Source organism: Dyella koreensis (assembly GCF_044904565.1).
In the GTDB taxonomy this organism is placed as follows: domain Bacteria; phylum Pseudomonadota; class Gammaproteobacteria; order Xanthomonadales; family Rhodanobacteraceae; genus Dyella_D; species Dyella_D koreensis.
Map to the genome: position 1 here is coordinate 689419 of NZ_JADIKD010000011.1, position 57671 is coordinate 747089.

Sequence of the window (57671 nt, forward strand, 5' to 3'; positions counted from 1 at the left end):
CTCGATCTCGATGCCATCAAGGCCTTTGTACTGACGGCGGAACTGCAGAGCTTCACGCGCGCGGCGCAGGCGCTCGACAGCACCCAGTCCGCCGTGAGCCTCAAACTGCGCCGGCTGGAACAGCAGCTCGGCCGGCGCCTGCTCGAACGCACGCCGCGTCAAGTGCGCCTCTCCGCCGAAGGTGCCGCATTCCTGGAGGCCGCACGCGAACTGATCGGCGCCCACGAGCGCGCCATCGCCTCGTTCGAAGTCGAGCAACGCCGGCTGGTGATCGGTATCAGCCATCAACTGGTCAGCGCCGAACTGCCCGGCATGCTGCGCCGCATGAGCGACCACGACCCGAACCTGCTGATCGAACTGCGCGCCGCCGGTTCCGTCGAAATCGCCGACGCCTATGACGAAGGCAAGCTGGATGCCGCACTCGTGCTGCAACCGGGCGACAAGCGCCGCAACGGCGACAAGCTGTACGACGAAACCTTCGCCTGGATCGCCGCCGCCGACTGGCAACCGCGCACCGGCCAGCCCTTGCCGCTATCCACTCAGGGAGCCTCCTGCAGCATCCGCAACGCGGCCGTGCGCACACTCGACCTGGCTGGCATTCCGTGGACGGAAGTCTTTATCGGCAAAGGCGCAGCGATGGTGGGCGCCGCCGCGGCAGCCGGACTCGCCATCGCCGTGCTGCCCCGTCGTAGCGCGCCACCGCATACCGTCGACGTGGGTGCGAGCCTTTCCCTGCCGGAGCTGCCCACGCATGAAGTGGTGTTGTACAGCGCGCTGCATGATCGCCGCTCGCGCGCGGCGCTGGGAACGCTGGCGGCGGCGTTCAAAAGCCTGGCTTAGATGGACACCCGCGCTGCTGCTTCAAGTGACTTCGCTACCCAGTCGCACCTGGATATCCAACAACGTAGCCAGCTCGCGCAAAGGCTCGTTATCGCGCGTCAGCGTCATCCAGCCGGCATAAGTGTCTTCGTCGGTTTCCCAGGCCCATAAGGTGTAGCCATAAGGGGTCAGGCTGTCATACGCCGTGGCGAACAGCGATGCCGCATCGACATCGGCGTGAAAGTCGTCATCGTCCGGATCGCCATCCCACTCCACCGACAGATTCCAGCGCGACGCCAGCTCATCGATCGCCTGCACCAGCGTCCGCGTATCGTCGGCCTCCACCTGGAAACCCGAACGCCAATCGATCACCTGGGCGATCACCCGGATCGGCTCGACCTCCTCCTCATCGGCATGCCCCACCGCATCGCGGTAAGCCGCGAACTGCTGCAAAGCCGTTTCCTCGTCGCCCGGGTTGATCAGCAGCAGCTGCCAGACGCGGGCTTCTACCGAATCATCGCCATCCTCTTCATCATCAAAGGCATGCTCGGTATCGAAATCGTCGTCGGATGGGTTCATGGGGGCGCTACGGGAAGTGGGAATGGCATGATCGCGCTCGCGGCCTTCATTGCAAAGCGCGGCGTGGCTTTTGGAATCAGGAACCACACCGGATCTACCCACTGAGCCCGCACCCATGAACCCGCCTTATTGGTCGAGCCCATCGCTTCAATACGCCGCCGCCATCTCCGCCAGCTTCAGCACGGTATTCATATTGCGCGCCGTGCCGTTCTTGGCCGCGCCGATCTTCAGCTTGGAATCGGCCATGCCGTCGCCGTAGTAGACATAGACTTCGCGCTTGCCGAGGCGGATCTTCTCACCGTTCTGGTGGGTGACAGTTTTCAGCGTATCGGCCGGCGGTGGCTCGTCCAGAAAGATGGCTACGGTGCGATTGCCTGGGGCTTCTGGAAACGGATTGGCTTTACCCACCTCGGCCATTTCCGCTGCGGTGCGTATCGCCACACCCACTGGCTTGCCGGCGTACAGCGCCAAACGCTTCTCCAGCGCCGCCTTGAGCTGAGCTGCCGATTTCCGGCTGCGAAACACCACATTGCCGCTGGCGATATAGGTGCGCACCTCTTCGAAGCCCACCTCTTCGCACATGGCTTTCAACTCAGCCATAGGCAGTTTGCCGGTGCCGCCGACATTGACGGCGCGCAGCAATGCTATGTAGATCGTCATACGTTCACCCTTGGCAGCGCCTGAGCCATCACGCACGCATCAACGTCACGCTGACGTGGCCACATGCGCCAGCGCGAAATCGATCGCCGCGCACACCGCGGCCGCCTGCGCGGCATTGCACTGCTCGGGAGTGGCCTTGGGGCTGTCGGGATAGACCTCGGTCGTGGTGGTGTAGCGCGCAGAGGTGACGCTTGCGCAAAGCCCGAGCTTTTTCAGCGGGTAGTTGATGACGCCGGGCGCGACCACGGGCGAGCCGATGATCTCACCGTGGCTGTCGGCCGGAGCGATATGAGTGACCTTGGCGACCGCTGCGATCACCGCCTGCTGGAACGCGGGCTGCGGATTCTCCGTGTCATCCACCACGTAGAAGCCATCCGGAATTTCGCCGGGCTCAAACGCCGCACCGTCGCGTGCGGCCAACGCCGGCCGGAATTCCGACTCGTCGGTATCGGTGGTTTCGTGCAGGTCGATATGCACCAGCACGCGGTCGCGGAACGGCGCGACCAGACGCATGAGGGCCGCCGACTCCTGCGCCGGACTGTTGTCGCGGAACGAGCGGTTCGGGTCGATCGCCAGCGGATTCCAGCGATGGATGCGCTCATAGGCCCAGGGGCTGACACAGGGCGCGATCACGAGATTCACGTGACCCGCATAGGCTTCCGCATACCGGTCCGCAAACAGCAGCGCGCCGTGCACGCCGCTGGTCTCGTAGCCATGCACGCCACCCGTTACCAGCACGCAGGGCAGCTTGTCATTCCAGTCGCGACTCTTGATCGCCACCAGCCGATAGCTGTCGGGCGAGTAATCCAGGCGGCCGTATTCCACTACATCGAAGCGCGAACGCAGCGCGTCGACCGCACTCAGCACATCCGCCTCGTAGCTGCGCCGGCGAGTCTGCCGCGCCAGCCACGCCGCCACTTCCGCAGGGCCCCAGGGCGTGCCGGGTGTACCGATGGGATAGGTGGCTTGGTTCGTCATGGCTTGGCTCGCTCCGCAGGGCATGGGGATAAGACGGCGAAATGTAGCACTGGTGAGGAACTGCGCAGACGCGGCCCTGTGATCTCCGGACCGAATAAGCCATTACATGGGCGTCGGGTTTCAATGATCACGCCATCAGCTCCCTCCCCCTGCTCGCAGGGGGAGGAAAAGGCGGTGCGTAGCCGAGACAACAAAAAAACCGAGGGGATCGCTCCCCTCGGCTTGCTCGGGAAAGATAGCCGCAGCTATCCGTCCGTGGGTATCAGTTCGATTCGGTGAACTGAATGTACGGCGTCGATCCACCGAAGGCAGAGCAACTGCCCAGGTTGAGATTGTTGGTCTCGCCGGTGGTACCGGAGTTGGCCGCGCAGGTGGGGGTGGCGGTGCTGCCATCGTTCACCGCAACCTTCACCGTCACCGACGAGCCGGAATTGAACACCGCTTCCGAACCGCCGGCATTGCCGACCACATTGAACTCCGACTCCTTCCACACCTGGGCCAGATACAGCACGCTGTCCTTGCCGCTGATGCTGTAGGCCTTGGTGCCATTAGTGAAGGTCACCGTGTCGTTGCCGCCGGAAACCACCGTGCCCGACAGCTTCAGGTTGGCGAGCTGGGTGGCCGGGATATCCGGAACCGAAACCGCCGCGCTGTTCTTATAGCAATCGCCCGCACCATCGCTGCCGAAGCCGCTGGGGCAACTGGTGCCGCCGTAGCCAATCAGCCAGTACTGCATGAAGACAGCCGCCTGGCCATTGACGTTGTAGTCCGGCGAATAGATGAATTGCTGCCACACCGTGCAACCGGAGTGGCTCCTGCACGCCGCGGTGGTGCCGTCGAAGTTGGAGTTGATCTGCAGCGTGTATTCGTTCGGCCCGAGAATGCCGCCACCGCCAAACGCGGCAACGCCTACGCCTTTTTCGGACGTCACACCGGTGACCGAAGGAAAGGTGCCCGTGGTGCTGCTGATCAGGCTCGATACCTTGATCGCATAGTCATTGCCATTGCCGGTGGTCTGCGTGGCTCCTCGTGCCAACGCGGTGGGATGGGGCCGGGGCGGTATGGAGTGGAAGCGCGCCGGCGCGACATTACAGCCAACCTGCTTCCAGAGAATGCTGGGGTAATCGGCTTGATAGCAGCCTTCCGCTGGCGCGGAGGTGTGCGACATGGTTTCACGCCAATCGGCGTGTGCCTGAGTTTCAACGGCATCGATGCGACTGTCGCCGGCCTGAGCGGCAAAGGCGGATGGCAACCAGGCGGCACTCGCCAAGCTGCTCACCATCGCGATCTGGATCATGCAACGCACACTACGCTTCATGCTGGATTGCATAGAACTCTCCCGTGGATTCAGCGCTGGACCATCCAGGCGCTGTGAATACCCCCTGTCAAAGCGCCAACACCCTTCCGGGGCATTAGCCCTAAAAACCATCACTCCTATTCCCCGACCTAATGAAATTAATCAAATCGACGAATACGCAAATTAATTCGAATATCCAATGCGTCTGCATTTTTTTGCGCTCAGAAGGGCGCACTTTCCCCAAAATCGAAAGTTCTTTTCGACTCAATAGGTTCGACAGGCTGGAGCAAGCTAGAGATTGATTTGTAAATGTACGCAGGTCATTTTTTTGTGACGTGCAACGGCCTTATTGCATGGGCGCTTCAATGCAATCGTGAATTCGCTTTCACAAAAATCCTGCGGTGCGACTCAGATGTCGCTGTGCAAACAGAGAGGACGAAAGCCATCAAGCCGATCTAACGGCCTCTGCTCCGCTTTCAAATCGCGCCTTCGTCCGCGAGCCGGCATATCGCGAGCGCAAGTACTGGTTCAACGGATTGCCTACGCACCGTGCAGCGAGCGCAGCCACCATCATCGAAAGCGCAAAGAACAGCGCCATCAGTGGAAGCTTCGTGTTGAGCTCGATACTCGCCTTCGGCCAGATCCCGGTCAGGATGCCAAGCACGATCAGGTGGAATAGATACAGCTCATAGCTGTGCGACCCCACCCAGGACAACGGCCTCATCAAGCGCGCACCCAGCTTGCTGGCATCCAGGTCGGCGACACAGATCAGAAGGCAGGCGGTCGCCAGCGCCAGGCAAGTGAAGCCGAATGCTTCATGGCCGTCGAAGCCCTGAAGGTAGACATAAGCCAGAACGACAGCGCACAACATGGCGCCCACTCTGCGCATGATGACGCTCCAGCCAGGCTTTCGCGCAGCGATCAGCGCAGCAAGACAGCCGATGGCGATCTGGTCGAAGCAGGCCAGATAGCCATAAAGAAAGTAGTTCTCGTCGTCGCGATGCAGCCAGCGATAGGCCGGCCCAACCACGATGAAAGCGATGGCGACCAGAAGCTGCCAGCGCACCCGCGCAAAGCGGACAAGGAAGGGGAACGTCAAATAGAACACTTCTTCAACCGACAGCGACCAACAGATATTCATCGCGTAGTTGAACCAGTTGCCTACGACCTCAATCAGCACGTTGTGCCAGAACGTCAGCACCGAGAAGATAGCCACCCACTGAAACCACGACGGCATCGGCTGCTTGTCGTGGTAGTTGTCGAACTTCGGCACGCCAGCCAGCCAGAGCGTTGTGATGATCGCCAGCATCAACAGCAACAGCGGCCCGAGACGGAACAACCGCAGCAAGTAGAACCGCTTCATATCGATCGCCGCCAACGTGCCGTAACGACCGAGCACATTGCTCGTGATCAGAAAGCCCGAGATCACGAAGAACATCGAGACGCCGTAGTTGCCGCTCACCAGCAAGGCACGCACCCAACCAGGCGGCACCGCATCCGGCAGCGGCAGCTTGAAGCCGTAGGCCAGGCCAAAATGAAGCAGCATGACCAGGACGATGGCCACACCGCGCAGGGTATCGATGTAGAGGTTTCTCGATTGCAGAAGCAACTCCCGGCGCAATCAGTCAGTGCGAGCCAGCAAAGCCGCGTATGAGCCTATCCCACTATCGCTGGCAGCATGGCCTGGACAAGCAAGGAGGTAGTTGAGCTGCCCCAACTACCTCCGCCTTCTTTCCTCGAACGTACCAGTCGCGGCAATTACCAGCTGGCGAAACGGTACTCAAGCGTGCCCGTCACCAGCACCGGACTAACCGTGCCCGTAATGAACATGCTCTTGGCCTTGGCCTGGTAGCGATCGACATTCACACCCACGCTGAGCTGCGACGTGATGTCGTAGCCAACCCCCGCGCCGAAGTACAGGTTGGTGTCGTTGGTGGTTTGTTCGCCGTAGTAGTAGCCCCGAGCCGTCAGCTTCGACCGGGAGAAGAACGCACCAAGCCGCGCGCTGACGTGCCAGTTTTCCGCGAAGGTCCAGCGGCCGTTGGCGCCCAGTGTCCAGCCCGAGACATTGAGCTTCAGGTTTTGGGGATACCTGGCATTCCCATCGATCCACCCATTGGTCTCGGGCTTGCCCAGATCGACATAACCCGCCTCCACACCCCAGGTATCGCGCCAGCGATAACCGGCGTTGACGCCATAGCCCCAGCTGTCCTTGTCGGTGAGGCCGGAGACGTTGGAGTGCGACATGCCCGCACCCGCATTGATAAAGAAGTGGCTGGGATCCGCGTCACCAGCGTGCGCGGCAACCGAGGAAACAGCCATTGCCGCGCCCAGCGACGCAGCCAGAAGAAAGTGACGCATGAATACCTATCCCTAGTGAGTTTGAAATGCGCCTATGGCGCGACGTACATCCCATAGCAGGCCATGGCGGGCCCACTCATTACCCTGCTTGCCCAGTCGCAGATTCGAACAAGCAGCACATCTCTTTCCTGCAAAGCACAACGCCAGGATGCATCGCTCAGCGCGACACTCCCGGCATTCAACACCTGATACGGAGGCCCGTCAGCGCGGGCTGCAAATCACACATGGCCACCTACACCGTCTATGCCGCCAGCTTCCGCCGGGGCAGACCGCGCCTTGGTTTCGTGACCTGATTCACATAGCAAAGCCATCCACCTGGCCCGAATCGCATCCCTGCCCCTGATTTAACTACCGAACATGTGGTTCGGCGGCAGACATTACCAGCATGGGCGGGGGCGTGCGAGTGAGCCGTACCTACTAAGGCCAGAGGTGATTACACAGAAGATAGCTCCACCCTCGTTCTCGCTAGAAACTCGCCAATTTACATGTCGCGGTGGAGCCACCCGGAGCTGTAATAGAACTCGTGTAGCTGAGCATCGCCCCCCACATATTCGATTCGAGTAATACCGTCATTCCCAACCAGTCCTACGGGGTCACCCTGTGCCAATACGGCACCGCGCCCGCCGCTCAAATCATTGTGCTGCCAGGCGCCATTCCACCAGACAAGCTCATGGACATGCTGATCCACGCCTCTGTAGATGACCCTCGACGCGCTACCGGCAACCAAGCCCCGTGGGTTGCCTACGGCCGGTGGAGCGCCGGCGAGACTTGTAATGTCCGAATGATGCCAGCCGCTCGAGTCCATTCGCAGCTCGTGGATATCACCCGCACTGTCCCTGTAGACGACACGGGGAAAGCCGTCCACATCTACATAGCCCTGAGGATCTGAATACGCCGTTCCAGATGAATCACCGCTCGTCATCTGCCATTGATTCCACACGCCATTGAACAGAAAAAGCTCGACCACTTGATTGCCGTTGTCTCGGTAAACGATTCGTGGTGCGCCGCTGGCTTGATACCCCATGGGAGCACCAGCGGCTGCGGCAATGGTACTCGGCACACTTGAAGTGCTGATATTCGCGTGATGCCAACCGGACTGGTCCAAAGACAGCAAATGAACATTGCCAGTGTCATCTCGGTAGACCACTTGGGCATTTCCAGCACCGTCCGCAAACGGCTTGGGATCGGAGTAAGCACTCCCCAACCTCAATTCGGCGCTCATATCCCACTCGGACCACACTCCACCCTGTCGGAAGATTTCGCGTATGTGCCGTGTCGGATCCAAGTAGACGACTCGTGCAGCACCATTTGCGAAATAGCCGGATGGCTCACCTGTAGCTGTAGCCGTAGCCAACCGGCTCCACGAGTTCGGCCGGCTCCCGACAACGCTCGTGAAAGACCCAACATCGGCGCCGTCCCTATAAACGATCATCGCTTCGGGACCGTTGAATGCAGCCGGAGTGCTGAGCGCATGGTGCGAAATCGTCGATGTGACGCGAACATTGGAAACCGACAGCCCAAGTTGTCCGTGCTTACCAGACGGCACATGGACCTCACCATTAACTCCAATCAACGTGATGGCGTAATCAAGTGGATTGGATGACAGAGAGCTATAGCCTGATAGCTTGGATACCTCTCCGACTACCGACATGAATTCCGCTGGGCTGATACGAAAGTGGAAGTACTTCGGCTGGAATGTTTCCTGCTGAAAATCAAATGCTCCATCGCCTGTCACTCGATGCAGCCAAGTCGACGAATTCACCGTAGTCTGAGCAATAGGAAAGGAGGTGGTATTGGTGTCATCGCCATGAACACTCTGAATTGTGGCGTCGCCAGCCTTTCGGGAGTAATAGACCACCTGAAAGGTGAACCGGCATTGGCCCCCCGTAGCTTTGCATTGATCGCTTTCGTCGAACGCTATGAACTCGAAATAGGCCAGTATGCTGACCCCAGTATCGGAACCGTCATAGACGGAACTATCAAAAGCAACACCAGAAGTGAACGACACATCGAGCTGATGTGCGACCGAAGGAAAGAGTTTTGCGTAAGGAGGGGAGTTGTACCAACAGCCAACATTGAGCGAATTGGATCCGTTATAGAGATTGGCAGTCGGATCCATTGAGTTCAGCCACAGGCCAACACTTTTACTGATCGCCTGAACCCCCGAGTAGCCATATGAGTCCGTGTGACCTCGCTGAAACGACGATAGCGGCGCTGCACTCGTCAGGCCGGTATAGGTGCCCAACGACCACGAGGTGATGGGCACAGTGGGCGGGTTGCCACTGTCCCACGCATCCCAGATGGTGAAGCGGTTATAGCCAGGGTAATTCGGCAGACCTTGAACAACCTGATCGATCGAGTCCTGCCCCACCGCCGGCTGATAGAACGGAAGAAACGGCCGTACGCCACTGTTCTGATCGATCGGTGCGCCACCGGTAGCCATACAATCGGTGGGGGCTAAAGTGACCGCCTGGTCAAATGCCTCAGCTCGTCCTGGAAGAACAAAGGTGCCCAGTAATCCGGTGGCGACAACCGTAACCACCATGACGCTTAGCACGCGACGAGCAATCTTTTCATACCCCTTCATGACACCCTTCCCTGGCCAAGTCAGTGCTGATATTGGCGCTATCCTACGACCATTAAGCGGGGGATGTGCATGCAATACGTTTGATCCGGCGCCGTAGGGATCCAATGTGCATGAGTGGATTTCTATGAAAAGGACTTTGCAATCAGGCTAGAGCGATTCGGACTGCTATCGAAGCTATCGACAGAGCGCCGTCACGGAGCTACCGCACTGATGTCTTCGACATACACCAATTCGCATGCGCCATTCCCCGTGTCCTCGCGCGTCATCGACGTATGCCACCGCCAACCATCCGGCCGGCTGGCGTCTACAAGAAACCCCTCCAGATGCACCAGCTGTCCTGGCCGTATCCGCTCCAGTGAATGACGGACCCCGTCATCAGAGGGAATCAGGTGCATATTGGCGCTTGAGGTTTCGATGTCGCGCTGCGGAATCGGGAACTCGCGAACGTGCCAGTAATAGAAGCGATTGGATTGGGTGATGCTGATTTTTGCCAACACCGCGCTGTCCGACATGCTGCCCCAGCCAAACGCAAGATCCACGGGGGCAAGCGTGGCACCTGCGTCGTAGCGATAGTCTTCACGTGAAAGCACCCGAGCAGTCAACTCAAAGCGGGCACGTGTGGTGAGAGTTACGTCGCCACGTTGTAACTGCGTGCCATGATCGATATCGACCTGCAGCGGTGCATCCGGTGCGAGTACTCCCGGCGCCTGCGCCATGGGCCGGTGCCGCCACCAATGAAGCGCGCCCCAGCCGATCAGCAGGCAAAGCAGTACGAGACCCCACCTACGCATAAGTACACAACGCCTCACTGGCTTCAACGATGAAAGGGCAGCACACACCCGATTTGCCTTTCGCAATTCGTGATGGACCAACCCCAGAACCAAAGCTGGCGAACTTTGCCGGCCCTTGCCGGCAAAGATCCATACAGACGAGTCAAAACACTCAGCGCGCTCTCAAATATCCCGCGCCCCACTCTCCGCTCCCGGGAGTGCAGCAGGCTCCACTCCGGCCTCAGCCATGAAGCGGTGATATGCGAAGTTGCCCCGCACGCCGCTGATAAAACACAGCAGCAGAATGATGGCGAGAAAGATGCCGAAGCGGATCGAGTCCGGCTGAGTGGCAATCTGGAAAACCTTTTCGATCACGAACAAGCACAGCCCCACGATAGCGAAAGCCTTGGAGCGCGCGCGGATACGCCACGCGATTACCGCAAAGAGCACTGCATCGACATAGGCTGAGGGATGGACACCGGCGACTCCATCAGCGGTGAAGATGCTGATGCTCGCCATGATGGCCGTCACGACGGCACAAAAGACGGCGGCCCACATACCCTGGTTGGACGCCTGAATAGCGTCGGCGACATTCCCGAACGTCGGCCAGTACCAACGCACCGGCTGATTGCGATTTGCCATGTTTTTCCGCTGTTGACGTAACGGCTCCCCTGGCCGCGCCTAAAAGCTAGCACGGCGGACCGTGGCAGGCCGAGGGGCCGCAGCACGGGGGCGGAGTAGCCCAACCCGGCTTCCGCCCGGCATCTACAGATGCACTTGCTGTGCCTGCTGAAGATTGACCGCTTCGATCTTCCTGTCGATCAACGGCGATGACTTTGCCTTGCCGGCATCGATGTAGGCCTTCTTGGCGTCCTCGACCTTGCCCTGCGCTTTAAGTACATCACCTTTCAGGCCCAGGCCTTCGGACTGCATCACGGGGATGTCCTGGAACTTGGCTGACAGGTCGGTCCAGGCTTGCGGATCGGTCGCGATGATGTGGCTCAGGCGATCCTGGTTGGCGGTGAATTTGGCGTTCGCTACTTCGGTGGTCAGCTTCGGCACCACGGCGTCGCCCGTGATCTGCTGGGGCTTGCCGCTTTGGGTGGCGATGGACTGAGCCACCAGTTGTGCGGTGGGGGATCGCAGGATGTCTGGGGAGGTTTGCCCGGCTTTGTTCAATGCGTGGCTGGCGACGTCATTCAGCCCCACGAACGCCAGGGCATCGGCGGTCATGACCCAGCGGGCCGATGGCGGCAGATCCGGCGACGCCTTGGCCAACACATCGCCGGCGGCGGCGGCGAGGCCTGCATTGCGCTCCTCGGTGCTCAAGGTGGGCGGGACCGTCGCCAAGTACTCCTTCATGTGCGCCGCCATGTTGCTGAGCAACTCATCCTGCTTGCCCTGCACGGCCGACACATCGGGCACATGCACGATCACATGGCGCGACCCGAGCACGGGCACCTGGATATCGAAGCTGTACTGGGCGCGGATGGACGACGGCCGGATGGCGAGCAGAAGCACGCCCGAATGGCCCGAGGGAATGCCGCCCTGGTCGGGCCGCCACAACTGCAGATCGGAATCCGCCGTGGTGGTGTAGTTGAGCATGTGCTTACCGTTGTTGGTCAGCACGGCGGCGTTGTCGCCGTTGGGGCTATGGAGATCGAACGTCCAGTGGTTGTCTTCCTCTTTGAAGCTGGGCAGCGCCAGCAGAGGATGCTCCGGCGTGCCGAACACGACCTCGCGGAGCGCATTAAACAGGACGACGACCGCGTGATCGTCCGCACTTTGCGGCTTGACGATGCTCAGATGATCCGCGCCGCCGATCGCCGAAGGCGCGTCGTCGCAGAAGCGCGACGAGCTGGACATCGGCACGATCATCACGCCATGGGTTTCCTTGGTTTCGCGGGCGCACACCACCGTGGGCCGCTGCTCCTTGTCCAGCGAGCGCCAGTCGCTATCCAGCGTCTGCAGGTAGGTATTGCTGTCGAGCTGGAACATCTCGGCAATCGCCGGGTTGCTCACCACGTGTTGCGCCAAAGAGGTGATGGAAGCCCCTTCCTGTGGCGTCGCGTACAGCACCAGCAGCGGCACCTGGTCGAGGCGCTCGCGATGCTTCACCAGCTCCCGCATCACCACCAGGCCACCCATGCTGTGGGCGACAAAAACCACCGACGGGTAATCCCAGACGCCCGCAGCTTTCAGATAGTCGTCCAGCTTGTCGGCGGCCCCAAGCATGTCGAGCGAGCCGCCCTTGAACATGTACGACTCGAAGCCGAAGGCATAGACATCCACCCGGTCGCCGATGCCGGGCATGTCCTTAAGCAACTTGAAGAACGTGGTGCCGTTGTCGTTAGTCCACGTACCCAGGGTGTCGCCGAAGATGCCGTGCACGAACACCACCGCCACCTGCGCATGCGGGGTCGACTGATAAACCCATTTGGGCGGCGTGGTACTTCCGCTGGTCGCCGCGCGATCCGCTGCCGTACCCGACGCGGGGGGCGTCTCTCCGCCCGAGCAGGCCGAGAGAAACAGCGCCAGACTCGTCAACACCACGGCAGCCAGCCGCTGTGCCCCCTGACGCCGACTTCCCCCAAAGAAAGCCGACACACGCCGCAAGATGCCCATGGACCTTCTCCCAGGTGCCGAACATGGCGGACAGCGGAGAATGCTCTCGCTGGGCACGGGGGGCCGCAACTAGCTAGACGACGTAGTCCTATAAGCAAGAGTGCGGCAGGCATCCCATGCCGAGAGCGCTTCCGCCCTACCCTTGCGGCTTTATCACTTCGCCGCGCGCTCGCCTTGCTTTCCCGATACGTAGAACGCCAACCCAAGGCAAATGGCAATCACGGCGGAACAAATCACCGGCACCACAAACATGAACCGCCACGAGAGCACGGTGGATGCGATGGACACCAGCAGAAAGGTGCCGATCAATGGGCGTACGCGGAGGGCGTCGGATGTCGCGATGGATGCCAACTGCCACAGCACGACAGCCTGGGCGAACATGTAGACGCCGAGGATGTAGCCGAAGCCCAGATAGAAGTCCAAATAGGTTCGACTGGTGCCCGCGGCATCGAAATGGAACGACCGCATGGCTTGCAGGACATCGGTTTCGCCGGCAGGGGACCAGAGGCTTGTTCCGCCCGAGGTGTGCCCGACGGCGAAAAGAAGCGTGAGGATCGATGCGATTCGTAAGAGAATGGAGGGTTTCATGTTGCTCTCCCAGGTTGTGGCTAGGATCACATCAAGACTGAATCATGATGGCCAACACATTCTATGGAAATGTCCCGTCCTTATCGCCGATTGAGGTAGAACCATAGGGTCAGATGCAACTCCAACGGAGTCAGCTCCGAAAGTCCAACCTGACCCGCCTCTCGGTGTTGCTGAACTAGTCCTATGCGAATACCGGTGAAAAATTAAGGATGATCTATGGATCACTCCTCAGGATTACATCTCTCTCGCACTCGAAGATAGAAACGGCATCACGATCACCATCGTAAAGCCTCTCAAAAAAATTGGATTCAAACCACGGGCTCGGCATCACTTGCACAGAAGCGCCTGAGACCCGTTTTTTCCAGTTCGGAGGTGTCACGTCGCTAACGACCTCAAAGCTTTCCGCGGGGTAATACCCCGCAGAAGCTGAAACAGGATCGCTATCATTGATGACGATTAAATAGTCCATCTGTTGATCCGCGCCTCTCTGCGTAGCCATGACGTGATACACCTTGTTGAGAGTAAGCCACTGGGAATCAAGAGTAGGCCTCCGCCGAGAGTCAAAATAACGAACGCACTTTACTTTCATCGACAGGGCGCTCCGGACATGCTGTTAAGTACAGCCTTGTAGACTAGGTGATAGTAGACGTTGCTTGCAGACAACGACGCAAAGACGGCTGACTAAGCTACATCAGCTTAACGTCACTCAGCCGAACAATCCGCGTCGGCGCCCCAGGGCCTCCATACCTGATCGTAATTAACGACAGTCGCGTCAGCTCAGATTCGCGGAGCTTAGCCTCGACGGAAGCAAGCAAACTCTCGGCATTGGGCCCATACATAAAGAGGACCAATTCTCCCTGCCCAATCTCGTTGCCATCATATTCTCCAGAGCGTGCATGGCTGATGGCTTCTGTCAGCTCATCCTCAAGCACATGGATCTTACTAAGGATGTCTTCGCTCATTTCCTGGATGACCGATCTGACGATAACTGCTTCTTCCTCAGCGTTTGGCATATGCACACGTGTGGTTGGTTAGATGGGCCGATTCAACAAAGGCTTGGGGCTTGCAACATGCGAGTCAGAACTATCTCTATCGCTTCCGTGCCATACGAGCCATCAGATCGGCGGCTCATCACATCCGTCGCGAAGGGCACCTCATCAATCACTTGGTTAGGATTGTCATCTGCATAGGTAACGTCTATTTCGACATAGTGGGTAAATCGCAAGCCCTGAAAAGGGTTGCCGACCAATTCACGCGACAAGCTCGCGGCGATCCCAGTCGTCACCCCATGCATGATCACGGTTACAGGTCCTGTTCCATGGCGAAAAACGGGTGTTGCCGCTTAGATATAGCGAAACATTTGTCGCCTTGGGTGCCAAAGTTTTAGTTTTAACGACGCCGCATAACGAGGAAGGCGACCAAAGGTCGCCTTCCTCGCTCCAAGGGGGTGCCACTTACATCATCCTTACTGACTAACTCTTCTTTGACCGTCTCCCAAGGACCTAACTGCATCGGCGGCCAATGAATTTCGAAACGCCTGAAGCGCATTCAAATCAATCTTTGTACCCAGGTGCCCATCGCTTGAAGCAATTCCATTTGCATCGACGAAAACTTTTGATTCACTGGATGCAAATTCCATTCTTACGCGACTCGAATCGAAATCTGCCGCTCCTTTGCCGGCCAAAATGCTACGCAACCGCTCGATCTGTACCGGAGAAGAAAGGCACCACTCCTCAAATGCGCGCCCCTCGACTGTTTTCATCGTAACGCGCTCGTAAGTGTCAATATCGAGAGGCATAAAGCGTACAACGGCACCACAACGATCGTGGGCCGCGGCGTTGATAGGCATACTCAATATTGCGATAAGCGGCATCGCGATTGCAGTTAAAATCTTACGCATACACAATCCTCATCTGCACTTAATAGGCCACCCGAGGTGGGAGTCCAAGCTCTGATCGGATAGGGTTTTCGTTGGAAATCACGTTATCCATATTTCCCGGGCCTGTATCGCGAATCCTTGTGGCGGCGTGGCCAATTTCGTGACCCAGGATTGCACTAGTCGGGGCGGATTGCTCATCCAATGTTAGACCGACGTCGACCAGCGTTAACGGGTGAAAATTCGGATCGACGCTTATCGTATTGGTGCGTGGTGAAAAGTAAGCATCGTTAGCCTTTTCATTTGCAATTGTATATTCAACTGGCGACATCACAAGGGCGTAAATGAGGGCCGCACCATAAGCGGTGCTTCCTACGCAGTCGTACGCAGTGTGCAGAGCTCTCTGTGTATCAAGATCCCCAGCAAAGGTAACGCGGAGACCTAGAGGATCTACCCGACTCAACGGGTTTCCGCCCACATAGGCGTAGGTGTTTAGTCCGCCGCGGAGCCCTATTGGATCGCTTTGGACATAGCGTCCAATTGCTGCTTCGTAATCGCGGTTTCCGTTATAAGCTAATCCGGATTCGACATCGTGGTATTGCCCCGGAAGGCGAAGATTGAAGACGTATCCCGTAGGAGCTATCGGTGACTGCTCGCCGAACGGATTGCCCTGGAGGTCCCATTGCCAGATGGTGGTTCCATTGGCGTCGGTGACGGCACGGGGTGTATTGAGCCCATCGGCATGAACGAAGTTCACCGTGCTTGCCGTTCCGGTGGTGTCCACCACGGCCACCGGCATATCGCCTAGCCAGATGTAGTCTCTGTTCGTACTCCCGTACTCTCCCATGAGTTGACTGTTTTCGTCATAGGCGAAGCGTAGGTTGACGGATTGAGGAAAGGTAGCGGCCTTTGCGATGCGCTGACCGGCAGCGTTGTAGACATAGGTCGCGACGGTTTGGCCGTTCCGTTGTACGACCGTCAGCCGGTTCCGCTCGTTGTACCCATAGCCAAAAGTTTCCCCGCCACTGGAATTGCCCGTGGTGTTGCCGTTGGCGTCATAGCTGCGAGCGCTTGTGCCAATGCTGGTGAGCCAATGGGTGTTGGCCTGGTAGCCGTAGGTGCCCGTGGCCAGGCCGGCGCTGGTCTTGCTGAGGCGGTCGCCTGTCTTGCTATAAGTATAGGCCTCGATGGCGGTGCCGCTGGGACTAGAAACACCCGTGAGGCGATACAACGGATCGTAGCTGTAGGTCTCGGTGGCAGGGTTGGCGCCAGCGTTGTTCCCCAGGGCGGTGATGTTGCCCATGGCGTCATGCGCGAAATGCAGGTTGAGCGCAGAGCTGGTGACGTCGGTCAACGCGTAGTTGGCGTCGTACGCGCGCGTTATCGTCTGCCCATTGCCCAAGGTGTAGCTGGTGACGGGGCCGAACGGCAGGTAGACAATGTTGCTGACGGTATTTCCTGTGCCCGCCCCCGTGGCACCGGATGGCAATGCCGTTACGCTGCTGATCCGGCCGGCGGCATCGCGACTGTATTGCACCGAAGTGCCGCTAGGCGTCAGGGTGCTGGCAAGGCGCCCCGCCAGGGAGTAGCTGTAACCGATGGTGTCGGTCTGGGTGCCCTGCGTCTGGCGCTTCTGCACCACGTTGCCGCGGGTGTCATAGCAATAGGAGGTCGTCACCGCGTTTTCGACGATGCGGGTCAGCCGACCGATCGGCGCGGAGGTGACACAGCCCGTGGTGCTGTTGGGTTCGTCGTAGAAGTAGGCGACGTTGAGCGAGCTGTCACTGTAGGTCGTGGCCGTTCGGCGATTGAGCGCGTCGAAGGTGCTCGTGCTGGTGATGCCTTTGGCATCGGTGCGCTGGATGGCATTGCCCGCAGTGTCATAGACGTAGCTGGTTGTACCGGCATCCGGGCTCTGAACGGACTTCAGATCATCGAGGCCGTTGTAGCTATAAATCGTATTCAGGCCGTCGGGATCGCCTACGCCTTCCAGATGGTCGCTGGCGTCATAGGACGACACGCTCTGCGTGTCCTTGGTCGCCGTGTCGGTGCCGTTGTAGTTGTCGATGGTGCTGACGAGGCGATGCAATGCGTCGTACCCCCGCTTACGCTGGATGCCTGCCGCATCGGAACTATGGACGGGGTTGCCCGCTGCATCATAACCATCGGGATAGTTGAAGTTGAGGATGGTCCGGTTAAAGGCATCGACGACCGTCAACACCTGGCTGAGGCTGCTGTACGTACGTGAGGCGGACCGTTTCAAGGTGTTGCTACTATCGAAGGTCTCTTCCTTGAGGCGATTCCCGGCCGCGTCCAAGGTGTAATGGATGCGGTTGCCCACGGCATCCGCGATGTCCGTCAGGCGGCCGGCATCGTCGTAGGTGTAACTGGTGATTACGCCATCGGCATCCTTGGATTGTGTGATGTTGCCAATCGCGTCGTGCGTCAGCGTGGTCGTGGATGGCGCTCCCGTGCTGTCGCGTGTGAGCGTCAACGGCCAACCTTCCGGCGTATAGGTCATGACGGATACGACACCATTCGGGTCGATCGATCGCCCCGGATTGCCGTACATGTCGTACGTGTCGTAGCTCGTCACGTGCCCCAGCGCATCCGTGATGGTCGCCAAGCGGCCCGACGTATCGTAGGTGTAGTGCGTAACGTCGTTGACGTCCGTACGCGGACCATCGACGCTCTGGAGTAACCCTTGCGCATTGTAAGTGTTCGTCGTGGTCCGGTCGGGTGTGGTGGCATGAGCCGTAATCGCGGACAAGCTCAGCGCGATAAGACTGCAAAGCATCCTTTTCTTCATGTCGATCATTCCTTGATAGCGTGGACGCTGGTTGAAAGCTGGCGTCCCAGGTCGTCGTAGGTATACGTCGTCACACGGTCTGGCATAGTGACCGTCAGCGGAAGAAAGCGCGTGGCGTCCCAGGTCGTCGTCGTCGTGCGCTCCTGAGGTGTTCCCTTTGCTTCCACACGCTTGGTCTCACGGCCCATCGTGTCGTACTCGTAGGCAGTCACCGTACCCAAGGCGTCGGTTTTGGTTTCAACCTGTCCTCGCGCTGTATACGTGTACGTGCTGTTGCTAGCCGGACACCCGGCTGCGGGCTCGCCTTCAATGGCGGTGACGCGCTTTATGCCCTGAATAACCTGATATCGGTACGTGACGTTGTGACCTAGAGCGTTGGTCACCACCACCGAGCCATCGTCCTGATAGGCCAAGGAAACCTTTTCCGCCCCATTGGCATGCTCGCTCGATATGGCCCTACCTTGGCTGTCGTAGTGCCAGGTGGCGAAGCGAACACCGCGCTCATCGATGATGCCAGTCAGAAGATCGAGATTGTTCGCGTCTTCGTAGACATAGCTTCGAGTGGTGGTGTGGTCACCCCATGACTTCACGGCCTTGGTGATGAGGTACGTTGCACCGGCGGTCGTATAGGTGATGGTCATGCCACCCGTCGTCAGGCTTTCGAGCGGGCCCCGGTACCAACTCGTGACGTACTGAAGCGTCCGTCCACCCGAATCAGTGACGGTGAATTTCATTTTACTGGGCGCCTGAAACGTGTAGGTGATGGTTTGCGCGCGCCCGTCGGCGAGCTGTTTGCGCACGAGAAAACCCATCGCATCGAACGTATAGATCGTGTTATCTGCGGCGGTGTAGATCCACTGTTGGTTGCCCTGCCGAAGACTTCCTTGCTCTGTTGGTTCGCCGACTGGCACGCCGTTGGTCAAAGTGAAAATGGAAGAGCGACCATCGTCAGACGTGAGAAGCAGCGTATTGCCGTTGATAGCCAGCGTCATGCCATAGCTGTGCGTCCAAGCACGGCTGTAGCCGTTGTAATAGCGCTCGAATGCTAGCTCGCCATTGGCATCGCGAAAATCTTTCTCGACCTGGAACTTATTTCCCGATGCAATGCTGACAGGATTGCCAGCGCAGGTAATGACGCCTCCGAGCGGCAAGTCCGAAGGATCGCCGACCTCCTTGCGGTCCTGATCCTCATTGGGGTTCTCGCACTTCCCAGTAAATTCATTTTTGATCTGACCGTCAGGACAGGGAGTATCCTTCTGTACACCCTTAATGAGATGGCTAAACTGCAAATCCTCAACGTGACCATTCGCCGTATAAATGAGCTGATATGAGGTGGTGCAGGCGTAGTACATCAGTTTCGGCGGATTTGAGTTCGCCGCATTGAAGATCGGCGATTGGTAAGGAAGGATGTTTACCGTGTAAGCGCTGCTTCCTGGCGTGTTCTGATGAATTAACGCGACGTCGTCCGAATAAGCGGCCTGACATGCGTCGTCTGCATGCGCGTATACCGTTCCATCGCCACCAGCGATGGTGTACGTGTACGGATCAGGGTCGTCTTGCGCATGGGCCAAAGAAGCCCCTAGCACGAGAAAAATGCACGCAATCAACGCTGTCATTCGCTCCATCAACGTGCGACTGAGCGAGGGCGCGCAGTCATCAAGCGACAGACTTTGTTTCGCTTTCCTTGCCATGAAGTTCTCCATTAAATACGGGAAATACGGGTAAATCGATGCCACGAGATGAACGTGTCATGGAAGGCATCGAAAGATGAGCGGGCGGTATAGAGGGAAAGCCGTTCGCGGGATGTCCACCCCGCCATGCGGAAGGGGAAGTAGCGAAAGAGGCTTTGTGTGGGGAGGCGTACCTGCCCAGCAGGCAGGTAGCTGCACCATTCCTTGGTGATCATCCTTGCTTCCTTAAGCTGGCGAGTCTCATTCCTGAGTGCGCGTGGCGATCCTTCACCACGTACTTCCATCCATTTTGCACGCTTTCGTTACAGCTATGGTGCTCTTACATACAGCGATTGCAGGGCGGCACTAAGTGAACAGCATGTCAAAGGATGGCGTAAATGGGAAGTGAGAACGCGCGCGCGATTTATGCCCGGGGCAATGCGCATTGACTTCAGAGTGCCATCTTCGGCGGCTGCGCCCTTGTAGACACCGTGGTCAGCCGTGACAGTGAAGGCCATCATCGGCCGTCTGTTTCGGTCTACTGATCACAATGAAAAGCGGGTGCAGGTTCACTACCGATACTTTCCGACCAGAAAAGCCCCCCCCCCTTTGTCGGCAGATTTCCTGTAGAGGGGCTCCCAGCCACGGCAGCCCCATTGCTCTCATCAGCTCATTAGCGAGTGATCTGTGCCCCCTGGGCCGCCTGTTGCTGCATCGCCTGATCCTGCTGCTGGACCTGCTGCTGTTTCTGAGCCTGTTCCTGATGCTGAAACTGCTGCATGGCCTGCGGCCACTGCGCGCCGCTTTGCTCCATCGAGGTGTTCAAAGCCTGCATAGTGTTCACTTTGCAGTGTTGATCGAAGAAATGATCGCGCACACCCGGCGGGCGCTGCGCACCCCATAACGCACTAGCGTCTTCGCTCAGGGCGATCTGATCGATCCGCTGCAAGCCGCTGGCACGACCTGAAACAGTCAAGGCCGAGGCTAGTTGATCGCTGCGCTGATCCGGTGTGCGGCCATTCTGCTGATCGAGTTGGTGAACCAGCTCGCGCGTCTTGAGATAGAAGGCGTTGTCGGGATGCGCCGAATCGTCCAGACGCACCGGACACTGCCATTGGTTAGCGCTGCTTTTTGCCTGAGCGAGAGCCTGCGTTTGCTCTTCGATAGCCTTGAGCGTTGCGGGGCCGGCGATGCCATCGGATTTCAGGCCGTGATCGCGCTGGAAGGCTTCGACGGCGACTTTGGTGGACGAGCCAAAGTCGTTATCCGCGACGAGTGGATTTCCACGAGCGTCGCTATAGCCGAGCCCACCGAGCTTGGTTTGCAATGCGCCAACCTCCGAACCTCGATCGTGTTCGCGCAAGGTGCCGGGGTGCTGAACATGATCGCCGGCAGCAACCGAATGTGCGGATGTAGAGCGAGCAGCCGCTGGATGGGTTACGTGCAAAAGGCGCTCTTCAACACCATCTCGCTTTACGTTGAGATCCAGCGTGTGGTCTCGATTGGAGGCAATCGAGATGTCCTGACTGTTGATCTGGCCCCACTGCCCATTGACCAATGCATGGCCATTGCCCGCGCGATCCCATACCACCAGGTCTTGCCCTTCTGCGTAGAAGCCACGTCCGTTCGCGGTCTTCGCATATGAACCTCCCTGACTCAGCGCTTGGATCATTGGTCGCGCGTGCGCGGGATCAACGAAAGCATCTTTCATAACGGCATACTCATGCGGAAGTTGCGCATGTGCCGAGTCGTTTCCGAGCTGCGTAGGGTTCACCAAGGGATCCGCTTTGACGCTTTCCCAGGCCTGATGCAGCGGATGATCCGGCGCAGTGTTCTGCAGATCGCGAAATAATTGTGTTCCGCGCAGAGCGTCATTCCGCCCCGACTGCATATAGTCGGGGTAGTGATCGATGGCACCACTGACATCAGTCACGCTGTGATACGAGCCGTTCTTGATACGTGTCAGAACACCGCCACCAATGACCTCGTTCTGATTGAACGCTTTTGCCGTGATGGCGATCATCTTCTCCTGATCTTCAATCGATGCCTGCTGAAAAAGCGTCGTTTCGCGCAACGGAGCTACCACGCGACTCATAAGCCTGTTGGTCTGAGCCATATCGTGTTGGTGCACGAACGACACACCGGCATCGCTTTCCAGAAATCGATCTAGATGCGCCTTTACAGTTGCATCCATCGGGCGCCCGTTCTGATCCTTAATGTCATTTCCATCGCGGGATAGATCAGCAACGGCCTGGTTCCGCTGCGCGCCAGTAAGCACCCAGTCGGGGTGTTTGGCACGCGCCCAGTCCTGGAATGCGTCAGCAAGCGGACCAGCCGCTTCTTTATGCTGCCCGAGGTCTGTTTGCAAGGTACCGATGGTGTATCCGCTGTTTCCCTTCGGGTGCATCTTCATGGCGCCGTGTTCATCGGGGCGCACGTTGCCGGCGAAAGCCAGTTGATATGAACGATCGGACCCTTCCGAGGTAACCCCGATCGCGAAATAGATGAGCGCTCTAGCTTCGTTGTCTGTGATGCTGGCCATAACTTCGTCCTTGACTATGTGTCTCTTCAGTTATCTTCGGAACACTGCGTATCCAGCGGTGCTTTCGCACCGTGATCCACACGATGCAACACAAGGTACTTTTCAAAGGTACGCGAGGCACCCGTACCAACCGGCCGATACCACGTAAGCGCCCCTCGTTCTGAAACGAAATAGGCGCCCTCTTGTTCGGGGAACGATGGACATAGCGGCAATCCCTTTTGACCCCCACCAGCGGTGCAGAAGCGAACATAGAGCTTGCCCTCTCGCACCTGCCCGCTGAAATCACCGAAATCACCACCTACCCTGGTGCCGTCAGACCAGGTTCCGGAGAAATTCGGCCCGCCATCTTTGATAGCGAACTCGACGTAGTGCCCAGAGTTGCAGTCGCTTCGATAGCCGAAAGATCCATCAAAATCCACTACTGACGCACCCGATACCCGTCGCTCCAACTCGTCCGCTCGCTCAGACGTCTTCGCGACAGCACATGCGTTCTTTACGGCGCCCCCTGGCACGGCGCCTTTACCGCATACCTTGTCGCGCGCAGCAATCCATTGCCTCTCCTCATCACGAAGCGCCTTTCGCTGCGCGACATCCAGCGATCCAACGAGCTTCCGGTAAGCAGCATTGAGCCGGGCATCCTGCAGATCGTAGTCATGAGCTATAGCGTTCCCTGTCTCCTGCTGTGGAGCCGAAGCGGCGGACGCCCCATATGGCACCGCTACGATCAGCGCGAACACAAGACCGAGAAGGACAGGCGCGCGAAGCGCGCATCGCCTTGTCGTATTCAATGGCTTCCCAAGCATGTGAGCTCCTAACAACACGATGAATTTGCCTTTCGAAATTGGAATAAGCCTACCCTAGCCGGGGCCTTCTTCCGCGAAGCAACGAAGTGATTACTGATCGTTCGTAATGGTCAGATACTTGTCTAAGGTGTTGGCGCGCTCGCAGAGACGAAAAACTTCGTTCTCCGTCACTTGCAAGTCGTCCACGACCTCATTGCTGTAAAGCGCGCTTTCGAAACTACTGCTCTTGCTGTGAAACTCCAGCCATGTCCGCTCGGCGCTTACCAGTCGCTCTTTTGCCTTTGCGTTGAGCTTCCCGAGCAATGCCTTGTACGCGGCATTGAGCCGCGCATCCTGGGTTTGCCTCTCTGTAGTCAGGCATGAACCGATGGCGATGGTGTCGGATCCGGCCTTATCGATACATACATAGAATGCGGCGGTGATGCCCTTGGGGGCATCGCGCTTGATGATCTGGCTGGTGCTGTCGGCTGCGATGGCGCCGGTTGCACAGATAAGAAGAGCGGCGGAGATAGCGAGCGTCTTGACCGTTTTCATGATGTGGCTCCTGATCGTACGTTCCTTGCGGTGACCGTGAGAGCCAGCCAGGCCGACTCGGCACGCCCATCCTGGTCAAGGGCAGACATTCCTTTGCCGAGAGCGCTCAGCAAGTGTGAAACATATTGAATCGCCGCTCACTGCTCAAGTGAACTGACTCGCACTCCCGGTGCACCGATCAACCAGGCTCGCGCCATTGGCAGCTATCCAGAACCGCGGCGAGTTCTTCCGCGTACTTGGCAAAGCACGCAAACACAGGCCTGGCATCCACCTTCAGCGGCTTCGCCTTGGGATCGGCACTGTCGACAAGGTCAGCGAGTTGCCATAGCGCGTCACGAATGTCGCTGAGCTGGCGATACGCGTGTTCGGGAAGGTCGTAGTGCAACGCGACGGGCTGTGGCTTGCGTGCGATACCGGCCATGGTGGTGTCTCCTTGGCGTGAACTCGTTCGTTTCGCCCAGGTGCGGCACACCATGCGTAAGGCACGACGTGCCGCGGGACGATCGCAGGACTCAAGGGCTCACCGACGGCTCATGCCTGAGCGCCGGTGCGGTGTGATTGAAGAAGTAGATCGCAGCGACCGCCCTTGCCATCGAGGCACGCGGCAACGCGCCGGGTGCAACGGCTTAAGTGGATTCGCATGGAAACGGCAGCGCCGCGGTTCCTCAATCGTGTTCGCTGATAGCGCGAACCGCCCGGGTTATCGGTGAGGGTGTCGCCGAGGGGTTCGGCGGGCGAGCGAGTACCGTATGATCTGGCTTAGCCATATCAACTCTCCTTTAGTTGGTTTGGTTAGCGGGTCAGGGGTGCTCGTAACACCTCTGGCTCGCGCTTCTACACTGCATGGCTGCAATGGTTGCTTGCGTCGACGTACGACAGACTCCGCGAGCAACGGGATGAAGCTAGCAAAAGATCAGATGGCCGTCTGTAGGGATTGGACTGCAGCACACACGCGAAATGTGTAGTCCAGACCTTAGTTGCCAAGAGCCTTCACTCCAGCCCGTCGCTACGGCATGTAATAGAAGAGAAGGACGCAAGCTACCGCAGATAGGTAGCTCACAACGCCGATCAGCAACGCACTTCCCATGGTGACTATCACCAAGCGCAGCTTGCGCACCTGCTTCCAGCCACCTGCGCTACGAATCGTATCCAGGGCGATCCAAAAGGCAGCGAGGATCGTCACGAATATCGGGATCATGAGCTTGACCGCATCGGGGATGGGCATGCCCGGTTGCATGGCGACGGCGGTTAGAAAAACGGAACCAGTTACTCCGAGAACCAGGCGTGCAGTTGCACCCCAACCGCGTTCCGTAAGCTGTGACATTGCAGGGGCATCCATGCAGCGAATCCTTGTCCAAGATAGAGCAGCTAAAACAACTCTGCGCTCGCCCCTTTTTGCTCAGCGGCGTTCGCTTTGACGCTGGCAGCACACTTAGCCAGCGCCAAAGCGAGAGATCACTAACGCAGCTCAGCGCTACTGCACGTTGGGCCGACTATAGGAAACCCCCAAGTTCGCATTCGTGCTGTCGTCCTGGGATTCCAGCGCCCATTCCACCCGGGTAACGATGACTGGGTCAGGTAGCTGGGTGAGCTGCGCAGACCCGAACCACGGATAGATCGGGCCCCTGCCATCGTTGTAGTCGACCGGTGCCTGGGCGGCGGCGCAGGACACCAGCTTGTAGATGTCGAAGCTGTAGAAACCGCCGGACCCGGGGTTCGTCAACGACATCGTGGGCAGGCTGAGCCCGCAACGGCTGTTCGCTACCGTCGTGCCGATGAACAACGACAACGCTCCTGGGTAGTACGAAGAGTCTTTGATCGGCCAGTTCCACGATATGCCGGGATAGAAAGTCGCCGGCTCGGGTGGAATGTTTAGACAGTCGAGGTCGACAAAGAGGAAGCGGTCGATATTGTCCTGGAACCCGCCGAGGGTCAGCACGAGCCTGGCGCAACCGATGGCGGCGGCATTGTTGTTCGCGGCCGGGTTCGCGTAGAACGACAGCTTCGGACGATAGGTTCCCGCTTTGTCCATCAAGGCGATTGGCTTGCCATTGCCATGCCGAGCATTGGCACCAAACGACTGGTAGGGAATGCAGCCGTTGGCGACGCTTCCCCGTGTGCCGTAAGAGAAGCCGATGTTGTTGTAGTTGGACCCGAACGGATCGGTTATCGCCTGGATGCCCAGATAGGCGCCTGCCGCGCGGAATGTCGACACCATCGGCAGACTTTGGTCCGGCGGGCCCGATGCACAACTGGGATTCGTTGCTGAGTTATAGGGCTCATCGTTCCACGCGAGCTGCCAGAAATACCCGCCTGCTGCATACCCGGATGAGCTGTACCAGTTTGAACTGGGGTAGCTGATGTTGGGTGATTTGCAGGCACGCTGCGTCTGGTCGGTGGCGCTGGCGAAGAGGCAGACGCCGTAGGTAGGGCTGTTCGTGTTGGTAGCGTAATCGCTGCGCCAGGTTGCCAGGCTAGCCGAGGGATCCCAGAGACCGTAGGCATGGTTGGATGGCGTGGTGATATCCGCGGTGTCGATGAATGCCGTTGCATCCCCTGACGCTACCGTTCCCGCGATCGCGACTGTGACCGTACTCGGGCAACCCGTTGGGCCGCACGGCATGTTGAGCTTGACGGCGTACGTGTTATAGCGATCCGCCGGCGGCGTGATGGAGGTGACGGATGTCGCTCCCGTTCGATTGCCGAGCGTAATGGACTGAGCCACGCCGTTGACGAGAACCTGGATGGACTGCTGCGACCCGTAATTCACCCGCTGCGTTGCATTGAAGGTCAGGATCGCGTTGTTCGAGTAAGGCACCTGCTGTGAGACGAACCCTTGATTCTGTAGGAAGGCAACCTGCTTTCCCAAGGGGACCTCGGGTGCGCCGGAGGTAAACCCGCTGTTGGCGGTGGATATACCGGCGCCCCCGCTTCCATTGGATCCAAACGTCCAAGAGCTCCCTGCAGGTGAGTACTGAAAGCTCCCAGCGGATAGCGCGGGTTGCTCAAAGCTTCCGTTGGCGATCACACCATCGGCCGATGCCATGGCCGACATCAGGAGAAGCGGCAAAGCTATAAGCGCTGAAGAAATTTTTCGCGTCGTCATAGACACTCCTTTGCGAGTAACGCGGCGACATGCAAAAAAAGATGCAGGCCAATCCGCAAAGGATTGACCTGAGCGTAGACACCGTTGAAGGGCGAGACCTCACCCGGCGCCTTAGCTATCACCCACCCCGTGAAGTTTTGGAGAACGGGCACGCCAGTAACCAACGTGTAACGCGGCCGAAGTTATGAACCTGGCTATCGAAGATCGCCCCATCAAGCCCGCGATTGATGGCATACATGCCCACGACAATGCACCCATCCCTATTGATCTCCTCGACTCTGAAGCCGAGACCATTCAGAGGTTCGCATTCGGCGCTTAATGTCTTTACTGAAGAGTTTCGATCACATTCGATGCGGCTCGGCGATAGCAGCGCGCAGTCATCGCCACCAGCAGCGAGACGGCAAGCATGATCAATGCAAGCCCGATAAAGCCACGCTCATCGCGCTGCGGCGAGCGATCCACCACGGTATAGAGGTTGAAGGTGAGGTTGCTTGCCGTGTGAAAGAGCAGCGCAATCAGAATGCTTTTACGCGTGCTTGCGTAGCCCCAGACAATCACGATGCGGAACGCGACGGTAAAGATCAGGAAGGCCCAGAAGGGCATGAATGACTGCGTCAGCCCGGCAATGAAAAATAGCGGGATGTGCCAGCAGCCCCAGATCACGCCCAGCAACGCCGCGGCCGGAAGCAGGCTGTACTTCTGCTCTAGGCGATCGATCGCATAGGACCAGCCGAACTCCTCATTGACGGAACCACCGAGAAGGAAGAGTTCCAGATAGAGCAAGGGAAGATGGCTCAGGGACACAGCGATGGCGAACGGTGGGCCGCCGTGACTGGCTAGCCACGCCATCGCCAAGCCAGCCGCCACAGGCACCAGCAATACGGCGCTAAGGAAGTAGATGAGCCCCATGCGGTAGCGCAGGCTTCGGCCGGCGAATTCGCGCACCGCCGCCCAACCGCCATCGCGGTAGACCGCCAGGAAGGCACCCACAAAAGGACCAAAGGAGCCGGCAAACAAACATATCAACTGTGTGCCTTGCCCAAGCTGCAAGACACCGCGGCTCGCCAGCGCCGGGAAAAGCCAGGCGACCCATGCGATACCGAATGCGAGTGCAAAGTAGAACCACGCCGGCGTGCGAAAAGACGAATGCATGACTGCGCCCTCTTTTGCGTTGCTTACGTTTGCCACCAGGCAGGACGGTGGCTTTCGGGCGCAGGTTGTTCCTGTAGCGATTGACGCTCAACTGCCAGAAGGCACTGCTACAAAGATTCGCAAGAAGCTTCCAAAAGCGGAAATAAAAAACGAGGCCCAGCTCAATCCAACCCCGCCTTCTTTACGCTCGATCAATCTTTTTTCGCACAACCCTTACCAACGACTAGCGCCATGAATTCCCTGAGCGAGCCATTGCGTTGCCTTGCGAGCAAATCATCGAAGTACGGAATGTGCGCACCGGGGTCTTTGGCCAGAATGGCGGAGTAGGCCCGCAGGACACTCTCCATGCCTGCGAGCTGCTGGGAAAACATGTCCGTCTTCCCGGGCGTTTTGATCTGATACGCGGCGTTGCCGAACATCTGCTGCATGAGCAACTCGGGACCGTGTGGCACCCCATCTTCATTGGGGATAGGCCCAAGAATGTCGCAAATGGTGACCGTATAGTCCGGTGCTGCCGTCAGCCACTCCATCAGCCAACCGCGCACAGCCTTGCCATCACTCCTGAGAGGGTCCGCTTCAAGCGCTTCCGTCAGCCTGACGAACTTGTCCGTATCTTTCTCGGCATGCTGAGAAGGTACAGCACCGTTTGAGGCCACAGCGGAACCGGTCACCGCGAGAAATAGAAAACAGACAGAAGCCAAACGCATCAGAGCGCCCTCACCCTGTTAGAGAAACACTTCGGATCACTTTCAACTGTCTTTCCGTCGGCGAGACCGCAGGGTAAGGGATCAGAGTGCAGCTCCGAAAGCGCTAACCCTGAAAGTCCAACTTGACCCGGGTTTCCCTTTATCTATTTTTCCCGCCCCCTCCCTTTATCCATCTGCACGCGTCGGTATGACACTAATCGACCCGCGTTGGCGGTGGAAATCCCGGTACTTTGAACGTCGGCACCGGCAATGTGACTTCCGACGGCAGGTCTTTTAGCTCGCCCGTCCGCAGAAATGCATAGACCGCGCTCTTCGCCACCGGCTCGTCACGCAACTGGTAGAACGTGCCGTCGTGGCCGCCGCGATGCACGACGATGCCGTGGCCATGAGGGAAGTACGCCAGCTGCGTCAGCATGTTTTCGATGGGCGTCGATGTGTCCCAATCGCCATGTACCAGCAACACAGGAATGTCACTTCGCGCAAACGCGCGGAACGCATCCCCCATGTCGGGCGTAGGCCAGTCCTTCGCGGAAGCGATGTAGCTGGCGAAGCCGTAAGTGCCCAGCATGACGACACCCGGATCATTGCGCAGCAGGTATTCGCGCTGTGGCGTCGCGCCCAAGCTGGTATCGATCAGCGGTCCAATCAGCTTGACGGGCTGGGACTTGCGACTGTCGATGGCCTCGCGCGCCCAATCCTCATGGTGGTCGTAATACTGCGACAGGACGAAAGCCGGCCAGCTTTCCGCATCGCTGGCCTTCTCCAGCAACGCCCCCTGGAAATCCAGCTGCCCCAGCACAATGGACTGCTCGCTTCCATCGGCACCACGGACCTTCACCCGTATCGGCGCTTTGGCAAAGCGTTCCTCCAGTGTGCGGATGGCCGCCATCAGGCCTCCTTTCGGGAGATACGGCGCTAGCGCCGCATCCTTGTCGGCGTCGAAGGCGATCCGCTGCATGGAGGCGAAGACCTGTGAGGGCATGTCGTAGCCGAAGTCCAACGGCTCGACCGACGACAACACGGCGCGCGCCACCATCTCCGGATGCAGACGCATCACCGCCAAGCTCCACTGGGAACCGAAACTGCCGCCGAACAGACTGATGCGGTTGTAGCCCAGCGCGCGCCGCAGGTCGTTCACGTCTTCGGCGCAGGCCGCGATGGTGTAGCCGGCGAGGTCTTTGTCCGGATTCGCGGCCACCGCCGCCTTCGCCAAGGCGATCGTGCTCGCGATGTCCGCTTCGGTGGTGCTTGGGCGGTCCAGCGGCTGGGCCGGCGCAATGATCTGCAGCTTTTCGCCGCGCAAGGTATAGCCGCGCTGTTCGATGACGACCAAGTCGCCGACGCTGGCGTATGTCAGCCACGAGGCCAATCGGGAGCGGGCAGCTGGGCTCGGGCTCTCCAGCGCATCCAGGACACTGAGGCCAGGACCACCGGGTAGCCAGAACACGGGTGGTGCGCCGGTGGGCGTCTTTGCCTTCAGGCGCGCGAAGCCCACGCCGATCAGACGGCTGGTGGGTGATTGGCGGTTTTCTGGCACATAAAGCGTGCCCACTTCATACGGAACGGATGTTCCGTCCGCAGCCTTCACTACGCCGGTCTGGACGACGATGTCGCCGGCCTTCGGCGAGGCGGCAAGACCGGAAGGGGAAAAAATCATGCATGCCAGCCATAGCGACAGCGTGGCGGCGATCGACCCAAGCGGATACCTGTGCTGCATACGTCACCCCCGTTGAGATGACGCAGCATCCGGGCGCGGATTTCTTTATGTCAAGGTACTTTCGTCACGCGTGAAAAACGGAGTCAGAAGAGCGGAGGGCAGGCTAACTTCAGGATTGCGGCGGGTCGTGGGCAGACGCAATTCGTAAATCGCTAATAATCCGTCTTCGGGAATATCGCACTCAAAACCGTGGGTCAGGCGAATACGTAATGCTCTCAGGCATCCACTCTCTTCATCGCTCGCCACGTCGGAAGTGAACCTGACCCCGTTCTTCGTTGCCCAAGCTGCAAGACACCGCGGCTCGCCAGCACCGGGAAAAGCCAGGCGACCCATGCGATACCGAATGCGAGTGCAAAGTAAAACCACGCCGACGTGCGAAAAGACGAATGCATGACTGCGCCCTCTTTTGCGTTGCTTACGTTTGCCACCAGGCAGAACGGTGGCTTTCGAGCGCAGGTTGTTCCTGTCGCGATTGACGCTCAACTGCCAGAAGGCACGGCTTAGGGGATTCGCAAGAAGCTTCCACAAAACGAGAAAAGCTCAACCTGAGTTGGCTTTTTTTCTCTTCGCAGGTATTTAGCGCCCCATTAGCTTTAGTTTCGTTAAAGACGAGATACCGAAGCGACGCTCTCACTTGCCTCCAGTGGCGAACCGAGTCAACGTGCAGAACCGGCAGAGCCATCTCTGAAAGCCCAACCCAATCCGCCCCTTATCTCAGAAGGAACGACAAGACCCCATCTCGAATATGCCACCAATTGACATGTTGAGGCCATTTTAATAAAAATTGAACAGGCCATTACATTTTTAGAGGCAAGCCCGATGCTGGCTTGGCGTCTAAATATCAGACCAGGGGGGATATGGAATGTCGACAACACCTAATGTTTTGCCGCTTCCCAAGAAAGCCGATACCAGCGAGGGCTTCGATGCACGGAGGCGAATTGCCGACACGCATACGCCTGAACTAGTAATAGCGCTCTGCGGTCCCTTGGGAACCCCGCTACATCGCGCCGCAGCAATCTTGCGTGACTTACTAAATCGGAGCCATGGGTATCCCAAGGTAGACACCATTCGGCTTAGCGAATTTATTAGAAAGCACAAGAATCTTGACGACAAAGCCGGCATCAAGGAATTGATCGAGGCTGGCAACGAACTGCGTAAGAAACACGGCAACTCCGTACTCGCCCAACTTGCGATTAAGCGCATCAACGAGGCTAGAGATTCTTCGGAGAAGAAGGGGCCTCAGGAGAAGCAAGCTGAAATGTTTGAAGGTCGCGGTGACGCGATCGAACCCTCGCCCGTTGTTCGCCATTGCCACATCATTGATTCCATCAAAAACGATGAGGAACTCGGACTTCTTCGCTCAGTGTATGGAGACCTGCTCCATTTAATCAGCGTATACACGCCGATCACCCTTAGGGTAAATGAGCTGAAACGAAGGTATCCAAGTACCGGGGACGTATATCAACTAATTGACAGAGATTCGGGCGAAGAAACCACTAGCGGCCAAACCGTTCGCGCGGTCTTTCCTAGAGCAGATTTTTTTCTTCGCCTCGATGACGGCACTGACGATCAAATACGAACTAACCTCGAAAGATATCTGAATCTTGTCATGGGTAGCGGAGTGGTAACACCTACTCATGCAGAGCGAGCCATGTATGCCGCGCATTCGGCTGCAAGAAATTCGGCCTGCTTATCACGGCAAGTTGGCGCAGCAATCGCTGATGTAGATGGAGGATTGCTTTCCGTGGGTTGGAACGACGTACCTCGCGCGCATGGCGGACTCTACGAGTCGACAAGTTCGACTGAACCACCGCAGGCCGATCACCGATGCTGGAACAAGGACGGCGGCAAATGCTTCAATGATGAGGAGAAGACCGAAATCTCGAGCAAGCTGGCCTCCGTACTTCAAGCCGAAGGAATCATAGAAAAAGAAGCGCTTGACGACGTAGCAAGCAGACTCAGGAAGTCTAAAGAGCTGAGCGGCCTAATAGAATTCTCTCGCGCGGTACATGCGGAGCTACATGCACTTCTTAACGCCGGACGTAGCAACGGAAATCGAATTCAAGGATCGCGTTTGTTCGTTACCACGTACCCGTGCCACTCATGCGCTCGTCACATCATCGCCGCTGGAGTAAGCGAAGTTCGCTACATTGAGCCCTATCGCAAAAGCTTGGCTATAAAGCTTCACTCGGATGCCATTTCTGAGGATGAGAGCGACACAGGAAAGGTCCGCATCCTACCCTTTGATGGAGTGTCCCCTACTCGCTACCTCAAACTCTTTGAAGAACACAGTGCTGGCAGAAAGGATCCTCGGACCGGCCGCATGATCCAACGACGTGATTCCCTACCTGTGACCACGGACACGCTGGAAGCAATCGCGACCCTTGAGGCATTGGCACTAAAGCAATTAGTATCCTCAGGCCTGATGGCTACGTGACAGGACTGGAGCGCGACATGACGACAGAAAAGCGCAACCTCACGGATCAATTGTCGTTCGCGTTCAACCTGGAACGCGCACCAATTGAGTCACCATCCCTCGAACTCGTTAAGCCCCCTCGCCTGTCACTCGCCTTCTCCCAAGAGCTTAGCGAAGAACAGCGACTTGATCGTGACAAGTTGCGAGCGCTTAGGGCTACTCTTAACAAGGTTCGATTGTTCTAATTAAAAGGACTAACGCCGCCCCCCCCCAATGCGGCGTTGGCTGACTATTCCAGGACATCAGAGTCGCCTCTCACGCGCCGCTCATAAGCGGCCCTAACGGGTCGCAACGTAAGCGAGCTCGGCCTCTAATCATCGATGGAATGGCCTTCTCGGGGGTCAAAAGACGCCCCAGCAGGACTAGCCCCGAAAGTGTAACCTGCCCAGCCCAGGGCTTCGCTGCCAGCTTCAGGCAAAAAGATCGAATTGATCGCCAGCGTCGTCCCTGTCGCCTTCAGAATCTTGCGTGGGCGATCGCCCTTCAATTTGCGCTTGTACGGCTTGAGCATATCCAGCGGCAAAGATACCTAGCATCTCGTCTCGTTCCGGCCTACTAAGACTAGGTATCTCCGACGTATCCAGGATCTGCAAGACCCGCCTTCCTTCCAATGGATCCGCACTACACACAGCCAAGTGTAGGGAAGCGTCATCAATATCAGGATCCTGCTTAAAGACCTCTCTCAGCATCGTGACAAAAAGCCTAAGACGGCTTTCGTTGAAGAGGTTTGTTTTCCAAAAAACAAACCATGGAAGGTGCGCCTCTTCATCTCTGAAATACATAAAAGGGGGGTTTACTAAAATTCGTAAGTCCCTACCAATAACGTAGGGGCGTGGAACCACGTCATTGACCACCACATTGCCGGCGCTGATCGCGTAGTCCCGGAGCAAAGGGAGGATCTCAAGATAGTTTTTTCTAGCGAGAGGCAGTCTTATGCCAGATGCCGCTGCTACAACCTGCTCGTAAGGCACACCACGCCTCATTAAATCGGAGGCAAGCTTGTAGAGATTCGCGTAACTAAAAGGAGGGCTTTTATTGGCAAGGTGCAGCAATTTTTTCGCGATCCGAGAGGGATTGGCATCCCAAATACCGGCCGCATGCTGGATTGAGGGGACCTTTACCTTACCCATTCTCTACCATCCTTATTGGACTGAGAATTGACCACGATACTGCGAATAAAACTCTACGATTAACTCGTTATCTATGACCATGCCTGGATTAACAGGGGAAGAATGATTCCAAACCCTATCCCAAGGACCGCCGACCACATGACTAATTTCGACTAGATCGCCAGCTCGCATCTGACTATAGAAATCGATCACTCGCGGCAACAGACCTGCTAATTCCGGATCAAATTCATAATCAGCAACAACGGACTTGCCTGTCTTGCGGTCAATACGCATGGCGCGCCCGTTAATCGGCTGCTTGTCGAAATCCTTAAACTCTCTATAGAGATGCTGAAGCACCGGCCCGCGGGGCCATGCTTCGAAGTCTTGTTTTATCAGCGGTCGACGAAGCTCGATTAGCGCCCAGACGTGACAAAAATAAATAATCTTCTGTAATGCAAGGTTAGTAACCGGCCGTTCCTTTGCGGCGCAGAAGTCGAGAATGTAGTTAGCAACAGCTCGACCGTCGTAGCTCATGTATCCCTCCTAGAGCTCAATTAAACCTACTAGCCACACTTGCTATAACCACAATTCAAGCAAGTCTGACATCCATCCATCAACACCAGCGCCTTCGTATTGCACTTGGCGCACAGCGTGGCGCCCGGCGGGAAACCATTGCTGGATTCGCCGGCATCGGCGGTGGTTGAGGTGGCAGCGGCAGGCGCCGCGCTTACGTCAGAGTTTTTTTTTGCGGCGCCAGCTTCATAAGCGGCGCGCTTTTCGGCGATGAGGCGGCGGGTGGACTCGTCCATCTCCGGGTCGTGGATGAGGCCGATCATCTTCATGTGCTGCTCGATGACGGCGCCGATCTCGGCGACGATGCTGGGCATGTAGACGCCGCCGGCCTTGAAGTAGCCGCCGCGCGGGTCGAATACGGCCTTCATCTCCTCCACCAGGAAGGTGACGTCGCCGCCTTTGCGGAAGACGGCGGAGATGATGCGGGTGAGCGCCACGATCCACTGGAAGTGGTCCATGTTCTTCGAGTTGATGAAGATCTCGAAGGGGCGGCGCTGTTCGTGCTGGGTGCCGGCGTTGAGCACGATGTCGTTGACGGTGACGTACAACGCATGCTCAAACAGCGGCGACTTGATCTTGTAGGTGGAGCCAACGAGCGTCTCGGGGCGCTCCAGGCTCTCGTGCATCTGGATCACTTCCGCCTTGGGGGCCTCTTTGGGCGCGGCGGGGGCGGCGGCGGGAGCGGCCTTGTCCTCGGGCTTAACGACGTTGTAGCCCTTGATCTTTTTTTCGATCTTGATCGCCATAGGAATGTACTTTTTTCAGTTGCGTTGGCGTGAGGTGTCGACGCGCTGCGGGCCGAAAACGCTCCGGCCCGGCGCACGGCCGGGCCGGGGCGTGGTGTTACTTACTTCTTCTTGCGGGCAACTTTCTTGGCCGGCTTGCGCGCGACCTTGACGCTTGCCTTCTTGCTGGCAGTGGACCTCTTGACCGCTTTCTTGGCGGTCTTTTTAACGGCGGCCTTCTTGGCCGTCTTCTTCACGGCTTTCTTAGCCGTTTTTTTGCTGCTGACCTTCTTTGCTGCCTTCTTTGCCGTCTTTTTCACGGCCTTCTTGGCGACTTTCTTTGCGGCCTTCTTCACTGCCTTCTTGGCGGAAGCGGCTTTCTTGGCGACCTTCTTCACTGCCTTCTTGACGGCTTTCTTGGCCGTCTTCTTGGCGCCTGCCTTCTTGGCCGCCTTCTTCACGGCTTTCTTGGCAGCAGCCTTTTTGGCAGCCGGCTTCTTCTTGGCAGCCTTCTTGGCGACCTTCTTCGCAGCCTTCTTGGCCGGAGCGGCCTTCTTGGCGGCAGCGGCCTTTTTCTTGGCCGGCTTGCGAGCCTTCTTGGCCTTGGGGGCCGGGGTGGCGGCCGAAGCGGCCGGGGCTTCCGGCGAGGCCGGGATTACTTCGATTACTTCGAAATCGGTATCAATAGACATCTGGGTTTCCCCTCCGACGTGAGTTCAGTACTTGGCGTGGGCCTGCGTGTATCAAGGCTTCGAACATCGAACCGCGCACAGGCCAACCGCTTCGAGAAGCGGCTGGCCTGCATTCAGAACTTGCCGTAATAGCCTTCCTTCAAGGCATCGAATAGGTTGGCGGCCGTGTGCATTTCGCCGTCGTATTCCACTTCTTCGTTGCCTTTCAGTTCGATAACGCTACCGTCTTCTAATTCGAAGCGGTAGAGGGTGCTCTCAAGATCGGCTTCTTTGACCAACACACCCTGGAATGCAGCAGGGTTGAATCGGAAGGTCGTGCAGCCCTTGAGGCCCTGCTTATAGGCGTAGAAGTAGATGTCCTTGAAGTCTTCGTAAGGGTAGTCGGTGGGCACGTTCGCGGTCTTGGAGATCGAGGAATCGATCCACTTTTGCGAGGCGGCCTGGATGTCGACATGCTCCTTGGGCGAGATGTCGTCCGCAGCGACGAAGTATTCCGGCAGCTTGTTCTGCGGGTCGTCGGTGAACGGCATCGCGTTAGCGTTGATCAAGCCGCGGTAGGCGAGCAGCTCGTAGCTGTACACCTCAACCTTTTCCTTGGTCTTGCGGCCTTCGCGGATCACGTTGCGTGAATAGTGGTGGGCAAAGCTCGGCTCAATGCCGTTGCTGGCGTTGTTGGCGAGCGACAGCGAGATGGTGCCGGTGGGCGCGATCGAGCTGTGGTGGGTGAAGCGCGCGCCGGTTTCGGTGAGCTGGGCCACCAGGTTCGGCGCCACGGTGGCGATGCGCTGCATGTAGCGGCTGTACTTGGCGTGCAGCACGCGGCCGGGGATGGTGTCGCCCACTTTGTAGCCGTCGGCGACCATTTCCGGGCGCTTGCGCAGCATGTCGCCGGTGACGGTGAAGTCTTTCAGCAGGATCGGGGCCGGGCCCTTTTCCTTGGCGAGGTCGAGGGCCACTTCCCAGCCGGCCACGGCCATTTCGCGCGAGACGTCTTCGGTGAAGCTCACCGCGTCGGCGGCGCCGTAGCGCATTTTGAGCATGGTCAGCGTGCTGCCCAGGCCGAGGAAACCCATGCCGTGGCGGCGCTTGCCCATGATCTCGTTGCGCTGCTGTTCCAGCGGCAGGCCGTTGATCTCCACCACGTTGTCGAGCATGCGGGTGAACACCTTCACCACTTCGCGGTATTCGTCCCAGTCGAAGCGGGCCTTGGGGCCGAACGGGTCGCGCACGAAGGTGGTGAGGTTGATCGAGCCGAGCAGGCAGGAGCCGTACGGCGGCAGCGGCTGCTCGCCACAGGGGTTGGTGGCGCGGATGTGCTCGCACCACCAGTTGTTGTTCATCTCGTTGACCTTGTCGATCAGGATGAACCCGGGCTCGGCGTAGTCGTACGTCGAGACCATGATCATGTCCCACAGATGGCGGGCGCGGATGTGGCCGTAGATCTTGCAGGCGACCAGGCCGTCTTCGCGCTCCACGTAGTTTTCGTGGGTGGGCCATTCGCGCCACACGACCTTCTCGGGGTCGGTGAGGTCGATCTCGTCCTGTTCCTTCACGTGCACCGGGAAGACCAGCGGCCAATCCAGATCGTGCTCCACCGCCTGCATGAAGCCGTCGGTGACGAGCAGGCTGAGGTTGAACTGGCGCAGGCGGCCGTCTTCGCGCTTGGCGCGGATGAATTCCTTCACGTCAGGATGGGCTACGTCGAACGTGCCCATCTGCGCACCGCGGCGACCGCCGGCGGAGGAGACGGTGAAGCACATCTTGTCGTAGATATCCATGAAGGACAGCGGGCCGCTGGTGTAGGCGCCCGCGCCCGACACGTAGGCGCCACGCGGGCGCAACGTGCTGAACTCGTAGCCGATGCCGCAGCCGGCCTTCAAGGTGAGGCCTGCCTCGTGCACCTTCTCCAGGATGTCGTCCATGGAGTCGCGGATGGTGCCGGACACGGTGCAGTTGATGGTGGACGTGGCCGGCTTGTGCTCCAGCGCGCCTGCGTTGGAGGTGATGCGGCCCGCCGGAATCGCACCGCGACGCAGTGCCCACAGGAAGCGTTCGTTCCAGTGGTCGCGCAGTTCCGGCGTGGCTTCCACGTCGGAGAGTGCGCGCGCGACGCGCTGATAGGTTTCGTCGACGCTGCCGTCGACCGGGGCACCCGACTTGGCTTTCAGTCGGTACTTCTTGTCCCAGATGTCTTGTGATGCGGGCTGCAGAGGAATCATTGCAACGCCATCTCGATTGATTTCCAGACCCACGGCTGGTGCACGCACGGTGCTCATCGGCTTCCTGACCTCCCGGTGCGGCCTTGCGGCCCCGTTGGATTCTTATTCTGTTGGCTTATCCGTCCGCGCGGTTTCGCTACGTGCTGGTGGTGTTGCCACCGATGTTGCGAGGCCTTTGCCTGACGTTTCCTTGCCTGGACTGCAACCGCTCCCCCTAAGAGCTGTTACATGACACCAGCACTTGTTAAAACGCCGGCATCCATACACAAGATGTTGTGGTTGCGAACGGAGGTGAACGTTACCCCCGTGGTTGTCTGATGTCAAAGAGTTTTGTCGGGTTTACCGGTTGGAACCGTAGGCGTTGCGGCTAGTCGAATGTCGGCGGAATTCGGGTGCGCGCGATGCGTGATGGCGCAGTGGTAGCACTGAAACTTGTGACGAACCTGCTCCCTCCCCTGCGTGCAGCAGGGGAGGGCCGGGGTGGGGTGAAGCCCTCAAGTTTTGTGACGGCATCGCAAGAGCTCACCCCCTCCCAGCCTCCCCCTGCAAGCAGGGGGAGGGGCAAAGAGCACGTGGTCGCGCTTCAAATGGAGCGCACCGAACAGGTTTTATGATTCGCACTGCTGCCGCAGAAGCGATCCAATATTCACGCTCAACCTCGTCGAGGAGTCTTCATGCAACACCGTCGCACTCGTCCCTTTGCCGTCTTGCTCACCGCCCTGCTCGCCGCCGCGCCACTGGCCAGTCACGCCACGCTGCCGCCGACGGTGGATGGGCAGGCGCTGCCCTCATTGGCGCCGATGCTGGAGAAGGTGACGCCGGCGGTGGTGAATATCTCCACCAAGACGCGGGTGCAGGTGCGCGACCCGTTCTTTGACGACCCGGTGTTCCGCCAGTTTTTCGGCCTGCCCGGCGGGCAGCGCCAGCGCATTGCGCAGAGCCTGGGTTCGGGTGTGATCGTGGATGCGGCCAAGGGTTATGTGCTGACCAATAACCACGTGGTGGGCGGCGCGGACGACATCACGGTGACCTTGCAGGATGGGCGCGATTTCAAAGGCAAGCTGATCGGCACCGATCCGGATACCGATGTGGCGGTGGTGCAGATTCAAGCCACGGGGCTGCAGGCGTTGCCGATGGCGGATTCGTCGAAGCTGCGCGTGGGCGATTTCGTGGTGGCCGTGGGCGACCCGTTCGGGCTGGGGCAGACGGTGACCTCGGGCATCGTGTCGGCATTGCAGCGCTCGGGCCTGGGCGGCACGGGCTATCAGAACTTCATCCAGACGGATGCCTCGATCAATCCGGGCAACTCGGGCGGCGCGCTGGTGAACCTGCGCGGCGAGCTGGTGGGCATCAACACCATGATTTTTTCGCCCTCGGGCGGCAACGTGGGCATCGGCTTTGCGATTCCAACCAACCTGAGCCGCGAGGTGATGGAGCAGTTGATCGCGCACGGCAAGGTGAGCCGCGGCAATCTTGGCGTGGAGACGCAGGACATCACGCCGCGCATCGCGCAGGTGCTGGGCCTGAAGAGCACCACGGGCGCGGTCGTGACGCGGGTGAGCAGCGGCTCGGCAGCGGATGGCGCGGATATCCAGGTGGGCGATGTGATCACCGCGATCGACGGCAAGCCGCTACGCAACGCACAGGAGCTGCGCAACGCCGAAGGCCTGCTGCCGGTGGGCAGCGCGGTGAAGCTGAGCGTGCAGCGCAACGGTGCCGCGCGCGACGTGGTGGCCAAGCTCACGCCGGAAAAGCTGGCGACGCTGGATGGCGCCAGCCTGGATGCGCGCCTGGCCGGGGTGACCTTTAGCGAGCTGTCGCAGAACCTGCGTGGTCAAGGCGTGTCCGGCGTGGCGGTAAGTTCGGTGCGCACCGGCAGCCGCGCGGCGCTGGCTGGGCTGAGCAGCAACGATATCGTGATCGGCGTGGGCAACCTGCGCATTCCCAACCTGGCGACGCTGAAGCGTCTGGCCGGGGTGAACCCGCGGCAGCTGGTGCTGGTGGTGTCGGGAGATGAAGGCGTGCGCTACGTCGATATCCGCTAGCGGGTAGGAGCGCACCCTGTGCGCGATGGGCGCCTGGGGAGGCGCCGCCGCGCGCGGTCGCCCACAGGGTGGGCTCCTACAAGATGGCGTCGCAGCGGGGTCTGATATGGAAGCCCCGCGTCAGCTTGCGTTTCAGTAAGCCGGGCCACGATGCGATGACGCGCACATCACGGCGTCTTTCTTTGCTCAAGCGCATGAACTCGCTTGATGTTTCGCCAGCGGCCGGATGAAATACCGCAGCTTCATCTACGCATGCATGCCATTGACGGCAGTACGCAGTCCTTACTCAGTCGAACCCGGGGTTTCCCAACACTATGTCCTTCCGTCTTGCACGCATCCTTTCCGTTGCACTCATCGGCGTCTGCGCCGCTACCGCGGTGTCCGCCGCACCCAAAGCCAAGACCTCCAGCAAGAAAGCCGCTCAGCCGGCCGTGCCCGCCCTGGTGTGGCGCGGTGATGTAACCACCGCGCGCGGCATCGTGACCGACGTGGCCAAGGCCTATGAAAAGGCCGGCAAGGGCAAGATCGAGGTGCAGCCGTTCAACACCGCCTCCGGCCTGGATGCCGTCGCCAAGGGCTCGGCGGATTTCGCCGGCAGCGCGCGCGGCCCGGATGGCACGGCGGAGAGCAGCCTGGTGTTCACGCCGATGGCGTGGGATGCGCTGGTGATGATCACCTACCCCTCCAACCCGGTGAACAGCCTGACGCTGAAGCAGGTGCATGACATCTACTACGGCAAGATCACCAACTGGAAGGATGTGGGCGGCAACGACGAGCCGATCAACCTGTATGCCGTGGCGAGCCCCGGCGACGGTGTGGAATACAGCCTGCGCAAGCTGCTGTTCGGCCGCGGCAGCCAGCCGGTGGCAGCGCCGCGCCTGTACGTGAATACCGCGAAGCTGGAAGAGGCGGTGACGCTCGATCCGAAGGCGATGGGCGTGAGCACGCTGGCCGGCATCACCGGCAACAAGAAGGTCAAGATCATCAACATCAACGGCGTGCCCGCTACCACCGGCACGGTGAAGGACGGCAGCTACCCGCTGTTTATCCCGGTGTACCTGATCACCAACGAGAGCAACCCGAAGGCGGCTCAGGTGAAGGTGTTCACCGACTTCCTGACCACGGACACGGTGCGCAGCATCGCGCGCGAGCACTCGCTGGTGCCGTATGACGAAGCGCCGGCCCTGGCCGAGCTGGATGCGTCGCGTCGCCCGAAGATCCTCGCCGAAGTGGGCGCCCGCCCGGTGTCCGAGCCGACGCCAGTAGCTGCGCCGGGCGCTACCTACGCCTCGCGTGCCGCGATCGCCCCGACTTCGGAGCACACGCAGGACGCCAAGCAGGCGCTGGAAGCACGCAACGAAGAAAGCGCCGCCAAGAAGGCCGAAGCCAGCGCCAATGCCAAGACCCACACCGTGGGCAAAGGCGACACGCTGGGTGCGATCGCCAAGAAGTACTCGGTGAGCGTGTCCGACCTGCGCAGTTGGAACGGCCTGAAGAACGACATGGTGCGGATCGGCCAGGTGCTGAAGGTCAGCGCGCAGTAAGCGCTGACGTGCGCATCCGCGCTCTTACGCTGGATCTGGACGACACCCTGTGGCCGGTATTGCCGGCCCTGGAGCGTGCGGACCGCGAGCTGGATGCGTACCTGCGCCAGCACTATCCCGACGTAGCGCGCGCATGGCCGATCCCGGCCATGCGCGTCCTGCGTGCCCAGGTGGCTGCCGAGCGCACCGACCTGGCCCATGATTTCACCGCGCAACGCCACATCACCATGCAGCGCGCGTTCGCCGCTTGCGGCATTGCCGAGGCGCCGCTGGAAGCGCTGTGGGAAATTTATTTCACCGCCCGCAACAGCGTGGAGCTGTATGCCGACAGCCTGCCCGCCCTGGAGCGCATTACCGCGCACCGGCCGGTGGCCAGCCTGACCAACGGCAATGCGGATCTGGACCTGATCGGCATCCGCGCTCATTTCACGCACCACATCTGCGCGCGCGATACCGGCACAGCCAAGCCGGACCGGCTGATCTTTACGACCGCGGCGGAGCGGCTGGGCGTGATCCCCAGCGAAATCCTGCACGTCGGCGACGATCCGGAACTGGATGTGGTCGGCGCACGCGAAGCGGGTTTGCGCACAGCGTGGATCAACCGCGCGAGACATCCATGGCCAGGGCTGCTGGGTCCCGCGCCGGATCTGGACCTGCCGGATATGAGTGCGCTGGCTGATTGGCTGGATGCGCATCCAGCGACACGCTGAGCGACCGATCTCACCTGCCTGGTCATCCCTGCATAGGGCGGGACGACGCGCCTGTGGCGTAGGCATCACGCGCGAAAGCGCGCATCATTCCCGGCCAAGTCTTTCTTGAGCTGACGTGCCACCGCGCGTCGAATGGAGCCCCATGTCCGCACTGATCGAACGCAAATCCGGCGACCGCCAGAGCATCGCCATTGAGACTGTCGACGCCGCGCATTTCACGGCGAGCAAGCGCCGTCTCACTGCCGCGCAACGACGCTGGCTGAGCGACACCGGCTTCGAGGCCGCACCCGGTACGTTTGCCCTGCTCTCCGACGCCAATGGCAAGCTGGCGCGCGTACTGGCGGGCGTGGATGCGACCGATGCGCTGAGCGCCGTCGCCCACCTGCCGCGCCTGTTGCCGGAAGGCAACTATCACCTCGCTGCCGAAGGCGTACTGGCCGATCCGTTGCAAGCGGCGCTGGGCTGGGCGTTGGGTGCGTATGAATTCACCCGCTACCGCAAGGCGAAGCGGGCGCCGGCCAAGCTGGCCATTGCCGCCACCGATTTGCAAACGCTGGCGCCGCTGGTGGAGGCCACCGCGCACGTGCGCGACCTGGTCAACACGCCCACCGAAGACATGGGCCCGAAGCAGCTCGCCGAAGCGGTGAACCAGCTCGGCAAGACCTACAAAGGCAAGGTGCGCGAATGGGTGGGCGATGAGCTGCTCAAGGCCAACTTTCCCACCATCCATGCGGTGGGTCGCGCCAGCCATCGCTCGCCGCGCCTGATCGAACTGACCTGGGGCAAGACCGAGCATCCGAAGCTGGCGGTGATCGGCAAGGGCGTGTGCTTCGATACCGGCGGCCTGGATCTCAAGCCCGCCGACGGCATGCGCTGGATGAAGAAGGACATGGGCGGCGCGGCGCACGCGATCGCGCTGGCCCGCCTGATCATGGAAGCGAAGTTGCCGGTGCGCCTGACGCTGCTGATTCCGGCGGTGGAAAACGCGGTGAGCGGCAATGCGCTGCGTCCGGGTGAGGTGGTGATCACTCGCGCCGGTCATAGCGTGGAGATCGACAACACCGACGCCGAAGGCCGCCTGGTGCTGTGCGATGCGCTGGCCTACGCCAGCGAACAGCAGCCGGATTTGATCGTGGACTTCGCCACGCTCACCGGCGCCGCCCGTGTCGCGCTGGGTCCGGATCTGCCGGCGCTGTTCGCGAATCGCGACGAGCTCGCCGACAACGTGCTGGCCGCCGGCCGCGACGTGAACGACCCGCTGTGGCGTCTGCCGCTGTGGCGTCCGTACCGCAAGATGCTCGACTCCTATCTGGCCGACTTCGCCAACGCCGGTCCCTCGCGGCATGCGGGTGCGATCACGGCTGCGTTGTATCTGGAGCGCTTTGTGCCGGAATCGACGGCGTGGATGCATCTGGATACGTATGCGTGGAACGACGCGGATCGCCCGGGGCGTCCGCGCGGCGGCGAGGCGATGGGGGTGCGGGCGTTCTTTGCCTTCCTGCAGCGGCGGTATTTGCGCTGAGGGGAATGGGGAGAGGGTGTCGCAAGGGCTTACCCCCTCCCAACCTCCCCCTGCAAGCAGGGGGAGGAGTAAAGAGCTTGCGCGACCTGCTCCCTCCCCTGCTTGCGACGCGAAGCTAGTCCCGTGGGACAGGGGAGGGCTGGGGAGGGGTAGGCCCTTGCGACACCGCCCCTATCCACCCCTCCAGTTCCCTCCATATCTCCTCCAGCACCTCATGCGTGCGTAGCAGCACATCGTCATTCCAGAACCGCCGCACGCGATATCCCAATCGCTCCAGCCTGGCCGTGCGCTCCACGTCGTACGCCACCGCATCGAGATACTGGCCGCCGTCGAGTTCGATGACCAATCGCGCAGGAATGCAGACGAAGTCGACGATGTAGCCAGCCAATGGATGTTGGCGTCGGAATTTGTGTCGGGCTAGTTGTGCGCGCTGAAGGAGACGCCATAGACGGCGCTCTGCGTCGGTGCTGTTGTTGCGAAGGTCGCGGGCGGGCTGGCGGATGAGTTGCATGGGATGTCCTTGCGGTGGAGCTGCAAAGAGTTATCCCTTGCTGATTGCTTGCCGGTAGCAGAGATATGCGCGAATGGACGTCGTCTTTTGACTATGCAATGAGAGGGCGTCGCAAGGGTTCACCCCCTCCCGACCTCCCCCTGCAAGCAGGGGGAGGGGTAAGAGCAAGGCGCTACACGCTCAACCCTTGCTCGCCAACTTCCTCAGCTTCCCGGCGCCGTCGTGTTTATACGCAGACACGCCGAGGAACGCGGCGAGCTCACACGCGAAGGTTTCATCTTGCCGTTGCCCATGACTCTCTGTGGCAAATAGACGGCCATCGCCATACACGACGTAGGTGCGGTACCAGAGCTTGTACTTGTGCTCGAGCAGCACTTTTTGTGGGTTGCGGTGCGAGAGCTGGAATCGCCACAACAGCGCTTGGCCTGCGGGCGACACGCTCAAAGGCATGTGCTCCACGATAGCCTTGCCCAGCCGATAGGCTGTCAGCAGCGACACCACCAGGGCGAACATGAAGAGTCCCGGGCCATCGAAGCTGCCCGGTGTGGCTTCCGTTGACGCCTTGAACAACACGGCCGCCATCACGCCGAGCAGCGTGCAGGTGATCCCTTCAATCCATGGGAACTGACTGATACCGGGCGCGCGGCGGACGATAAAGGCCTCGGGTGAGGTCGGTGTCATTGGCATTCCGTGGCATGGGGGTAGGCAGACGCCCAATCATGCCCTCGATCGCGCCGGCATGACCTTCGGCGATGTTGCGCGCAGCCCTACGCTGCCATTCTATGGGCTTCGTTCCCCGGGACCCGCTCATGACGATCTTCCGCCCTTGCCTGCTCACCCTTGGTCTGGCTGCCCTGCTGGGCACCAGTGCCGCATTTGCCGCCGATACCCCGGCCAAGCCGCTTGCCCAGCCGCCGATCAGCGAGCTGACACAGCGTTCGGGCGGCGTGATGCCCGTAGAGCAGCGGCGAGTGAATTTCGATCATGCGGAATTGCATTTCACGCCGGATATCGCGAAGCAGACGTTGGATGCCACCGCGCAGCTCACCTTTACCGCGCGCGAAACGACCGATGTGTTGTTGCTGGACCTGGACCATAACCTGGCCATCAGCGATATCAGCGTCGATGGCAAACCGCTTGCCGCCAGCGCGTGGAGCAACCCGGATGGCCGCCTGCGCATCCAGCTGCCGGCGCCGTTGGCAAAGGGCGGCAAGGTTGCGGTGGAGATCCACTACGGTGGCAAGCCGCATGTGGCGCAGCGTGCGCCGTGGGATGGCGGTTTCGTTTGGGCGAAGACCGAGGATGGGCAGCCATGGGTCGCCACTGCAGTGGAAGGCGAAGGCTGCGATCTGTTCTGGCCGTGTATCGACCATCCGCAGGGCAAGCCCGACCTGGTGGATACCTACATCACGGTGCCGAAGACACTCGCCGCACCGGGCAACGGTGTGCTGGTGGACATCCAGGACGAGGGCGAGAACCACACGTACCACTGGCGTGCCAAGCATCCGACCACATACGCCATTTCGCTCAACATCGGTCCGTTCGAAGTGTTGAAGGGCGATTACCACAGCCGCTACGGCAACACGATTCCGATGCAGATGTGGTATCTGCGCGGCCATGAAGCCCAGGCCAAGCAGCTGTTCGGCGAATTCCCGCGCATGCTGGATTTCTTCGAAGAGCAGATCGGGCCCTACCCGTTCGGTGACGAGAAGATGGGCGTGGTGGAAACGCCGCACCTGGGCATGGAGCACCAGACCATCAACGCCTACGGCAACGGCTACCCGCGCAGCGAGTACGGCTTCGACTGGTTGCTGCAGCATGAGTTTTCCCATGAGTGGTTCGGCAACCAGGTGACCAATACCGATTGGGACGACATGTGGATTCATGAGGGCTTCGGCACCTACATGCAGCCGCTGTACGGCCAGTACCTCTACGGCGACATGCCGTATTTCTCCATGCTGCAGAACGAACGCAGCATGGTGAAGAACGTCTACCCCATCGTTGCGGGCCGCAGCCAGTTCGAGCACGAGGTGTACGACGCTGATCACGGCCCCGGCAACGATATCTATTACAAAGGCTCGCTGACGCTGCACACGTTGCGGCAGATGATTGGCGACAAGGCGTTCTTCGAGACGGTGCGCCGCCTGGTGTATGGCCGCCCCGATCCGAAGCCGGGCAATTTCGCGCCGCACTATGCGACGACCAAAGACTATATCGACATCGTGCATCAGGTGACCGGGCGCGATCTACGCTGGTTCTTCGACGTCTACCTCTATCAGGCCGCGCTGCCGAAGCTGGATGTGAAGCACGACGGCAATGTGCTCAACCTGCGCTGGGAGGTGCCGCAGAACAAGCCGTTCCCGATGCCGATCGAGGTGCAGGTAGGCGAGACCTTGCACACCGTGCCGATGACCAACGGCGAAGGCCATCTCAATGCACCGGCGGGGGCGCTGGTGATCATCGACCCGCGCAGCAAGGTGCTGCGCGAACTACCGCACTTCGGCGAGTTCCAGCAGTGGAAGAAGGATCAGGCCGCCAAGAAGGCGAAGGCGGCGAAGTAAGCCTTCAGCGCAACGACTGTGGCGGCGGCAGACGGTCTTCCGTGGTGTCGCCGCCCAGCGCGCCGCGGAAGCGTTGCACGGTGCGCCATAGCGCGCGCAGGCCGCGCAGGATTTTCGGCAGCAGCCACAGCAGCAGCACGATGAAGATCCCCAGCGCGATCAGCAGCACCAGCGGGTGCTGCCACATCAGGTAGAGAATCCCCATCCACGAGATGTCCTCGCCCACACTGGCGCCCCAGTTGCTGAAGGGCTCGGGCGACGTGTTGATGAGCGCACGGCTGCCGGATTTAGCCAGGTGCGTACCGGACACCAGCGCGCCGCCCAACAGTGCCGCCGCCGTCTGCATCGCCGGCGTGGAATCCTTGAACACACCCCACGCCAGCAAGGTGCCGGCCGGGATGCGGATGAAGGTGTGGATGGCATCCCAGATGCTGTCGAAGGCGGGCACCTTGTCGGCCAGGAACTCACCCACCATCAGCACGCCCGACACACCGAGCATCCAGTTGTCGGTGAGTATGTCCAGCCCCGATGGCAGGTGCACCACACCGAGCCGCCCCAGCAGGCCGGCGACGAAAACGGTGGCGTAGAGACGGATACCGCTGGCCCAGGCCAGGCCACCGGCGAGCGCGACGTTCGACAACGTGTCCATGGCGGTTCTCGACGATGGAAGCGGCAGCGCCTATGTACGCTTAGTTGTCGTTGGGCGGCAAGTCCGTGGATTGAGGGTAATGCCTCATTTCAGGGCGGACGTATCAGAGAAGTACATCAGAAGGTCCACAGACAGGTCCACCATCGGCACGAACCATAAAACTAACGACACCTCGCCATAGATTCGCAATCTATCGTTAGATTTCGTTATTGAATGCCACTAAATGCACTGCTAGGTTAGATATCGCCTCCAATCGTAGAGGCAAAAGGCGAACTCACAAAAGCGAAAAACAAGGATCGTTTAAATCATGACAATAAACATCAAATTGATATCTGCATTCATCCTAATTCTTGCCTTCGCATCAGAAAGCAGCCAAGCAGCGGAAAAATCCATCGAAGTGACTTTATCCAGCCCAGCATCATTGGTCGCGAAGGAGTCAGGCAAAATCGTAGTTACGATCACCAATCGAGGGCACCAAACCCTTCTACTGCCAGAGCCAAAAACCCCCGTCTTCAACCCTGACAATCATCTGATGGGGGATTACATTACAGTCATCGGAGATGATGGTAAAAAACCAAAATTTATTGGACGATTCGTAAAAATGTCCTTCAAAGAAAAGAAAGATTTTTATTTCCCGATCACGCCCGGACAGACCTTAAGCAAAGAGATCGACTTATCGAAAGACTATGATCTCCGGGCTGGAGGAAAATTTCGGGTGAGCTATGAACAAGATTACGGAGATACCACACTTTATGACACGGATGATTATGCCCCGAATAAATCAATTAGTAACGAACTTATAATTTTTGTCAGCCCAGAGCTCGTTAATGGCAACACAACCGGCCAAACCGATAGAAGCGATTACATCCAACCCCAATGCGACATCTATCAGGATATAGACGTTTTATCCGCCGAAAACGAAGCAATGAAATGGGATGGCTATGCAATCAGCCATTTGATGGATGGTCTAGAAACTGTCGATAAAACAGTATCAGAAGATGGCCGGTATAAAACCCTATATAGCGTCAATGTAAAAAATGACTCCAACTATATATTTTGGTTCGGCACTCCGGACAACAATAGAGAATTTATCGATACCCCACCAAGCCCAGGCTATTTCGACCTCGACTACACTCAAATCGACTTCAGGCCAATAGGTGTTCTACGTGCCGTCGCAGAAAGAATAAACACCGTGCCATATGGTTGCGGCTGCGATCCGGCGAAATACAAGGAATCCACCCTCGCCTGGTACGACCAGTCGAAAAGCTCCATCAATTACTGCGAGTCCTTCTTTAAAGCTCCACTTGCCTTGTCTGAAGGGCAGGCCAGCACAATTATCCATGAGATGACACATGTTGCTGACAGCCTTGTCGATAAAACCACAGACTACAAGTACGGCCGCAAGGATGCGCACGAACTGGCCACAGCGAATAGAAATGAAGCAACCAACAATGCAGACAACTACAATTTCTTTGTCGAGTCGATTAATAGCATCCCCTAGGGGGCTCGAATAATTCCTTATCAAACTCGTCATTCCGACGAAAGCCGGGATCCAGAGACTTTAAGTTCTTGTTGAACAAAGGCACTGGACTCCGGCTTTCGCCGGAATGGCGGGCATGGCGAGGTTTTTTGAGGTGCTCCTAAGTACAGACCTAGCTTCAAGCACCACATAAAAAGAGCTCATAACTTCTGCTCGCATGGGTTAACCATGTAAATCGGCGCGACGTTGGGCATCCAATGAACCCCACTGAACCAGCGCAGTTTCAGATAGGCCGGCAGGCCGAGTACCAGGGACCAGCGGTTCACCGGGTGGATATCGTTCTTCGCCACCTGCAGGGCATCAGGTGGCTGGCCACCGGGTTCATCGCTGCCCGACTTCATCCATCGCACCAGGCCACGCATCGTTCCGCGGCGCTGTCGCTGCGCGCGGATCGCGTCCTCATAAGGGAAGGTGGCATCGCGCCCATGTTCGCGGAACAACCGCTCCTGCCAGACGAACAGCGACTGCAGCTCGGGGTGATGACTGAAGTACGGAACGATACGCAGCGGTCGGAGCAATGAGGCCAGCGTGATGTCCGCCGCGGTGAACTGCCCGCCCACCAGGTAATTGTGTTGCTGCAGTTCCTTTGCGATGGGACGCAGCAGCGCTTCCAGCGCTTCGTACACCCCGTCCTGCCGGTTGCGATGAAAGTGGAAGCGCAGCGTCAACATCATGCCCAGCACTGGCGCGGCCAGACGGCGCCAGCCGCGACGCGTGAACAAGCCGCCACACACGTCGGGCATGAACAGCTGCGCCAGCGTCTGCGGGCATTCCATGATGACCTGGGTGTAGCCGAGCCGGCGTGCGTAGAGGCCTAAGGTGGAATCGAGCCGGAGCATCCATTGCCACACCTGGTCGCGTTCCGCCGGATCGATCGGAAACAACGGTCGCCCGGGATAGGTTTCGTCCAGATAGCGGATGATCGGTGACGAGTCGCTGATCGCCACACCGGTGGCGGTGTCGTGGATCAACGGCACCGTCTGCGGGCAGTCGAAACGCTGCATTTCCTTCTTGGTGAAGGCGACGATGTCGATGCCGCTCCAGGGCAGCCGCTTGAAATCCAGCGCCCAGCGCACTTTCTCCACGTAGTGCGACCAGTGCAGCTTGTATAGCTCGATCATGTCCCACTCCCATGTGTGATGTTGCACGGATGGGGATGTTGTCGTGCGTGCGCAAGGCGAAGCCATCGCGCCCCGCATAAAAAAGGCGGCGCATGTGCGCCGCCTTCTTCGTTCCGACCTGGGTCGATCAGTGTGCAACCGGACTCGACGACTGCTCCGGCGTCGCCGCCGCGGTGGCATTGCCCGAGAAGCGACCGCCATACGGCAGCACTTCGGATGCCAGCTTGGCGTCGCCCTTGATCAGGCCCACCGCGTCGAACAGGATGTGCGCGGTTTCCTCGAGCTGCGGGTCGGCCGCCTTCTTGGCGTCCTTCTCCTGCTTCAGCTCGGACTTCAGGCTGCGCTCGTTCGGGTTGAGGCCGTCGTCGAGGTTGTCCTTGTCGTCATCAGCCAGGCTACCGTCGATCGCCTTGTGGCGGGCGCGGAAGTCGGCCTGGATGGCATCCTGCTCCTTACGCTCGGTCTGGCGCTGCGCGAAGTTGAGCGAGACCGCGGTCTTGTCGCGCATCTTGCGGTACTGCGCCAGCTCGTCGAGCATCAGCTTCCACGAGGGCGACTTGGCGGCGCGCGCCTCGTGCTTGGTCTGCAGCTGGCCCAGGTAAGCCTTGAGGTCAGCGACCGGCTTGTAATCCGGCGCCGGCGCGATCTGCGTCCACTGCAGTGCGTTGTCGTAGGTCGACTCGCCGAAGTCCTTCTCGTCGCCGTTCTTGGGGAAGTTGATGTCCGGCGTCACACCCTTGAGCTGAGTGGAGCCGCCGTTGATGCGGAAGAACTCGGCAATGGTCATCTTCAGCTCGCCGAGCTGCGGCTTCTCTTTGCTGGCGCGGCTGTTGAAGCGGTCGAGATCGACCAGGTTCTGCACCGTGCCCTTGCCGAAGGTGGGCTGGCCGATGATCAGGCCGCGGCCGTAATCCTGGATGGCCGCCGCGAAAATCTCCGAAGCGGAGGCAGAGCCGCGATTGACCAGCACAGCCATCGGGCCGCTCCAGGCCATGCCCGGGTCGTCGTCGCCCTGCACTTCCACACCGCCGCGCGCATCGCGCACCTGCACCACCGGACCCTTGTCGATAAACAGGCCCGTGAGCTCATTGGCTTCGGTCAGCGAACCGCCGCCGTTGTTGCGCAGATCCATCACCACGCCTTCCACGCCGGCAGCCTTCAGCTCGCCGAGCAGCTTGGCAACGTCGCGGGTGGCGCTCTTGAAGTTCTTGTCGCCCTCGCGACGCGCACCGAAGTCGGAATAGAAGGTGGGCAGATCGATCACACCGATCTTGCGGCTGACGTTGCCGTCCTTGATCTCAATGATCTTCTTCTTGGCGGCCTGCTCTTCGATGCTGACCTTCTGGCGCACCAGCGAGATCACTTCGTGCTTGCCGTCGAGGCCAGCGTCAGCGGGCAGAATTTCCAGGCGGACGGTGGTGTCCTTCTTGCCGCGGATGCGGTTGACCACGTCGTCGAGGCGCCAGCCGATCACGTCGACCATCGGGCCGTCGCCGCCCTGGCCGATCGCCACGATGCGGTCGCCCACGTGCACCTTGCCCGACTTGGCGGCCGGACCGGCCGGCACGACTTCGCGGATCTGGGTGTACTCATCGCGCGCCTGCAGCACCGCGCCGATACCTTCCAGCGACAGCTTCATCGAGATGTCGAAATTCTCCGCCGCGCGCGGGCCGAGGTAGTCGGTGTGCGGATCGGTGGATTCGGCATAGGCGTTCATGAAGCTCTGGAATGCGTCCTCGCCGTCGAGCTGGCGTACGCGCTCGATGTAGCCGGCGTAACGCTTGTCGAGCGTCTTGCGGATTTCGTCGTCGGGCTTGCCGGCGAGCTTGAGGCGCAACCAGTCGTTCATGGTGCGCTGGCGCCACAGCGTGTCGAGCTCAGCCTGATCCTTCGGCCAGTCGGCCTTCTTGCGATCGTAGGTGTAGCTCTCGTTGGTGGAGAAGTCGAAGCCCTTCTTCAGCAGTTCGCGCGCGTAGCTCATGCGATCGACCGCACGCTGCACGTACAGGTTGAACACCGAGAAGGGGCCGGACAGATCCTGGTTCCAGATCGCGTCGTCGAACTGCGTTTTCAGCGGCGCGAACTTGGCCATGTCGCCCTGGGTGAAGAACACCTTCTCGCCATCGAGCGCGTCGAAGTAGGCCTTGTAGATCTTGGCCGACATTGCGTCGTCGAGCGGCTGCGAGTCGTAATGGAAGCGGGTGAGGAAGCGCGCCGAGAGCTGCGCCGCCTGCGCCTGCGTGGTGCTGGCGGTGAGCGGCAACGACGATGCCTTGCGGCCCGTGTTGCCGGCGCCGAGATCGGCGGCCGATTGCGCGTACGCACCGGTGAGGGTGAAAGCGAGCAGCAGAGCGAGCGAGGGACGCAGTTTCATAAGTTCTCTTTAGGCGTGCTCAGTGACACCCGCAGCGTGAGCCTGCAGGTCGGCGTGATAGGACGAACGCACCAGCGGACCGGAGGCGACGTGGCCGAAGCCCATCGCTTCGCCGGCTTCGCGCAGCGATTCAAATTCTTCCGGTGTCCAGTAGCGCACCACCGGGTGATGGTGCGGCGTGGGCTGCAGGTACTGGCCGATGGTGATCATGTCGACGTCGTGCGCGCGCAGATCGCGCATGGTTTCCAGCACCTGCTCCATGGTCTCGCCAAGGCCTAGCATGATGCCGGACTTGGTCGGCACCTCCGGATGCTGCGCCTTGAAGCGCTTGAGCAGATCCAGCGACCACTGGTAGTCGGCACCCGGACGCACTTCGCGGTACAGATGCGGCACGGTTTCGAGGTTGTGGTTGAAGACGTCCGGCGGGAAATCCTTCAACACTTCCAGCGCGCGCTCCATGCGGCCCTTGCCGCGGAAGTCGGGCGTGAGAATCTCGATCTTGATGTTCGGGCTGGCGTGGCGCACCGCGCGAATGCACGAGGCGAAATGCTCGGCACCGCCGTCGCGCAGATCGTCGCGATCCACCGAGGTGATCACCACGTAGCGCAGGCGCATGTCACGGATGGTTTCGGCCAGGCGCGCGGGCTCCAGCGGATCGGGCGCGGCCGGGCGGCCATGCGCGACGTCGCAGAACGAGCAGCGGCGCGTGCACACCTCACCCAGAATCATGAAGGTGGCCGTGCCCTTGCTGAAGCACTCGTGGATGTTCGGGCAGGAGGCTTCCTCGCACACCGTGACCAGCGCGTTCTCGCGCAGGCGCGCCTTGAGCTGCTGCACGGCGTTGCCCTGCGGCAGGCGCACGCGGATCCAGCTCGGCTTGCGCAGCACCGGCACCGCGGTATCGAAGCCGGCGCGGTTGAGGGCGATCTTGTCATTGCCGAGCTGCTTGTCGACCGCCGGCGTACCGGAGACGACGCTGATCGGAATGGCCTTGGAAGAAGAGATTTCGCTCATGTAGGCAAGCTCAGACCGCTACGCGAGCGGGTAGTTCGGGGATAACGGGGGCGGCAGGCTCGGCGACGAAGCCAAACTGGCGGCAAAACTCCTCCACCAGCGTGTCTTCCACATCCGCCAGCCGCGACGGACCGCCCAAGTCTAACACCTGGGTGACCGCCAAACCCTTGTAGCCACAAGGATTGATGCGGTGGTAGGGCTCCAGGTCCATGTCTACATTGAAGGCCAGGCCGTGGAAGCTGCAGCCGCGGCGCACGCGCAGGCCCAGCGCGGCCACCTTGGCTCCGGCCACGTAGACGCCAGGGGCACCGTCCATCCGCTCGGCTCCAATATTCCAGTGCTCCAGCGTATCGATGATGGCCTGCTCGATCTTGTTAACCAGCTCGCGCACGCCGACGCCGGCGCGGCGCAGGTCGATCAGCGGGTAACCCACGATCTGGCCGGGGCCGTGATAGGTCACCTGGCCGCCGCGATCCACTGGCACCACGGGAATGTCGCCCGGCGCCAGCACGTGCTCCATCTTGCCGGCCTGTCCGAGAGTGAAGACGGGGTCGTGCTCCAGCAGCCACAGTTCGTCCGGGGTATCCGGGCCGCGCGCGTCGGTGAACGCGCTCATCGCCTTCCAGGTCACCTCGTAGGGCTGGCGGCCGAGGCGGCGGATCTTCAACGGGAGAGACATGGGCAACAGGGTCTGGAGAAAAGGAGTCTGGCCGATCTGCGGCCGGGGCCGGAGGCTTGCAAGGGCCTGAACGGCGAGGAGCCGGGCGACCTTGCGGTCATGTCCCGGCTCCTTGCCTGTTTCATTCCCGTTGCGACCGGGTCACAGCGTGTAGCGGATATCCGGATCGGCCCGCAGCGTGCTGTGGGCCAGGTCGTATTGCTCGCGGTTATCGCAGCGGAAGCTCACCGTCACCGAGAGGAAGTTGCCCTCGCGGGAGTGGCGATGCTTCACCGTCTCATGCAGTACGTGCAGGCCGATGCCCTCGAGAATCTGTGGCACGCGCTTGGGCAAGTCCGCGCTGGCATTGCCCATGGCAGTGATTTCGAATTCACCGGGGAACTGGAACCCCTGGCCTTCTTGCTGCGGTTGGATCGAATCGAGGTCTTTCATCGCGGCACCTCAGCTCACTTCTTCTCTTCGTCGGGTTTCTTGTCGCTGTGGAACCACAGCATGATGCTGTCCCACAGGCGGGCGAAGAAGCCGCCCTGCGGCGCGTCGTTCAACGCGACCAGCGGCAGGTTCTGCACCGGCTGGCCATCGAGCGTGACGCGCAGCGTGCCCACCTGCTGACCCTTGGTGAACGGCGCGATCAGCGTGGCCGGCACGTCCATGGTGGCCTTGAGCTTCTCGTAGTCGCCGCGCTTGACGGTGACCAGCACGTCCTCGCTCACGCCCAGCGGCAACTGGTTGTCCTTGCCCTTCCACAAGCGCGGCGTGGCCAGCGGCTTGTTGGCGTCATACAGCTTGTGGGTTTCGTAGAAACGGAAACCGTAGTTCATCAGCGCCAGCGCCGAATCCGCGCGCGCCTTCTCGCTGCCGGCACCCATCACGATGGCGATCATGCGGGCGTCGCCCTGCTTGGCCGAGGCGGCCAGGCAGTAACCAGCGGCGGCGGTGTGGCCGGTCTTGATGCCGTCCACCGTCTGGTCACGCCACAGCAGCAGGTTGCGGTTGTGCTGCTTGATGCCGTTCCACTCGAAATCCTTGATCGCCGAGATCGCGTAGTCCTCGGGGAAGTCATGGATCAGCGCGCGCGACAGCAGGGCGATATCGCGCGCCGTGGTGTAGTGGTTGGCGATCGGGTAGCCGGAAGCGTTCTGGAAGTTGGAATTCACCATGCCCAGCTGCTTGGCGTAGGCATTCATCAGGTTGGCGAACGCGGGCTCGGAGCCGGCCGTGTGTTCGGCCAAGGCGATCGCGGCGTCGTTACCCGACTGGATGATCATGCCGTACAGCAGGTCCTTGAGCGGCACCTGGCTGTTGAGCTTGAGGAAGCTGGTGGAGCCGTCAGTGGCTGCGCCACCGCCGCGCCAGGCGTTCTCGCTGATGGTGACCGGATCGGCCATGTGGATCTTGCCGTTGGCGACCTCGGCGGAGACCACGTAGTCGGTCATCACCTTGGTGATCGAAGCGGGCTCGACGCGCACATCGGGATCCTTGGAAGCGAGGATCTGGCCGGTGGCGTAATCCATCAGCACCCAGCTCTTGCCATCCACATCCGGCGGCGGCGGCACCGGCGCCTCGGGCATCACCGGACGCGGCACCGGCGCGGGCTTGGGCGGAGTCTGCTGGGCGACGGCGGTGCCGATCACCAGGGCGGCGACGGCAAGCGAGGACAGGGTACGGCGGAGTAGGCTCATCGTTCTCTTCAATCCGGTTTCGATATGGCTGGCGCCGGAGCGCCGGTGTGGCAAGGGCTGGTAGAGCAAAAAGAAGGCGTCAGTCTACCGCGACCTGCGGCCGCGGCAGTCCCATGTTTTCGATCTTGGCGGTGACGTCGTCGGCGCGGTCCACGTCAGATAGAGGCCCAACCCGCACCCGGCGCACGCTGCGACCGTTGATTTGGGCATCCACCACCTGTACTGGCGCGAAATTGGCGGAGCGCAATTGTTGCGCCACCCGCTCGGCGTTGGCGTTGTCCGCGAATGCACCCACCTGCAGGTAGATACCGGGCTTGGGCGCGCCGGCTGTGACCGGCGGCGGGGGTGGCGGTAGATCCTGCAACGGCTCGCCAGGGGTAATGGCGCGTACTTCGACGAGGCCGGTGCCCTTGGGCCATACACCGATCTTCACCGCGGCGGCATAGGACAGGTCGATCAGGCGGTTGTCGTGGAAGGGGCCGCGATCGTTGATGCGCACGATCACGCTCTTGCCGTTGTCGAGATTGGTCACGCGCGCGTAGCTGGGCAGCGGCAGCGTCTTGTGCGCAGCGGAGAACTGGTACATGTCGTATTCCTCGAGACTCGAGGTCTTGTACCCGTGGAATTTGTTGCCGTAGAACGAAGCGATGCCGCGCTCCACGTAGCCGTTGGCGCTGGGCAGCACACGGTAGGTCTGGCCCAGCACGCTGTAAGGCGACTTGTTGCCGTAGAGCGCGCGCGGTTCCGTCTTGGGCACCGGCTCCACCAGCTTGCTGATGTCCGGCGGCGGACCGGAAGGAACGCTGTCGTCATTGTCGCGGTAACGGCTGCCTTGCGACTTGGAAACGTCGTCATAGACGCCGCCGCGCGAACTACTGCTGCTTCCGGCGCTGCCCGAGTAGCCGCCGCCTTGTTGCGAAGAACCACGCCCGCTGTAAACACCACCCTTGGCCGGCCGCGGCTTGCTGCCGCTACAACCGGCCAGCGCCAGAGCGGCCATGACCAGCAGCGGCAGCGCAAGGGCTGGCCTCATCGGCTGGCCTCTTGCTCATGCACGCCAGCAGCGATGGCTTGCGCGAGCTGGTGCACCGCGAGCGCATATAGCGGGCTGCGGTTGTAACGGGTGATGACGTAGAAATTCTGGAAGGTGAACCAGTACTCCGATCCGTTCGGCCCTTCCAGCGTCTGCAAGCTGCTTGGCAGGCCCGGGTCCATCGCCTGCAGCGGCGCATAACCCCAGGCCATCAGCTGTTCCAGCGGCCACTGCGGCTTGGAGTCTTTTACAGAGATCGGCCGTGCCGCGGCATCGGGCTGCGCGCGCGCCACCACTGGCGCGCCGGTAACCCAGCCGTGCTTGGCAAAATAGTTGGCCACGCTGCCAAGGATGTCGGGCAGCGAGTCATGCAGGTCGATATGGCCGTCGCCGTCCTGATCCACACCGAAGTCGCGGATGCTCGACGGCATGAATTGCCCCCAGCCCTGCGCGCCAGCGTAGGAGCCGGTGAGCGTATCGAGCGGCCCGCCCAACTGCGTGTCAGGCAGGCTCAGCAGAACCTTGAGCTGCTCGCGGAAGAACGTCGCGCGCGGCGGGTAGTACAGGCCCAGCGTTACCAGCGCATCGAGCACCTTGTACTTGCCGGTATTGCGCCCGTAGAAAGTTTCGACGCCGACGATCGCCACGATGTATTCCGGCGCCACGCCGTACTGGCGCCCGATACGCTCCACCAGATCGCGGTGCTCGCGAT

51 protein-coding genes (2 of these 51 only partly in view) are annotated in these 57671 nt (G+C 59.8%); 8 read left to right on the plus strand and 43 right to left on the minus strand.

Annotated elements, in window-relative coordinates; genetic code table 11:
- Nucleotides 1–840, plus strand: partial view of a LysR family transcriptional regulator gene (locus tag ISS97_RS15110; protein ID WP_379985594.1) — the 3' portion only. Its footprint begins 9 nt before the window's first position; only the last 840 of its 849 coding nucleotides appear in the window; its start codon lies beyond the left edge, outside the window; its stop codon occupies nucleotides 838–840.
- A gap of 21 nt (nucleotides 841–861) precedes the next feature.
- Here ISS97_RS15110 and ISS97_RS15115 read toward each other — a convergent pair whose 3' ends face one another.
- From ISS97_RS15115 to ISS97_RS15245, 27 genes are all read right to left on the minus strand, one after another.
- Nucleotides 862–1398, minus strand: coding sequence for a DUF6630 family protein (locus tag ISS97_RS15115; protein WP_379985593.1), 537 nt, complete (start codon nucleotides 1396–1398; stop codon nucleotides 862–864).
- Nucleotides 1399–1545: 147 nt separating this feature from the next.
- Entirely contained in the window at nucleotides 1546–2058 is a 513-nt protein-coding gene (locus ISS97_RS15120) for a DUF1697 domain-containing protein (RefSeq protein ID WP_379985592.1), read from the minus strand.
- A gap of 45 nt (nucleotides 2059–2103) precedes the next feature.
- The gene (locus ISS97_RS15125; protein ID WP_379985591.1) at nucleotides 2104–3036 is read right to left on the minus strand and encodes a M14 family metallopeptidase; all 933 of its coding nucleotides are present in this window, start codon (nucleotides 3034–3036) and stop codon (nucleotides 2104–2106) included.
- A 262-nt stretch (nucleotides 3037–3298) separates the two neighbouring features.
- Nucleotides 3299–4366: a hypothetical protein gene (locus ISS97_RS15130; RefSeq protein WP_379985590.1), complete on the minus strand. Its 1068-nt coding sequence runs from the start codon at nucleotides 4364–4366 to the stop codon at nucleotides 3299–3301.
- Between the two features lie 412 nt (nucleotides 4367–4778).
- On the minus strand, nucleotides 4779–5942 hold the full coding sequence (locus ISS97_RS15135; RefSeq protein WP_379985589.1) for an acyltransferase family protein: 1164 nt from the start codon (nucleotides 5940–5942) through the stop codon (nucleotides 4779–4781).
- A gap of 149 nt (nucleotides 5943–6091) precedes the next feature.
- Nucleotides 6092–6694, minus strand: coding sequence for an outer membrane beta-barrel protein (locus ISS97_RS15140; protein WP_379985588.1), 603 nt, complete (start codon nucleotides 6692–6694; stop codon nucleotides 6092–6094).
- Nucleotides 6695–7175: 481 nt separating this feature from the next.
- Entirely contained in the window at nucleotides 7176–9281 is a 2106-nt protein-coding gene (locus ISS97_RS15145; protein ID WP_379985587.1) for a hypothetical protein, read from the minus strand.
- Nucleotides 9282–9472: 191 nt separating this feature from the next.
- Nucleotides 9473–9997 (minus strand): hypothetical protein, encoded by a 525-nt coding sequence (locus ISS97_RS15150; RefSeq protein WP_379985586.1) that lies wholly within the window; start codon nucleotides 9995–9997, stop codon nucleotides 9473–9475.
- Between the two features lie 237 nt (nucleotides 9998–10234).
- On the minus strand, nucleotides 10235–10693 hold the full coding sequence (locus tag ISS97_RS15155; RefSeq protein WP_379985585.1) for a hypothetical protein: 459 nt from the start codon (nucleotides 10691–10693) through the stop codon (nucleotides 10235–10237).
- Nucleotides 10694–10816: 123 nt separating this feature from the next.
- Nucleotides 10817–12676: an alpha/beta fold hydrolase gene (locus tag ISS97_RS15160; RefSeq protein WP_379985584.1), complete on the minus strand. Its 1860-nt coding sequence runs from the start codon at nucleotides 12674–12676 to the stop codon at nucleotides 10817–10819.
- 153 nt (nucleotides 12677–12829) lie between these two features.
- Complete coding sequence (locus tag ISS97_RS15165; RefSeq protein WP_379985583.1) at nucleotides 12830–13264, minus strand: LIC_13387 family protein; 435 nt, start codon at nucleotides 13262–13264, stop codon at nucleotides 12830–12832.
- Nucleotides 13265–13478: 214 nt separating this feature from the next.
- Nucleotides 13479–13733: a hypothetical protein gene (locus tag ISS97_RS15170; RefSeq protein WP_379985582.1), complete on the minus strand. Its 255-nt coding sequence runs from the start codon at nucleotides 13731–13733 to the stop codon at nucleotides 13479–13481.
- Between the two features lie 217 nt (nucleotides 13734–13950).
- Nucleotides 13951–14277 (minus strand): hypothetical protein, encoded by a 327-nt coding sequence (locus ISS97_RS15175; RefSeq protein ID WP_379985581.1) that lies wholly within the window; start codon nucleotides 14275–14277, stop codon nucleotides 13951–13953.
- Nucleotides 14278–14729: 452 nt separating this feature from the next.
- A complete protein-coding gene (locus tag ISS97_RS15180; protein ID WP_379985580.1) occupies nucleotides 14730–15164 on the minus strand; it encodes a hypothetical protein in 435 nt (144 codons plus the stop codon).
- Nucleotides 15165–15183: 19 nt separating this feature from the next.
- The gene (locus ISS97_RS15185) at nucleotides 15184–17949 is read right to left on the minus strand and encodes an RHS repeat-associated core domain-containing protein (RefSeq protein WP_379985579.1); all 2766 of its coding nucleotides are present in this window, start codon (nucleotides 17947–17949) and stop codon (nucleotides 15184–15186) included.
- A gap of 5 nt (nucleotides 17950–17954) precedes the next feature.
- On the minus strand, nucleotides 17955–19640 hold the full coding sequence (locus ISS97_RS15190; protein WP_379985578.1) for a DUF6531 domain-containing protein: 1686 nt from the start codon (nucleotides 19638–19640) through the stop codon (nucleotides 17955–17957).
- An 11-nt stretch (nucleotides 19641–19651) separates the two neighbouring features.
- Complete coding sequence (locus tag ISS97_RS15195) at nucleotides 19652–19855, minus strand: hypothetical protein (protein WP_379985577.1); 204 nt, start codon at nucleotides 19853–19855, stop codon at nucleotides 19652–19654.
- A gap of 437 nt (nucleotides 19856–20292) precedes the next feature.
- Entirely contained in the window at nucleotides 20293–22161 is a 1869-nt protein-coding gene (locus tag ISS97_RS15200; RefSeq protein ID WP_379985576.1) for an XVIPCD domain-containing protein, read from the minus strand.
- 26 nt (nucleotides 22162–22187) lie between these two features.
- Nucleotides 22188–22964: a lysozyme inhibitor LprI family protein gene (locus ISS97_RS15205; RefSeq protein WP_379985575.1), complete on the minus strand. Its 777-nt coding sequence runs from the start codon at nucleotides 22962–22964 to the stop codon at nucleotides 22188–22190.
- 90 nt (nucleotides 22965–23054) lie between these two features.
- Entirely contained in the window at nucleotides 23055–23498 is a 444-nt protein-coding gene (locus ISS97_RS15210; RefSeq protein ID WP_379985574.1) for a lysozyme inhibitor LprI family protein, read from the minus strand.
- A gap of 178 nt (nucleotides 23499–23676) precedes the next feature.
- Nucleotides 23677–23919, minus strand: a complete 243-nt coding sequence (locus ISS97_RS15215) for an XAC0095 family protein (protein WP_379985573.1) — start codon at nucleotides 23917–23919, stop codon at nucleotides 23677–23679.
- A 585-nt stretch (nucleotides 23920–24504) separates the two neighbouring features.
- On the minus strand, nucleotides 24505–24837 hold the full coding sequence (locus tag ISS97_RS15220; protein ID WP_379985572.1) for a hypothetical protein: 333 nt from the start codon (nucleotides 24835–24837) through the stop codon (nucleotides 24505–24507).
- Between the two features lie 135 nt (nucleotides 24838–24972).
- Nucleotides 24973–26604 (minus strand): hypothetical protein, encoded by a 1632-nt coding sequence (locus ISS97_RS15225; RefSeq protein WP_379985571.1) that lies wholly within the window; start codon nucleotides 26602–26604, stop codon nucleotides 24973–24975.
- A 324-nt stretch (nucleotides 26605–26928) separates the two neighbouring features.
- Nucleotides 26929–27756, minus strand: coding sequence for a CPBP family glutamic-type intramembrane protease (locus ISS97_RS15230; protein WP_379985570.1), 828 nt, complete (start codon nucleotides 27754–27756; stop codon nucleotides 26929–26931).
- A 191-nt stretch (nucleotides 27757–27947) separates the two neighbouring features.
- A complete protein-coding gene (locus ISS97_RS15235) occupies nucleotides 27948–28463 on the minus strand; it encodes a hypothetical protein (RefSeq protein WP_379985569.1) in 516 nt (171 codons plus the stop codon).
- A 193-nt stretch (nucleotides 28464–28656) separates the two neighbouring features.
- The gene (locus tag ISS97_RS15240) at nucleotides 28657–30180 is read right to left on the minus strand and encodes an alpha/beta hydrolase (RefSeq protein ID WP_379985568.1); all 1524 of its coding nucleotides are present in this window, start codon (nucleotides 30178–30180) and stop codon (nucleotides 28657–28659) included.
- Between the two features lie 45 nt (nucleotides 30181–30225).
- Nucleotides 30226–30708 carry a hypothetical protein gene (locus tag ISS97_RS15245; RefSeq protein ID WP_379985567.1) on the minus strand — a complete coding sequence of 161 codons (483 nt, stop codon included), beginning with the start codon at nucleotides 30706–30708 and terminating at the stop codon, nucleotides 30226–30228.
- A gap of 334 nt (nucleotides 30709–31042) precedes the next feature.
- Here ISS97_RS15245 and ISS97_RS15250 point away from each other — a divergent pair, with 334 nt between their 5' ends.
- Entirely contained in the window at nucleotides 31043–32617 is a 1575-nt protein-coding gene (locus ISS97_RS15250) for an anti-phage dCTP deaminase (RefSeq protein WP_379985566.1), read from the plus strand.
- 449 nt (nucleotides 32618–33066) lie between these two features.
- Here ISS97_RS15250 and ISS97_RS15255 read toward each other — a convergent pair whose 3' ends face one another.
- From ISS97_RS15255 to ISS97_RS15275, 5 genes are all read right to left on the minus strand, one after another.
- A complete protein-coding gene (locus tag ISS97_RS15255) occupies nucleotides 33067–33786 on the minus strand; it encodes a hypothetical protein (protein WP_379985565.1) in 720 nt (239 codons plus the stop codon).
- A 12-nt stretch (nucleotides 33787–33798) separates the two neighbouring features.
- Nucleotides 33799–34299, minus strand: a complete 501-nt coding sequence (locus ISS97_RS15260; RefSeq protein WP_379985564.1) for a Panacea domain-containing protein — start codon at nucleotides 34297–34299, stop codon at nucleotides 33799–33801.
- 29 nt (nucleotides 34300–34328) lie between these two features.
- On the minus strand, nucleotides 34329–35084 hold the full coding sequence (locus ISS97_RS15265; protein ID WP_379985563.1) for a TSCPD domain-containing protein: 756 nt from the start codon (nucleotides 35082–35084) through the stop codon (nucleotides 34329–34331).
- A 101-nt stretch (nucleotides 35085–35185) separates the two neighbouring features.
- A complete protein-coding gene (locus ISS97_RS15270; RefSeq protein WP_379985562.1) occupies nucleotides 35186–35755 on the minus strand; it encodes a hypothetical protein in 570 nt (189 codons plus the stop codon).
- A gap of 113 nt (nucleotides 35756–35868) precedes the next feature.
- Entirely contained in the window at nucleotides 35869–38031 is a 2163-nt protein-coding gene (locus ISS97_RS15275; protein ID WP_379985561.1) for an adenosylcobalamin-dependent ribonucleoside-diphosphate reductase, read from the minus strand.
- Between the two features lie 617 nt (nucleotides 38032–38648).
- Between ISS97_RS15275 and ISS97_RS15280 the strand changes: the two genes are divergently transcribed.
- From ISS97_RS15280 to ISS97_RS15295, 4 genes are all read left to right on the plus strand, one after another.
- Nucleotides 38649–40019, plus strand: a complete 1371-nt coding sequence (locus ISS97_RS15280) for a Do family serine endopeptidase (RefSeq protein ID WP_379985560.1) — start codon at nucleotides 38649–38651, stop codon at nucleotides 40017–40019.
- A gap of 314 nt (nucleotides 40020–40333) precedes the next feature.
- Complete coding sequence (locus ISS97_RS15285; RefSeq protein ID WP_379985559.1) at nucleotides 40334–41563, plus strand: LysM peptidoglycan-binding domain-containing protein; 1230 nt, start codon at nucleotides 40334–40336, stop codon at nucleotides 41561–41563.
- An 8-nt stretch (nucleotides 41564–41571) separates the two neighbouring features.
- Entirely contained in the window at nucleotides 41572–42273 is a 702-nt protein-coding gene (locus ISS97_RS15290) for an HAD family hydrolase (RefSeq protein WP_379985558.1), read from the plus strand.
- Nucleotides 42274–42415: 142 nt separating this feature from the next.
- Nucleotides 42416–43795, plus strand: coding sequence for a leucyl aminopeptidase family protein (locus tag ISS97_RS15295; RefSeq protein ID WP_379985557.1), 1380 nt, complete (start codon nucleotides 42416–42418; stop codon nucleotides 43793–43795).
- Nucleotides 43796–43910: 115 nt separating this feature from the next.
- On the opposite strand, the gene ISS97_RS15300 is transcribed toward ISS97_RS15295, so the two are convergent.
- Together ISS97_RS15300 and ISS97_RS15305 are read right to left on the minus strand one after the other, a co-directional pair.
- The gene (locus ISS97_RS15300; RefSeq protein WP_379985556.1) at nucleotides 43911–44306 is read right to left on the minus strand and encodes an endonuclease domain-containing protein; all 396 of its coding nucleotides are present in this window, start codon (nucleotides 44304–44306) and stop codon (nucleotides 43911–43913) included.
- A 180-nt stretch (nucleotides 44307–44486) separates the two neighbouring features.
- Nucleotides 44487–44987, minus strand: a complete 501-nt coding sequence (locus ISS97_RS15305; RefSeq protein WP_379985555.1) for a hypothetical protein — start codon at nucleotides 44985–44987, stop codon at nucleotides 44487–44489.
- 128 nt (nucleotides 44988–45115) lie between these two features.
- Here ISS97_RS15305 and ISS97_RS15310 point away from each other — a divergent pair, with 128 nt between their 5' ends.
- Complete coding sequence (locus ISS97_RS15310) at nucleotides 45116–46867, plus strand: M1 family metallopeptidase (protein WP_379985554.1); 1752 nt, start codon at nucleotides 45116–45118, stop codon at nucleotides 46865–46867.
- Between the two features lie 4 nt (nucleotides 46868–46871).
- Here ISS97_RS15310 and ISS97_RS15315 read toward each other — a convergent pair whose 3' ends face one another.
- A complete protein-coding gene (locus ISS97_RS15315) occupies nucleotides 46872–47516 on the minus strand; it encodes a DUF4126 domain-containing protein (protein ID WP_379985553.1) in 645 nt (214 codons plus the stop codon).
- A 307-nt stretch (nucleotides 47517–47823) separates the two neighbouring features.
- Here ISS97_RS15315 and ISS97_RS15320 point away from each other — a divergent pair, with 307 nt between their 5' ends.
- Nucleotides 47824–49017, plus strand: a complete 1194-nt coding sequence (locus ISS97_RS15320; protein ID WP_379985552.1) for a M35 family metallo-endopeptidase — start codon at nucleotides 47824–47826, stop codon at nucleotides 49015–49017.
- Nucleotides 49018–49196: 179 nt separating this feature from the next.
- On the opposite strand, the gene ISS97_RS15325 is transcribed toward ISS97_RS15320, so the two are convergent.
- The 8 genes from ISS97_RS15325 to mltB form a co-directional block, all read right to left on the minus strand.
- Nucleotides 49197–50177 carry a glutathione S-transferase family protein gene (locus ISS97_RS15325; RefSeq protein WP_379985551.1) on the minus strand — a complete coding sequence of 327 codons (981 nt, stop codon included), beginning with the start codon at nucleotides 50175–50177 and terminating at the stop codon, nucleotides 49197–49199.
- A 127-nt stretch (nucleotides 50178–50304) separates the two neighbouring features.
- Nucleotides 50305–52551 (minus strand): carboxy terminal-processing peptidase, encoded by a 2247-nt coding sequence (locus ISS97_RS15330; protein ID WP_379985550.1) that lies wholly within the window; start codon nucleotides 52549–52551, stop codon nucleotides 50305–50307.
- Between the two features lie 9 nt (nucleotides 52552–52560).
- Nucleotides 52561–53565: a lipoyl synthase gene (gene lipA, locus ISS97_RS15335; RefSeq protein WP_379985549.1), complete on the minus strand. Its 1005-nt coding sequence runs from the start codon at nucleotides 53563–53565 to the stop codon at nucleotides 52561–52563.
- Nucleotides 53566–53575: 10 nt separating this feature from the next.
- On the minus strand, nucleotides 53576–54244 hold the full coding sequence (gene lipB, locus ISS97_RS15340) for a lipoyl(octanoyl) transferase LipB (protein ID WP_379985548.1): 669 nt from the start codon (nucleotides 54242–54244) through the stop codon (nucleotides 53576–53578).
- Between the two features lie 141 nt (nucleotides 54245–54385).
- Nucleotides 54386–54676, minus strand: a complete 291-nt coding sequence (locus ISS97_RS15345; RefSeq protein ID WP_379985547.1) for a YbeD family protein — start codon at nucleotides 54674–54676, stop codon at nucleotides 54386–54388.
- A 14-nt stretch (nucleotides 54677–54690) separates the two neighbouring features.
- Nucleotides 54691–55926, minus strand: a complete 1236-nt coding sequence (locus tag ISS97_RS15350; protein WP_379985546.1) for a D-alanyl-D-alanine carboxypeptidase family protein — start codon at nucleotides 55924–55926, stop codon at nucleotides 54691–54693.
- Nucleotides 55927–56005: 79 nt separating this feature from the next.
- The gene (locus ISS97_RS15355) at nucleotides 56006–56959 is read right to left on the minus strand and encodes a septal ring lytic transglycosylase RlpA family protein (RefSeq protein ID WP_379985545.1); all 954 of its coding nucleotides are present in this window, start codon (nucleotides 56957–56959) and stop codon (nucleotides 56006–56008) included.
- Nucleotides 56956–57671, minus strand: partial view of a lytic murein transglycosylase B gene (gene mltB / locus ISS97_RS15360; RefSeq protein WP_379985544.1) — the 3' portion only. 295 nt of this gene lie beyond the right edge of the window; 716 of the gene's 1011 nt are visible here — the last part of the coding sequence; its start codon lies beyond the right edge, outside the window — the gene reads right to left on this strand; the stop codon is at nucleotides 56956–56958. Before mltB ends, ISS97_RS15355 begins: the two co-directional genes overlap by 4 nt.

What these genes read in the sequence shown, in the direction of transcription:
- ISS97_RS15115 (WP_379985593.1), bottom strand. Translation starts at nt 1,398, where the DNA reads ATGAACCCATCCGACGACGATTTCGATACCGAGCATGCCTTTGATGAT.
- ISS97_RS15120 (WP_379985592.1), bottom strand. Translation starts at nt 2,058, where the DNA reads ATGACGATCTACATAGCATTGCTGCGCGCCGTCAATGTCGGCGGCACC.
- ISS97_RS15125 (WP_379985591.1), bottom strand. Translation starts at nt 3,036, where the DNA reads ATGACGAACCAAGCCACCTATCCCATCGGTACACCCGGCACGCCCTGG.
- ISS97_RS15130 (WP_379985590.1), bottom strand. Translation starts at nt 4,366, where the DNA reads ATGCAATCCAGCATGAAGCGTAGTGTGCGTTGCATGATCCAGATCGCG.
- ISS97_RS15140 (WP_379985588.1), bottom strand. Translation starts at nt 6,694, where the DNA reads ATGCGTCACTTTCTTCTGGCTGCGTCGCTGGGCGCGGCAATGGCTGTT.
- ISS97_RS15145 (WP_379985587.1), bottom strand. Translation starts at nt 9,281, where the DNA reads ATGAAGGGGTATGAAAAGATTGCTCGTCGCGTGCTAAGCGTCATGGTG.
- ISS97_RS15150 (WP_379985586.1), bottom strand. Translation starts at nt 9,997, where the DNA reads ATGGCGCAGGCGCCGGGAGTACTCGCACCGGATGCACCGCTGCAGGTC.
- ISS97_RS15155 (WP_379985585.1), bottom strand. Translation starts at nt 10,693, where the DNA reads ATGGCAAATCGCAATCAGCCGGTGCGTTGGTACTGGCCGACGTTCGGG.
- ISS97_RS15160 (WP_379985584.1), bottom strand. Translation starts at nt 12,676, where the DNA reads ATGGGCATCTTGCGGCGTGTGTCGGCTTTCTTTGGGGGAAGTCGGCGT.
- ISS97_RS15165 (WP_379985583.1), bottom strand. Translation starts at nt 13,264, where the DNA reads ATGAAACCCTCCATTCTCTTACGAATCGCATCGATCCTCACGCTTCTT.
- ISS97_RS15170 (WP_379985582.1), bottom strand. Translation starts at nt 13,733, where the DNA reads ATGGACTATTTAATCGTCATCAATGATAGCGATCCTGTTTCAGCTTCT.
- ISS97_RS15175 (WP_379985581.1), bottom strand. Translation starts at nt 14,277, where the DNA reads ATGCCAAACGCTGAGGAAGAAGCAGTTATCGTCAGATCGGTCATCCAG.
- ISS97_RS15180 (WP_379985580.1), bottom strand. Translation starts at nt 15,164, where the DNA reads ATGCGTAAGATTTTAACTGCAATCGCGATGCCGCTTATCGCAATATTG.
- ISS97_RS15185 (WP_379985579.1), bottom strand. Translation starts at nt 17,949, where the DNA reads ATGAAGAAAAGGATGCTTTGCAGTCTTATCGCGCTGAGCTTGTCCGCG.
- ISS97_RS15190 (WP_379985578.1), bottom strand. Translation starts at nt 19,640, where the DNA reads ATGGCAAGGAAAGCGAAACAAAGTCTGTCGCTTGATGACTGCGCGCCC.
- ISS97_RS15195 (WP_379985577.1), bottom strand. Translation starts at nt 19,855, where the DNA reads ATGATCACCAAGGAATGGTGCAGCTACCTGCCTGCTGGGCAGGTACGC.
- ISS97_RS15200 (WP_379985576.1), bottom strand. Translation starts at nt 22,161, where the DNA reads ATGGCCAGCATCACAGACAACGAAGCTAGAGCGCTCATCTATTTCGCG.
- ISS97_RS15205 (WP_379985575.1), bottom strand. Translation starts at nt 22,964, where the DNA reads ATGCTTGGGAAGCCATTGAATACGACAAGGCGATGCGCGCTTCGCGCG.
- ISS97_RS15210 (WP_379985574.1), bottom strand. Translation starts at nt 23,498, where the DNA reads ATGAAAACGGTCAAGACGCTCGCTATCTCCGCCGCTCTTCTTATCTGT.
- ISS97_RS15215 (WP_379985573.1), bottom strand. Translation starts at nt 23,919, where the DNA reads ATGGCCGGTATCGCACGCAAGCCACAGCCCGTCGCGTTGCACTACGAC.
- ISS97_RS15220 (WP_379985572.1), bottom strand. Translation starts at nt 24,837, where the DNA reads ATGGATGCCCCTGCAATGTCACAGCTTACGGAACGCGGTTGGGGTGCA.
- ISS97_RS15225 (WP_379985571.1), bottom strand. Translation starts at nt 26,604, where the DNA reads ATGACGACGCGAAAAATTTCTTCAGCGCTTATAGCTTTGCCGCTTCTC.
- ISS97_RS15230 (WP_379985570.1), bottom strand. Translation starts at nt 27,756, where the DNA reads ATGCATTCGTCTTTTCGCACGCCGGCGTGGTTCTACTTTGCACTCGCA.
- ISS97_RS15235 (WP_379985569.1), bottom strand. Translation starts at nt 28,463, where the DNA reads ATGCGTTTGGCTTCTGTCTGTTTTCTATTTCTCGCGGTGACCGGTTCC.
- ISS97_RS15240 (WP_379985568.1), bottom strand. Translation starts at nt 30,180, where the DNA reads ATGCAGCACAGGTATCCGCTTGGGTCGATCGCCGCCACGCTGTCGCTA.
- ISS97_RS15250 (WP_379985566.1), top strand. Translation starts at nt 31,043, where the DNA reads ATGTCGACAACACCTAATGTTTTGCCGCTTCCCAAGAAAGCCGATACC.
- ISS97_RS15255 (WP_379985565.1), bottom strand. Translation starts at nt 33,786, where the DNA reads ATGGGTAAGGTAAAGGTCCCCTCAATCCAGCATGCGGCCGGTATTTGG.
- ISS97_RS15260 (WP_379985564.1), bottom strand. Translation starts at nt 34,299, where the DNA reads ATGAGCTACGACGGTCGAGCTGTTGCTAACTACATTCTCGACTTCTGC.
- ISS97_RS15265 (WP_379985563.1), bottom strand. Translation starts at nt 35,084, where the DNA reads ATGGCGATCAAGATCGAAAAAAAGATCAAGGGCTACAACGTCGTTAAG.
- ISS97_RS15270 (WP_379985562.1), bottom strand. Translation starts at nt 35,755, where the DNA reads ATGTCTATTGATACCGATTTCGAAGTAATCGAAGTAATCCCGGCCTCG.
- ISS97_RS15275 (WP_379985561.1), bottom strand. Translation starts at nt 38,031, where the DNA reads ATGAGCACCGTGCGTGCACCAGCCGTGGGTCTGGAAATCAATCGAGAT.
- ISS97_RS15280 (WP_379985560.1), top strand. Translation starts at nt 38,649, where the DNA reads ATGCAACACCGTCGCACTCGTCCCTTTGCCGTCTTGCTCACCGCCCTG.
- ISS97_RS15285 (WP_379985559.1), top strand. Translation starts at nt 40,334, where the DNA reads ATGTCCTTCCGTCTTGCACGCATCCTTTCCGTTGCACTCATCGGCGTC.
- ISS97_RS15295 (WP_379985557.1), top strand. Translation starts at nt 42,416, where the DNA reads ATGTCCGCACTGATCGAACGCAAATCCGGCGACCGCCAGAGCATCGCC.
- ISS97_RS15300 (WP_379985556.1), bottom strand. Translation starts at nt 44,306, where the DNA reads ATGCAACTCATCCGCCAGCCCGCCCGCGACCTTCGCAACAACAGCACC.
- ISS97_RS15305 (WP_379985555.1), bottom strand. Translation starts at nt 44,987, where the DNA reads ATGACACCGACCTCACCCGAGGCCTTTATCGTCCGCCGCGCGCCCGGT.
- ISS97_RS15310 (WP_379985554.1), top strand. Translation starts at nt 45,116, where the DNA reads ATGACGATCTTCCGCCCTTGCCTGCTCACCCTTGGTCTGGCTGCCCTG.
- ISS97_RS15315 (WP_379985553.1), bottom strand. Translation starts at nt 47,516, where the DNA reads ATGGACACGTTGTCGAACGTCGCGCTCGCCGGTGGCCTGGCCTGGGCC.
- ISS97_RS15320 (WP_379985552.1), top strand. Translation starts at nt 47,824, where the DNA reads ATGACAATAAACATCAAATTGATATCTGCATTCATCCTAATTCTTGCC.
- ISS97_RS15325 (WP_379985551.1), bottom strand. Translation starts at nt 50,177, where the DNA reads ATGATCGAGCTATACAAGCTGCACTGGTCGCACTACGTGGAGAAAGTG.
- ISS97_RS15330 (WP_379985550.1), bottom strand. Translation starts at nt 52,551, where the DNA reads ATGAAACTGCGTCCCTCGCTCGCTCTGCTGCTCGCTTTCACCCTCACC.
- lipA (WP_379985549.1), bottom strand. Translation starts at nt 53,565, where the DNA reads ATGAGCGAAATCTCTTCTTCCAAGGCCATTCCGATCAGCGTCGTCTCC.
- lipB (WP_379985548.1), bottom strand. Translation starts at nt 54,244, where the DNA reads ATGTCTCTCCCGTTGAAGATCCGCCGCCTCGGCCGCCAGCCCTACGAG.
- ISS97_RS15345 (WP_379985547.1), bottom strand. Translation starts at nt 54,676, where the DNA reads ATGAAAGACCTCGATTCGATCCAACCGCAGCAAGAAGGCCAGGGGTTC.
- ISS97_RS15350 (WP_379985546.1), bottom strand. Translation starts at nt 55,926, where the DNA reads ATGAGCCTACTCCGCCGTACCCTGTCCTCGCTTGCCGTCGCCGCCCTG.
- ISS97_RS15355 (WP_379985545.1), bottom strand. Translation starts at nt 56,959, where the DNA reads ATGAGGCCAGCCCTTGCGCTGCCGCTGCTGGTCATGGCCGCTCTGGCG.